The organism is Micromonospora sp. S-DT3-3-22 (genome assembly GCF_015354745.1).
Classification (GTDB): Bacteria; Actinomycetota; Actinomycetes; order Mycobacteriales; family Micromonosporaceae; genus Micromonospora; species Micromonospora wenchangensis.
This window is the reverse complement of record NZ_JACGMO010000011.1, coordinates 1-55,962: the sequence shown is the minus strand read 5'-3', so window position 1 is coordinate 55,962 and position 55,962 is coordinate 1. Positions and strand designations below refer to the sequence as shown.

The following is a 55,962-nucleotide window of genomic DNA, read 5'->3' as shown; positions in this document are numbered from 1 at the left end:
CCCGGCTCCAGGTCGACCTCCCCGGCGGCGACCGCACGGGCCAGCGCCCGGATCGTCTCCCGCCGGGCGGCCGGCATCCCGAACGCCGCATCCGGCAACCCCAGCACCTCCTCCGCCCCCGGAAACCCCCACACCCCCCACCCGCCCCCACCCGGCTCGCCGCCGCTCCCACCCGCCTCGCCGCCGCTCCCACCCGCCTCGGCGCGGTGATCAAGAGGTTCACGTCGCAGGGAAGCGCTCTCCGTGACGCAAACCTCTTGATCACCGGAGTCGAGGTCGGGGCGGGTGGGGGCGGGAGCGTGGGTGAGGAGACGGATGAGGGTGGTGCGGGCGGCGGGGAGGGAGACCTGTTGGCCGACGACGGCCCGCAGCGCCATCTCGAAGCCGTCCACCGCCCGGGGCACCCGCACGCCCGGTTCGGCGGCGACGGCCCCGGCCAGGGCCGGATCGGCGGCCAGCGTCTGGTCGACCGCCTCCGGGTCGGCGTCCAGGTCGAACAGGCGACGGCACCGGGCCACCGCCGGGGCCAGGTCCCGCAGGTCGGCCAGGCGCAGCGTCGCCACGACGTACCCGGTCGTCGGCGTCAACGCGACCTCCGCCGGGCCGTGCGGCAGCCGCAACCCCCGGCGGTACGTCCCGTCGTGCACCTCGTCCAGCCTGGGCAGCGTCCGGGCGGCCAGGAACTCCAGCAGGGCGGCGGCGTGCAGCGGCGGCCGGTACGCCAGCCGGAGCGTGATCGTGCCCGCCCCGCCCGGTGTCGGCGGCCCGCCCCGCCCGGTACGCAACTGCGACGGCACCGTCCCGTACACCTGGCGGACGGTGTCGTTGAACTGCCGTACGCTGCCGAACCCGGCCGCGAACGCCACCTCCGCCAGTCCCAGCCCGGTCGTCTCGATCAGCGTCCGGGCGGTCTGGGCACGTTGGGCCCGCGCCAGTGCCAGCGGGCCGGCCCCCAGTTCCGCCCGGAGCATCCGGTGCAGGTGCCGTTGCGTGTAGCCCAGCCGGGCGGCCAGCCCGGGTACGCCGTCCCGGTCGACCACCCCGTCGGCGATGAGCCGCATGGCGCGACCCACCACGTCGGCGCGGACGTCCCACTGCGGCGAGCCGGGCGCGGCGTCCGGCCGGCACCGGCGGCAGGCCCGCAGGCCGGCCCCCTGCGCGGCGGCCGCCGACGGGAAGAAGCGGACGTTACGCCGCTTCGGGGTGATCGCCGGGCAGGACGGCCGGCAGTAGATCCCGGTCGACGTGACGCCCGTGTAGAACCAGCCGTCGAACCGCTGGTCACGACTGTCCACGGCCCGGTAGCACCGTTCGAAGTCCAACTCCACGTCACCGATCATGCCCGCAGCTCACCGGCGGTGGCTCGCGGGAATCGGACCTGAGCGTGCGGGCGGCGGTGACCTCCCCACCCCGGGACGGTCCGGGGTGGGGAGGTCGTGCGTCAGCGCCCGGGTGCCGGGACCGGGGCGGCCGTCCGGCCGGTCGCGGGGGCCCGGTCGACGGGCGGTGCGGTGCGGGCGGGGGCCGGTGCGGTGACCGGGCCGGTGCGCGGCCCGTCGACGGGCTGCGCGGTCAACGCCGGAACGGGCGATGCCGGTACGGCGGTCGTCGCGGGCGATGCGGGAATGGCGGGCGGTGCCGGAGTGGACGTCGCGGGTACGGCCGTCGAGGCCGGCTTGCCCGGCGGTGCGGGAATGGCGGTCCGGGCCGGTGCCGGCGCGCCGCGGCCGGTCCGGGCGTCCTGGTCGACGGGGGGGTCGGTCACCGCTGCCGGGACGGGCGCGGCGGGCGGCCCGCTCGGCGTCGTGGCCGGTACGGCGGGCGGGGCGTCCCCGCCACCGCTGGCGGCCATCGCGAGCGGGGTGCCGATCAGCACGGCGGCGAGGACACCGACCGCGCTCATCGTGATCGTGGCGCGGCGTCGGGACCGGGCCCGGCGTTCCGCCCGGTTCAAGTGGTCGTGCACTGTCGGTGCCTCCTCGGCGAGGTCGGAGAGGGTGGCGCGGATGAGGTTCTCGATGGGCGTGGTCACCGCCGTACCTCCAGCAGTTCGATGTCCGGCAGGAGTTGCCGCAGCCGGGCCACGGCCCGGTGGGTGCGGCTGCGCACGGTGCCGACCGAGCAGCCGAGCGCGGCTGCCACCTGGGTCTCGGTCAGGTCCTCGTAGTAGCGCAGGACCACGACCGTGCGCTGGGCGGCCGGCAGCGCGCGCAGCGCGGCCCGCATCGCCAGCCGTACGTCGGTGCCGCCGAACAGGTCCGGCCCGGCCCGGTCGTCGACGCCGGTGAGCAGCGTCTCCCGGTACCGGCGCAGCCGCCGCCACCAGCTGACCTGCTCCCGGTACATGACCGTGCGCAGGTAACCCTCCGGGTCGGTGTGGCGCAGGTCACGCCACCTTGGAATCGTCCTGGCCAACGCCGACTGGAACAGGTCCTCGGCGGCGTGCCGGTCCCCGGTGAGCAGGTACGCGACCCGCATCAGGGCCGGTGCCCGGCTGGCCACGAACTCGGCCAGCCGGACCCGATCGTCCTCGTCCACCCACCCTCCCCGTCGTTGTCTGTCACCGATACAGACGCCCCAGCTCATCCCGCCTATCCCGGTCGCCGGGGGCAGTTTCCGGTTCGGAAAGTGTCGGTAGTGGTCGGTAGCGTCCCGGCACCAACTCCAGAAAGGGTGCGGCGATGGCGAGCGTGACCGGGCGGGGCGACCCTCGGTCAGGGCGGGGGCAGCTGGACGACGCCGCCGCGCAGGGCCTCTACGACCGGATGCGGGTGGTCGCGCCGGCCGCCTTCGGGGCGATCGAGCGGGACCGGGCCGACGATCCGGCACGGCCGTTCGCCGACACCGCCTGCGGCCGGCTCGCCGGTTCCCTCGACGCGGCCGGCCTGCGGGCCCTGGGCATGTGGGCGCACCACTGGTGCATGCGGTTCTACGACGACGACACCCGGGTCGGCCGACGGCTGGTCCGGGAGATCGCCGGCCGGCGGGGCCTGGGCTGGACGGTCGACGAGGTGCGCTGGATGCTCGGCGAGTCCGAACGGGCCGGCCCGAGCGCCGGGGACCGGTTCACCCTGCCGCTCGCGGCGGCCGGCGAACTGCCCGGGGTGGCCGACGGCGGGGCGGGCTGGCGACTCGCCGGGTGACCCCGGCCGGCAGGCCGGGGGAGATGGCGGTGGCGCAGGATGGCAGCGGAGCCAGCCGCAGAGAGGACCAGCATGCCCGCCACCGAACCGACGATCGTCGCCACCAGCATGGGTTTCACCAGCCGTGACCGGGGCCCGTGGGATGCCGACCCGGGGCCGGTCTTCGACCTGATGGCCGAGCTGGCGCAGGCCGACGAACCGAGGATCTGCTACCTCAACCAGGCCGTCGGCGACCAGCCCACCTCGCTGACGGTCTTCCACGGCGCGTTCGCCGGCACCCGCTACCGCCCCTCGCACCTGGCGCTGTTCCCGATGCCCAACGTCGAGGACGTCCGGGCGCACCTGCTGGGCCAGGACATCATCTGGGTCGGTGGCGGCAGCGTGGCCAACCTCTGCGCGGTGTGGCGGGTGCACGGGCTGCCGGAGATCCTGCGGGAGTGCTGGGAGGCCGGGGTGGTGCTCGGCGGGGTCTCCGCCGGCTCGATCTGCTGGCACGTCGGCGGCACCACCGACAGCTTCGGCCGGCGGCTGCGCGCCTACACCGACGGCCTGGGCTGGCTGCCGTACGGCAACGGGGTGCACTACGACAGCGAGGCGCAGCGCCGGCCGCTGCTGCACCGGCTGGTCGCCGACGGCACCCTGCCGGCCAGCCACTGCACCGACGACGGGGTGGGGCTGGTCTACCGGGGCACCCGGCTGGCCGAGGCGGTCGCCGACCGGGCCGGGGTGGCCGCGTACGAGGTGGTGCCGGACGGTGCCGGTGGGGTGCGGGAGACCCGGATCGAGCCCCGGTTGCTCACCGCCTGAGCCGTCCCGGCGGTGCCGACGGGGCTGCCTGCCGGGTGACGGCGTAAGCTGGCCCGTCGTGAGTCTCACCATCGGCATCGTCGGCCTGCCCAACGTCGGCAAGAGCACCCTGTTCAACGCGTTGACCAAGAACGACGTGCTCGCGGCGAACTACCCGTTCGCCACGATCGAGCCCAACGTCGGGGTGGTGGGGCTGCCGGACGCGCGGCTCGACAAGCTCGCCGAGATCTTCTCGTCGCAGAAGGTGCTGCCCGCGCCGGTGTCGTTCGTCGACATCGCCGGTCTGGTCCGGGGGGCGTCGAAGGGGCAGGGCCGGGGCAACGCGTTCCTGGCGAACATCCGGGACGCCTCGGCGATCTGCCAGGTGGTGCGGGCCTTCTCCGACCCGAACGTGGTGCACGTCGACGGCAAGGTCTCGCCCGCCGACGACATCGAGACGATCAACACGGAGCTGATCCTGGCCGACCTGCAGACCCTGGAGAAGGCGCTGCCCCGGCTGGACAAGGAGGCCAAGCTCCGCAAGGACCGGGCCGCCGCCGTGACCGCCGCGAAGCAGGCCGTCGAGGTGCTCGACGGCGGCACCACCCTCTACGCCGGGGCCGCCGCCGCCAAGATCGAGCTGGAGCACCTGCGGGAGCTGCACCTGCTCACCACGAAGCCGTTCCTCTACGTGTTCAACGTCGACGAGGCCGAGCTGGGTAACGCCGCCTTCCTCGACGAGCTGCGTGCCCTGGTGGCCCCCGCCGAGGCCGTCTTCATGGACGCCAAGATCGAATCCGAGCTGGTGGACCTGCCCGAGGAGGAGGCCCGCGAGCTGCTGGAGTCGATCGGGCAGTCCGAGCCGGGGCTGGACCAGCTCGTCCGGGTCGGCTTCCGCACGCTCGGGCTCCAGACGTACCTCACGGCGGGGCCGAAGGAGGCACGGGCCTGGACCGTGCCGGTGGGCGCGACCGCCCCGGAGGCCGCCGGGGTGATCCACAGCGACTTCCAGCGTGGCTTCATCAAGGCCGAGGTGGTCTCCTACGACGACCTGGTCGCGGCCGGCTCGATGGCGGCGGCGAAGGCCGCCGGCAAGGTCCGGATCGAGGGCAAGGAGTACGTCATGCAGGACGGCGACGTGGTGGAGTTCCGCTTCAACGTGTAGTCGGATTCCGGTCCAACGTCTCCTGCGCCCCATCGCGATGGGCGGTGCACAGGTGAGCTCTAGCCTGAAGGCATGGTTGCTGGCGCACGGCAGTTGAAGGTCGGACTTCGGGTCGACGATCTGGAGCGGTCGATCGCGCTCTATCGCCAGATCGGGTTTCGGCAGATCCCAAATCAAGATCAGCCGATGCTGAGGTACCTGACGTTCGGCCACACCTGGCTCATCCTCTCCAGCCGTCACTCGCACGGGTATCACAACGCGGAGCGCGAGCGAGCTGCCCGGTCGGGTCCGCTCGGTAGCGGTTTCGTCCTCGTGGTGCCGACTGCTGATATCGCGGCGGCGCGTGAGATCTGGCGACGCGAAGGTCTTCCCGTCACGTTGGAGCCGGAGGACGTGGGGTTCGCCGAGATTTTTTACGGCCTTGACCCTGACGGCTACGAGGTGATGTTCGAGCAGTTCCGCGACTGAGCATGTGGGCATGGCTGCCAGGACAAACAGATCCGACAGAGGTTGATCGCCTACGGAACGCCGTGGAATTCAGGTTCAACGTCTGATTCCCGGTCCAACCTCTGCCGCATCGGATCGGTTCGCTCAGCGGCGGTAACACCATGGTATGGTCGGTGAATGGCGAGGACGAAGAAGGTCACGATCACGCTGCCGGCAGAGCTGCTGGAAAGCATGAAGACGCACACCGACAACGTCTCCGGCTACCTCACCGAGCTGGCCGAGCGGGCCGAGCGGCGCAGACTTCTCCGGGAGGAGCTGGATCGCTACCAAGGCGACCTCGGGGCGTTCACTGACGAGGAAATGGCCGAGGCTCGGGCGCTCCTGCACGGGACCGAGGAGATCGGGCGTGCGGCGTGAGCCTTGAGTCGCTGGTGCTCGACTCGCAGGGCTTCTCAGGGTGGATCGACCAGGATCGAAAGGTGATGCGCCTGCTGGAGCAGGCGGAGCGTGACGGGGTCGATCTCGCTATGTCGGCGGCCACGATCATCGAGGTCTCCCACTCCGGTGTGGACATCGCGCGGCTGAACTGGCTGCTGTCCCGGATCCGGGTGGAGGTGGTGACGAAGGAGAGTGCCCGTCGCAGTGCTGCGCTACTGAAGGCGGCAGGGCTACATGGGCACAAGTACGCCATCGACGCCATGGTCGCCGAGGTGGCGCTACGGCTACCCGCACCGGTGGCGCTCCTGACATCCGATGTCGACGACATGGTCAAGCTGTGCGGGCGGCAGGTGCGGACCATAGCGCTGTAGGTGAATCGCGTTGTCGGGCCTATCGACCGGTCCTACGGTGATCCGGTGACGATCCGAGACGCCGAGGACGGCGACTGGCCTGCGATCTACCCCTTCTTCAGGGAGATCGTGGCGCAGGGCCGCTCGTACGCGTTCCCCGGGAACCTGTCCCTGGAACAGGCTCGCGGGTGGTGGATGGAGTCCCCTCCGGGCCGCACCGTCGTCGCGATCGACGGGCCGACCGTTCTCGGCAGCGCGAAGATGGGTCCGAACCGGCCCGGTCGCGGCGCGCATGTGGCAACGGCCAGCTTCATGGTCGACCCACGGCACTCCGGTCGTGGCGTCGGTCGCGCACTCGGCGAGCACGTCGTCGGGTGGGCACGGGCCGCCGGCTACCGAAGCATCCAGTTCAACGCGGTCGTCGAGTCGAACGAGGTCGCGGTCCGGCTGTGGCGTTCGTTGGGTTTCGAGGTGCTCGCCACTGTCCCCGAGGCATTCGACCACCCCGAGCACGGCCTGGTGGGGCTGCACGTGATGTTCCTGAATCTGGGCGCTCCCGAGCCACCGTCACGGTGACCGGCGACGGGATCCGGTGAGGTTCGCTCCAGCGTGTGGTGGTCGCCACGCTCAGGCCTTGCGGCCCGGCACCAGCCCGTCCAGATCGAGTGTGATCTCGAACGGCGTCGTGGTGCGCAGGCCGTGTCGATGGATCGCGGCCGGCACATACGACCGGGTGGGCTCGTCGAGTTCGTAGGCATGGACCACAGGTGATCCGTCCTCCTCCTCGACGCGCCAGTAGTTGGCGATGCCGGCTTCCGCGTACTTGCGCAGCTTGACCGTACGGTCGCGGTGGGCCGACTCCGGCGACACCACCTCCACGACCAGGAGGGTCTCCTCAGGTGTGTAGAAGGTCCGCGACGGGTCGTAAGGTGCTGCCGCTGCCAGGAGGTCGGGCTCGGGACGGTTCCATCTGTCGAGTCGGATCGTGATCTCCCTGTCGACCTCGACGCCTGGGGGCGCCTGGTTGGTCAGGGCGTTCACCAGCGCGGTGACCGTCCGGGCGTGCCAGACCCGCTGGGGGGACATCATGAAGACGAGCGCTCCGTCGATCAGTTCGGTGTGACGGGGTGCCTCGGCGAGCGTGTCGAGGTCGTCTGCGTACCACCCCTCCGGGCGGGGCGGCCGCATCCACTCGGGCACCGCAGTCATGCCGTCACCGTAGCATTCGGTAGTCGCGGTCCCGGCCTCCTGCGCTCGCCCGCCCGGGCTCTGCTCCGCCATGGAACGCGGTGGAGTTCCGCTTCAACGCCTGATCCCAGCCCGCCCAGCCGCGGTCCGCGGCTGCCTCGCCGCCGCCGAGGGGCGCGGGTCAGGGGTGCCCCAGCCGGGGGTCGTCCGCCCACGGCGAGTGCGGGTGGGCCAGTCGGACCGCGTCGCGCAACCACCGGCGCTGCGCCGGGGTCAGCAGGTGTCGGGCGACGTCCAGGTCGTGCTCGTCGCGGGGGCTCGGGTCGGGTGACTTCCACAGCAGTTGGGTGACGGGCGTCCCGGTCGGTACGGAGTCGACGGACGCCACCGCCGAGTCCCACGGGAGCGTGATCCGTGGATCGCGTCGGTAGCGCCAGCCCGTCTCGGCACCGTCCTCCAGGTTGATCTGGAGGACGAAGCGGTCCCGACCGGGGTCGTGCACCCAGATGTTGTGCACCTCGGGGTCGTCGTGCCGCTTCCCCAGGGGGGAACAAATGCCCCCGCCGGGCCGCGAACGGCCGCAGGTCCGCCGGTAGCGCGTGCAGCAGGGCGGGCAGCGCGGGCCGCAGGGTGCTGACGTCGATGTCGCCGTGCGGTCGGCTCGGGCTGCCGTGCCAGTGGTCGATGGCCCATCCCCCGGAGAGCCACCAGCGCGCCGGGCAGGTGGTGAACAACGCGCGCACCTGGGCGACCGAGAGCGCGGACCAGAGGTGCCGTCGGGGGTCGTACCGCACGGACCCAGGCTGACAGCCGGTCCCGCCGAACGCCAGCCGGGACCCGGCGCTCTCACGGGTCGCCGGTCGACCTGCGACCACGGGGCGGCGGGCGGGGCGGTGTTGCCCTACCGTGGCGGCGTGGCGTTGCGACTGGAACCGATGACCGACGAGCAGTACCTCCGCTACCGGGAACACGCCGAGGAGGACTACGCGCGCAACATCGTCGCCTCCGGGGCGATGCCGCTGCCGGAGGCGCGGGAGAAGGCCCGGCAGGACTTCCAGGGTCTGCTGCCCGACGGCCTGGGCACCGAGGGGCACCGGCTGTGGACGGCGTACGACGGCGACGCCGAGATCGGCCGGCTCTGGCTGCACCTGGAGCAGAAGTCCGACGGCCTGCACGCCTTCGGCTACGACTTCCAGGTGCGCGAGGAACTGCGTCGCCAGGGCCACGGCCGGGCGATCATCGAGGCCGCCGAGCGACTGTGCCGGGAGTTGGGGGTGGTCGCCATCGGGCTGAACGTCTTCGGCTTCAACACCGGCGCGCGGGCGCTCTACGAGCAGATGGGCTTCGAGGCCACCGCCATCCGCATGATCAAACGGCTGTAGTACGCCGGCACACCCCGGGGTCGGGGCGGGTGCCCCGACCCCGGCCGGTCCACCCCTCAGCGGCGGTAGACCGAGATGTGCGACGTGCTGGTGTCGTCGAACGGGTGCCGGTGCCAGTCGGCGTACCGCTCGACGAGCCGCAGGCCGGCCCGGTGGGCCAGCTCGTCGATCTGCTCCGGCCAGCAGTAGCGCATCGCGAACGGTTCCAGGTGCACGCCGTCGCGGTCGAAGGTGACGGTCTGCCGGACGAAGGTCTGCGCCGCCCGGTCGTACCGGTGCAGCCGGATGGTGGCCGAGTCCTCGGTCACCGACCGCATCTGCACCTGTTCGTCCCGGTCGAAGCCGGCCGGGTCGGGCACGAACGCCTCGACGACGAACTCGCCGCCGGGGGCCAGCACCCGGGCCACGTTGCGCAGGCAGTCCTGCTGCCGCTCGGCACGGACCAGGTTGAACAGGGTGTTGAACACCAGGTAGACCAGCCGGTACGGGCCTGTCACGGGCACGTCGGCCATGTCGCCGATGGTGACCCGGATGCCGTCGCCGCCGGGCTTGGCGCGCAGCTTCGCCACCATCTCCGGTGACGCCTCGACCCCGTCGACGGGTACGCCCCGGGCGGCGAGCGGCAACGCCACCCGACCCGTCCCGACGGCGATTTCGAGCACCCGCCCGTCGCCGGCCCGTTCGGCGAGGAAGTCCACCGCCGGGCCCGGGTCGGGGTTGCCGGGGCTGTCGTAGCTGTCGGCCCACATCCTGCCGAAGTGGCCCGGATCATCGAACACCGACATCAGCGACCCCCGTACGGGGTGCCGGCCGGTCCGGTGTCACCGGCGCATGGTCGCGCCGTCACTGCCGTGGTGCTGGTGGTCATGAAGCCTCGATTCCCGCTGCTCGTCCATGGTGGGCGCCTGGGTGGACCTCGTGGCGTACGACATGTCGTCTGCTCCCTCCGGTCGGCTTCGTCCCCAGCCAAGCAGCGGGCCGGTCAGCGGGGCAACCCGGTTTCCGGCCGGGTCAGGTCGAGCGTCCAGTGCCGGGTGCGGATGACCTGGTCGTTGAACTCGACGTCCTCCTCGCCGAGCAGGGTGAACCCGAGCGCCCGGCAGATCGCGTTCGACGGGCCGTTGCCGACCGCCGGGAAGGCGTGCACGGTGTCTGCCCGCTCCTCGGTGCGGGCCTGGTCGAGCAGCGCGCGTACGCCCTGCTTGGCCAGGCCCCGGCCCTGGAACTCGGGCAGCACCATCCAGCCGATCTCGGTGAGTGCCCCGTCACCCGGCCCGCGCCACAGGGTGACGGTCCCGGCGACCGCGTCGTCCACCACGATCATCTTGATCAGTGCGACGCCGTCGGCGGCCAGCTGGGCGTCCCGGCGGACCTGCCGGGCCACGTGGGTGGCCGGCAGCGGCCCGCCGAGTTCGGCCATCATCGCCGGGTCGCAGCGCATCCGCTGGTACGCCTCGACGTCGGTGGCCAGCACGTCACGCAGGAACACGCCGCACCCGCTCCGGCCGGCCACTGTGGAGAGTCGTCCGCATGCGCCCGAGTATTCCAAAGGCCGACCCGCGGCGGGGGTCAGCCGGGGCGGGCCGGGTCGAGGAACCGGGCCAGCCGGGCGAGCCCGTCCCCGCCGTGACCGGCGGCGACCGCCTGCTCGACGACCGACCGGGCGGCGCGCAGCACCCCGGAGTCGATGCCGTGGGCCTCGGTGGTCGCGATGACGTGGCCGAGGCCCGCGCCGGCAGAGGCGACGGTGGACCGGTCGCCGGGAAACCGCCCCTCGGTGAGCTGATCGGCGAAGCGGGCCGTCATCTCGGCGAGCATCGGGGCGATTCCGGCGGCGTAGCGGGCGAACGACCGGGGGGCGATGCCCTCGGCCGAGGCCAGCGCGAAGGCGTGGGTCAGGCCGCTGACCGCCGTCCCGAACAGGTCGAGCAGCGCCATGTCGTACGCCGCCGCCGCGCCCGGGTCCGGGCCGAGGTAGCCGGGGGTGCCGCCGAAGGCCGCCAGGACGGGCCGGACGGCGTCGAAGCCGGGCCGGCTGCCGCACCACAGTGCCGTGGCGGCGGGTGTGCCGATGGTCGGCGTCGGGGTCAGGATGGCGCCCTTCACCAGGTCGACCCGGTGCCCGTCGGCCCAGTCCGCCAGCGCCCGCGCCTCGTCCGGTCGGCCGGTGGTGACGTCGACGACGGTCCGCCCGGCCCAGTCGTCGTGGGCGGCCAGCACGGTGCCGACCGCCGCCGGGTCCCGCAGGCAGGTGATCACGACGGGGGCGGCCCGGACCGCCCCGGTGACGGTCGGCGCGGCCGTCGCGCCGAGCGCCACGAGGGGGCCGGCCCGGTCCGGCGTACGGTTCCAGACGGTCGTCGGCGTCCCGGCGGAGACCAGGGCGGCGGCGAGCGCCCGGCCCATCGGCCCCAGGCCGAGCACCGCCACCGGCGTACGGTGCGTGAGTTGTCGATCGCTCATGCCGGGGACGGTAGACCTTCACGTTGACGTGAAGGTCAAGTCTGCGGTCTGCTGTGCGGCATGCGGATCGGCGAACTGGCCCGGCGGGCCGGGGTGAGCACCCGGGCCCTGCGCTACTACGAGGAGCAGGGCCTGCTGCGGCCCGACCGGCGATCGAGCGGTTACCGCGAGTACGGCGAGCAGGCGCTGACCACCGTGCGGCACATCCGGCTGCTGCTCTCGGCCGGGCTCGGTACGGCCGTGATCGCCGAGATCCTGCCCTGCGTGCCGGACGACACCACGGTGCTCGCCCCCACCTGCCCCGAACTGCTCGACGGCCTGGCCGAGGAACGGGCCCGGATCACCGCGTCCATCCAGCGGCTCGCCGCCGCCCGGGACATCCTCGACGCCCTGATCGCCACGGGTGGTCCCGCCCGGCGGCCGTGAGCTGGCCGCCGGGAGGCCGAGGCGTCGGCGGGCGGGCCGGTGGTCAGGAGATGTAGTGCAGGATCACGTTGTGCACGTGGTGGCTCTTCTGCGCGCCCCGGAACTCCACCTCGTAGGTGTGGGTGCCGACGTGCACGGCGATCGCGCCGGTGGAGAAGAACTCCCCGCCCCACGACTTGTTGCTCACCACGCTCACGCTGGTGATCTTCGAGTACGGGATGCTGGTGATCGCGAACTTCTTGCCCACGAACGAGCGGTCCTGGATGATCACCCGCCGGTCGGTCAGGCCGATGAACCCGGTGCCGGTGCCGATGGCGTCGTAGACGGCGATGATCTGTTCCCCGTCGAGCAGTCCACTGCGGATCTGCTGGAACTGCTCCTTGCGGTCGTACGTCACATTTGCCATGGGTTCCACGGTAGGAAGTGGGCGCCAGCGTCGGCCGTTGCCCGCCCGTCAGCCCGGTCGACTAGTCTCCCCATGCCTGGCCGGACGCGGGCGACGGGGGAGGGAAGCGGTGTGACCAGCGAACGTTCCGAGACGCAGCCCGCCGACGAGTCGCGGCCGGAGCCGCCGACGACCGCAGCCGGTGCCGCCGACGCGGCCCCGCCAGACGCGGCGACCCCGGCCGCCGCCGGTGCCGGCGCGACCCCGTCCCCTGCGGTGCCGCCGGCCCCCGCCGGTGCCGGCGCGACTCCGCCCGCCACGGCGGCCCTGGCACCTGCCGCCAAAGCTCCGTCTCCTGCCGGTGGCAAGGCTCCGTCTCCTGCCGGTGGCAAGGCTCCGTCTCCTGCCGGTGGCGGCGATCCGGCCCCGGGCGGTGGCGGCGACAAGGGCGGTGACAAGACCCCTGCCCTGCCGGGCGGCACCGGGGACGCGGAGGCGGGCCGGGCGTCGCGTGCCGTGCCCGACTGGGAGCCGTGGCCGCAGCGTCCCGCCGTGCAGGGCCGGCTGAACCGGCTGGCCGTGGTCACGCTGGTGCTGGGCCTGCTCGGCGGGGTGCTGGCACCGGTCACCGCCGGGTTCGCGCTGCGCCGGATCAGGCGGGACGGCGAGCGGGGCCGGGGCCTGGTGATCGCCGGCCTGGTGCTGCTCGGTGGCTGGGTGCTGGCCGGTCTGGTGGCGCTGGGCGTCACGATGACCGGGTCCGACCCCGACCCGGGGCTGCGCGGGCTGCGGGTGGGGGACTGCTTCCGGGTGCCCTCCGGTGCCACCACCAGCCGGACCGCCCCCGAGGAGGTCGCCCGGGTGGCCTGCGACACCCCGCACCACGCCGAGTACGTCGACGACTTCCCCGCCTACGAGCGCTCCGCCGACGAGCGGTACCCCGGCGCGGCGGTGCTCTCCCAGCGGGCCGAGACGCTCTGCCGGCAGCGGCAGCACAGCTACGTGGTGGACCCGCTGGGCCTGCCGGCCGAGGTGCGGCTGAGCTGGTACCTGCCGACCCGGGTCGACTGGTCCACCGACCCCACCATCACCTGCTACCTGACCTCGCCGACGGGGTTGTCCCGGTCGCTGCGGATGGACACCACGGTGCTCAACCCGGCGCAGCTCGGCTACCTGCTGGCCAGCCGGGACTGGACGCAGGCGCGGGCCGCCCTGGTGGCCAGCGCGCCGACCAGCACCCCGGCCGGGCTGCGGGACGCGGTGCGCCGGGCCGAGACGATCCACACCGACATGTGGTTCCGGCTGCGCCGGGAAACCTGGCCGGAGGCGGTCCGCCCGGCGATGGAGCGGCTGCTCACCGAGATGGAGCAGGACGAGCCGGCCTGGCGGGACGCCGACGGCGAACCCGACCGGGGCCGGCTGCTCCAGGTGGTCGCGCAGGCCGGGCAGCATCCGGACCCGGCCACCGAGCTGGCCGTACGCCAGGCGCTGGGGTTGCCGACGACGCAGGGCGAGCCGATGCGCTGATCCGACCGAGGGTGATGTTCCGACCACTCGGCGCGGGCGGGTCGGACGTTCCGCCGACCGGGTCGGGCCCCGGACGGCTCTAGGCTGGCGACGAAGGTACGGCCGGCGGTGACGACGGGGGTCGACGATGACGGGAACGGCCGGTCACGCGGGACAGCTGCGGCCGGCCGGTCAGTCCGCCATCACCGCGCGGTACGCGTCCTCGATCCGGGCGGCGAGCAGCACCTCCCCCTCGGTGAGCGGTTCCCCGTCGCCGTGCCCGACCCGGATGCGGGTCTCGGTGTCCAGCCGGCTGATGTCCGGTCGCAGCCGCAGCGCGTCCGCGACGACCTTGACCCGTTCGGTCAGCGCCGCGTGCTGGGTGTCGTCCATGACCAGGGTGCGGCGGATCTGCTCACCGTCGCGGGTCCACCCGTGCAGGAGCGTGAGGGCGTCACTGAGATAGTCGTGCTTGCTTCGACTGGTGAACAGCGCGCGCATCACCGCACCTCCCAGGCGCCGTTGCCGGCTTGTGGCCAAATCGTCGCCGTCCCGTGTCCTCGTGGTGTCACCAGTCTGTCGGCCTGATGGCGGTGTGTCCACGCCCACACTTCCGTCTCTTATTGGCCTACCGGTCGGCCACGGTACCCAAACCGACGATTGATCTGGCACGCTGGACGCCCGTGCAGACCGAACGGCGTAGCGGTAACGGACCGACCGACCGGCGTGAGCCGAGGGTGGTCGTGGGAGCGGCGATCATCTCCGCCGGGCGGGTGCTCGCCTGTGCGCGTACCGCGCCTCCCGAGGTCGCCGGCATGTTCGAGTTCCCCGGCGGCAAGGTCGAGCCGGGCGAGAGCGAGACGGCGGCGCTGGTCCGCGAGTGCGCCGAGGAACTGGCCGTCCGGGTGGCGGTCGGCGACCGGGTCGGCCGGGACGTCCGGATGGCCCACGGCCGGTCGGTGCTGAAGGTGTACGCGGCCCGCCTGCTGCACGGTGACCAGCCCAGCGCGCTGGAGCACTCCGCGATGCGCTGGCTCACCGCCGACGAACTGGACAGCGTCACCTGGCTTCCCGCCGACGTGCCCATCGTCGCCGCCCTCCGCCCGCTGTTGGCCGCCGGCTGACGGCGGCACGGACCCGGCCGGCACGGCAACGGGGGCCGACGGCGTACGCCGTCAACCCCCGTTGACCTCGTCGTGCCCGCTCCGCCGCGCGTCGCGCCGCAGCGGTACCGGTCGTCCCGGTCCGGTGCCCGTCGGACCGGTCTAGCGCCCGTCAAGCAGGTTCAGTGCTTCTCGTCCTGGCTCGGGTGGGCGAAGTTGAGGTGCTCCGGCGGCAGCGGGAAGGTGACGTCGTCACCGAACGGCGACGGGGCCGCCGCACGGTCGAAGGTCAACTCCGTCAGCGGGAGCTTGCCCCGGTCGTCGACCGCCGGCATGGTCGGGTGCGGGACCTCACGGTGCCAGTTCACGCCCTGCTGGGCCTGGGCCTCCGCGGCCGGGTCGCCGGAGCCGCCGGCGTGCGAGTGGACTCCAGCCTGACGGGCGCCGCTGTGCACCACGGACCCCTTTCCCCCGCTGTTCGCGGTGCTCTGGGGCGTCTCGCCCCGACGGAAGATCTTGCTACCGAGCCATACCAGGGGATCGTACCTGCGGTCGACGACCCGTTCCTTCATGGGGATGATCCCGTTGTCGGTGATCTTGATGTGCTCGGGGCAGACCTCGGTGCAGCACTTGGTGATGTTGCAGAAGCCGAGCCCCTGCTCCTGCTGCGCGTACTGCTTGCGGTCGGTCTTCGCGTCCAGCGGGTGCATGTCCAGCTCGGCGGCCCGGATGAAGAACCGGGGGCCGGAGAAGGCCGGCTTGTTCTCCTCGTGGTCGCGGATCACGTGACACACGTTCTGGCACAGGAAGCACTCGATGCACTTGCGGAACTCCTGCGAGCGTTCCACGTCGACCTGCTGCATCCGGTACTCGCCCGGGGCCAGGTCGGCCGGCGGGGCGAAGGCCGGCGTCTCCCGGGCCTTCTCGTAGTTGAACGAGACGTCCGTGACCAGGTCCCGGATCACCGGGAAGGTGCGCAACGGGGTGACCGTGACGGTCTCCGACTCCTCGAACGTCGACATCCGGGTCATGCAGCTCAGCCGGGGCTTGCCGTTGATCTCCATCGAGCAGGAGCCGCACTTGCCGGCCTTGCAGTTCCACCGGCAGGCCAGATCCGGCGCGTCGGTGGCCTGGAGCCGGTGGATGACGTCGAGGACGACCTCGCCCTCGTTCACCTCGACCGAGTAGTCCTGGAGGTCACCGCCGGTCTCGTCGCCCCGCCAGATGCGGAACTCCCTCTTGCTTCCCATCAGTTGCTCGCCTCCTCACCGACGGCGTCGAAGTCGGCCAGCTCCTCGTCGGTCAGGTACTTGGCCAGCTCGGTACGGTCGAAGAGGCCGATCAGCTCGGCCCGCATCTTCGGCAGCGGCTTGTGCTCCAGGCGTACGGTGTCGTCGTCGAGCGCGCAGACCAGGTTGACCCGACGCCACCGGGGGTCCATGGTCGGGAAGTCCTCCCGGGTGTGCCCGCCGCGCGACTCCTGCCGCTCCAGCGCCGCCTTCGCGGTGCACTCCGAGACGACGAGCATGTTGCGCAGGTCGAGCGCCAGGTGCCAGCCCGGGTTGTAGCGCCGGCCGCCGACCGCGCTCACCTTCGCCACCCGCTCGCGCAGCTCGGCCAGCCGGCGCAGGGCGTCGACCAGCTCACCCTCCCGGCGGATGATTCCTACTAAATCTCCCATCACCGCCTGGAGGTCCTGCTGGAGGGTGTACGGGCTCTCCCCGGTGTCCCGCTGCAACGGCGCCAGCGCCGTCTCCACCGCGGTTTCCACCGCGCTCACCGGCACCTTCGGCCGCGAGGTCAACTGATCGGTGTACGACGCCGCGTGCCCGCCCGCCCGCTTGCCGAAGACCAGCAGGTCGGACAGGGAGTTGCCGCCGAGCCGGTTGGAGCCGTGCATGCCGCCGGAGACCTCACCGGCGGCGAACAGCCCCTGCACGGTGCCGTACGCGGCCCCCGAGTCCGGGTCCACCTCGACGCCGCCCATCACGTAGTGGCAGGTCGGCCCGACCTCCATCGGCTCGGCCGTGATGTCGACGTCGGCCAGCTCCTTGAACTGGTGGTACATCGACGGCAGTCGCCGGCGGATCTCGTCGGCCGAACGCCGGGAGGCGATGTCCAGGTAGACACCGCCGGCCGGCGTACCCCGACCGGCCTTGACCTCGCTGTTGATCGCGCGGGCGACCTCGTCGCGGGGCAGCAGCTCCGGCGGACGTCGGTTGTTGTCCGGGTCGGTGTACCAGCGGTCCGCCTCCTCCTCGGTCTCCGCGTACTGCTTGCGGAAGACGTCGGGGACGTAGTCGAACATGAACCGCTTGCCCTCGGAGTTCTTCAGCACCCCGCCGTCGCCCCGGACCGACTCGGTGACCAGGATGCCCTTCACCGAGGGCGGCCAGACCATGCCGGTCGGGTGGAACTGGAGGAACTCCATGTTGATCAGCGTGGCCCCGGCGCGCAGCGCCAGCGCGTGCCCGTCCCCGGTGTACTCCCAGGAGTTCGAGGTGACCTTGTAGGACCGGCCGACGCCGCCGGTGGCCAGCACCACCGCCGGGGCCTCGAACAGGATGAACTCGCCGGACTCCCGGTAGTAGCCGAACGCGCCGGCCACCCGGTCGCCGTCGAGCAGCAGCTCGGTGATCGTGGTCTCGGAGAAGACCCTGATCCGGGCCTCGTAGTCGCCGAGGTCGCGCTTGTCCTCCTGCTGGAGGGAGACGATCTTCTGCTGGAGGGTGCGGATCAGCTCCAGGCCGGTGCGGTCACCGACGTGCGCCAGCCGGGGGTACTCGTGCCCGCCGAAGTTGCGCTGGGAGATCTTGCCGTCCTTCGTCCGGTCGAAGAGCGCCCCGTACGTCTCCAGCTCCCAGATCCGCTGCGGCGACTCCTTCGCGTGCAGCTCGGCCATCCGGAAGTTGTTGAGGAACTTGCCGCCGCGCATGGTGTCGCGGAAGTGCACCTGCCAGTTGTCCCGGCTGTTCACGTTCCCCATCGCGGCCGCCGCGCCGCCCTCGGCCATCACGGTGTGCGCCTTGCCGAAGAGCGACTTGGAGATGATCGCGGTCTTCTTGCCGGCGAGCCGGGCCTCGATCGCCGCGCGCAGGCCGGCGCCGCCGGCCCCGATCACGACGACGTCGTAGTGGTGTCGTTCGATGCGAGTGGTAGTGGTCATGTCGCCGCGCCCTCTAGTTGATGAACCGCAGGTCGGTGAACCAGCCGGCGGCGATGGCCATCACGTAGAAGTCGGTGAAGGCCAGCGTGCCGAGGGTGATCCAGGCGAGCTGCATGTGCCGGGTGTTCAGCTTGGACACGAACGTCCAGGCCCGGTACCGCACCGGGTGCGCGGAGAAGTGCTTGAGCCGCCCGCCGATGATGTGCCGGCAGGAGTGGCAGGAGATGGTGTACGCCCACAGCATCACCACGTTGCCCAGCAGGATGATGTTGCCCAGCCCGAAGCCGAAGCCCTCGGGCGAGTGGAAGGCCAGGACCGCGTCCCAGGTGTTGATCAGCGAGATGATCGCGGCGGCGTAGAAGAAGTAGCGGTGCAGGTTCTGCCCGAGCAGCGGGAACCGGGTCTCCCCGGAGTAGGTCTTGTGCCCGTCCGGCACCGCGCAGGCCGGCGGCGACAACCAGAACGACCGGTAGTACGCCTTGCGGTAGTAGTAGCAGGTCAACCGGAACAGCAGCAGGAACGGCAGGGTCAGCGCCGCGTCCGGGATGATCCACCAGCCGGGCAGGAAACTGCCGAAGTGCGAGGAGCCCTCGACGCACCGGTCGGTCACACAGGGGGAGTAGAACGGCGTCAGGTAGTGGTACTGGTCCACCCAGTACCACTTGTGCATGAACACCCGGACGGTCGCGTACGCCACCCAGGCGCTGAGCCCGACGACGGTGATCAGGGGGGCGAACCACCAGCGGTCGGTCCGCAACGTCTTCGCCGCGATGGCGGCGCGCGCCCGCGCCCCCCGCGGCTTCGTTGCCGTTGATGTCATTCGAGTCGTCTTCCTGACGGGACGGGCCCTCGCGGGCGGCGGTTCACGTTCCGTGCCGGTCAGTGGACCGGCCGGACCGTGTCCACTGCCGCGTCGTGCGCAAGCAGGCGGCCACGCCGGGACATCGGCGCAGCTAAGTGACACACGTTACGCCGATCATCACGGCCGGGCCGCGCAACGCAGTGTCCCGTGTGTCCCGCACCTTGGAAAGACCCGAGCCAAGATCAATGTACCGTCGGCGTCAGGCGGCTGCGGGCCCGGCCGCACGGGCGCTGCGGCACCGGTCAGCCCGACGCGCCGCCGGTGAAGTTCCACGAGGCCAGCCGCAGCGACGGCCCCTCCCACCAGCCGCCGTCTAACCGGTCCGGCTGACGGACCGGCCGCCGGCCGAGGCCGAGCACCGCCCCCGGCCCCAACGCCCGGGGGTACGCCTGGGTGAACCGGAAGTTCCGCACCGCCCGCACCGGCACGCCGTCCTCGACCAGCCACACCCCGTTACGGGTCAACCCGGTGATCACCAGGCTCTTCGGGTCGAGCACCCGGGTGTACCAGAAGTCGCTGACCAGCAGCCCCCTGGCCATCGGCGCGACCAGCGCGGCGGTGTCCGCGTCCGCCACCGCCCCCGCGACCGGGCCGCCGGTCGGACCGCCGCCGACCGCCGGGTCCACCGGGCCGTCGGCCGTCCCGGGCATCCGGAGATTACGGGGGATCGGGCCGAAGGTGGCGCCGCCCGGCGTCCCGTGCCCGGTCGACGACGTGCCCGCACCGGCGGCGCTGCGCCGGTCGTGGGCCACCGCGCGGGTGGTGCCCGCCTCGACCAGGGTCAGCGCCGTACGCGGGGTGCCCTCCAGGTCGAACGGCATCGCCCCGCCGTACGTCGGGTCGTCGACCAGGGTCACCGCCGGATCGAACTGGGCGACGCCGGGACGGGCGAACGACTGGCCCTCGACGTGCCGTTTGCCGTTGAAGCCGTACCAGGCGAGATTCTGCAACAGGTCGGCCACCGCGGCCGGTTCGAGGACCACCTCGTACCGGCCCGGGGGCAGCTCGACCGGATCGGCGGCGGCCCGTGCCTTCGCCGCCGCCCGCGCCCCCAGGGTCGCGCCGTCCACCTCGTCGAGGCGACCGGCGCAGAGCCGGGCCACCCCGTCCGCGCCGCCCGCCCGGGCGATGCCGTCCATCGCCGCCTCGGTGGTGCGCCCCTGCGCCGCCTGGCCGGCCGAGTTGGCGAACGCCCCCGACCGGTACGCGGTCCGGCAGTATCCGGCCGCCTCCAGCCCACCCACCGCGTCGACGAAGGCCCGGACCCGGTCGGCCCGGGCCGCCGGCTCGGCGTAGGCGGTCGCCTCGTCGAGCAGGCCGTTGGAGTGCACCGCCGACGGTGGGGTCAGCCCCGGCCAGGCCGGGTCGGGCGGGCAGAGCCGGGCCGCGGCGAGGGTCCGCCCGACCAGGGCCCGCAGCCCGTCGGTGCCGACCAGGCTGCCGCTCCCGGCGGCCGTCCGACCGTCGACGTGCACCCGCAGCCGGACCGTCAGCTGCGACTCGGCGACGTTCTGGTGGATGAACGAGTTGGCGAACCGGGTCAGCGCCAGATCGTGCCGGACGACGGTGACCTCGGCCTCGGCGGCCGGACCGGCGACCTCGTGGACCAGCTCCACCACCCGGGCGGCGACGTCCAACTCGGTCGCCCCGGTGTCCCGCAGGCCGGTCATGCCCGCACCCCCACCCGGACGCCCCGGAACCGGGCCGGCGCCGCCGGATGCCCGGTGTGCCCGATCTGGCCGGGCTGGCCCTTGCCACAGTTCGGGGTGCCCCACGGGACGATCTCGGAGGAGAGCATGTCCATCGACCGCCAGAACAGCGGGCCGATGCCGGTGTAGGTGGGGTTGCGCAGCATCCGGCCGCGCCGGCCGTTGCGCACCTCCCAGGCGATCTCGCAGCCGAACTGGAAGTTCAGCCGCCGGTCGTCGATCGACCAGGACCGGTTGACGTCCATCAGCACCCCGTCGTCGGTGGCCGCGATGATCTCGTCGAGGGTGTGCGGCCCGGGTTCCAGGCCCACGTTGGTCATCCGCACCATCGGCAGCCGGGCCCAGCCGTCGGCCCGTACGCTGCCGCCGTAACCCAGGCCGGCGACGGCGGCCGAGTCCCGGCCGGCGAGCACCCCGACCCAGCGGCCCTCGCGTACCGCGTCGCGCTTGACCGCCGGGGAGCCCTCGTCGTCGAAGCCGAAGCTGCCCAGCGCGCCGGGGATCGTCGGGTCGATGGTGACGTTCATCAGCTCGGAGCCGTAGCGCAGCGACCCGAGCTGGGCCAGGTCGAGCCACGAGGTGCCGGCGAAGGCGGCCTCCCAGCCGAGGATGCGGTCCAGCTCGATGGCGTGCCCGACCGACTCGTGGATCTGCAACGCGAGCTGCTCGTCGCCCAGGATCAGGTCGGTCTCGCCGGACGGGCACTCCGGCGCGGTGAGCAGCGCCCGGGACTCGTCGGCGATCCGGGCGGCGTGCGCGGTCAGGTCGAGCGACTCGACCAGCTCCCACCCGGTGGTGCCGTACTGGCCCCGGTAGCTCGGCCAGGAGCGGCGCTGGGTCTCGTGCTCGCCGATCGCGGTGGCCGAGATGCCGCCGCCGCACTCGCGGATGTGCTGGTCGATGCGGTGCCCCTCGCTGGAGACGAACCACTTGCGGGTGTCCCAGATCTGGTAGAGCCCCTCGGCCAGGTCGGCCCCCTGCCCGCGTGCCGCCTCGGTGGCCCGGACCAGCAGGTCACCCTTGTCGGACAGCGGCACGCCGAGCGGATCGACCGCGCAGTCGGAGGCCCAGCTCGCCACCACCGGCTCGGCCGGGGTCAGCGTGATCGGTGGGCCGGCCACCCGGGCGCTCGCGGCGGCCACCTCCGCGGCCCGCCGGCCGGCCGCGCGGGCCGCCGCGTCGGACAGTTCGGGTACGGCGTGGAAGCCCCACCCCGACCCGACCAGCGCGCGTACGCCCAGGCCGATGCTCTCGTTCTGGGTCAGCTCCTCGATCGCGCCGTTGCGCGCGGACATCGACTCGTAGCGCAGGTGCATCACCCGGGCGTCCGCATACCGGGCACCCGCGTCGAGAGCGGCCTGTACGGCTGCGGCCGCCGCGTCGAACTCGGTCATGGACCGACCCTAGGCCAGTCCACCGACATCCGTCAGGGCAGCAGATCCTCGGGTCGGATCGTGGCCCGCACCGGCTCCGTGAGGTCGAGCGTCTCCCCGACCTTGGCGACCGCGTGCTCCAGGTAGTGCCGGCCGTGTCGGCGGTAGAGGTGCAGGTTGCCGTTCTGCTGCTCGACCAGCAGGTACCACTCGATCCCGGCGGTGGCGTAGTAGTGCATCTTGAGGACCTTGTCGGTCGCCGCGTTGCCGGGCGAGATGATCTCGCACACCAGGTGGACGTCGTGCGCCTCGACGTGGACCTCGTCGAAGTCGATCTCGCCGGTGACGACGAGATCGGGAATGGTGATCCGACCCGGCTTGAGGCGGACGTTGACCGCCTCCAGGACCCGCAGGTGCGCACTGCGGGCCGGCTGCCGTAGCGCGGCCCGGAGCTCACCCGAGATGTTCTGGTGGCGGGGGGTAGGGGCTGGGGTCACGTGGAGGCTCCCGTCGAAGAGTTCGACGCGTTGGGACGTCTTGCCGAGGGAGAGGTACTCCTCTTCGGTCCACGGTCCGTCGTGGCCGAACACCGCTGCGGTCATGGTCGGCCACCTCCACCTCGTGTCGCCGGGCATCCTCCACCGGGCACCCCGCCCATGGTCGCACCCCGGGTGCGACCGGACGGCGACGACACCGTGCGGCGACTACGCTGTGGTCCGGTGACAGCTCCCGCTCCGTAGCTTATTTTCAGCCTCGGCTCTTTGTTGTAGGTTCCCTACAATCCGAGGAGGCGGTCGTGGACAGTCCGAAGGCAGGCGACGACCCGTACCTGCGGGTGGACGACCTGCGGGTGCGGTTCGACACGGCCGACGGCGTGGTACGCGCGGTCGACGGGGTGTCCTTCACCGTGCCGCGCGGCCGGACGCTCGGCATCGTCGGCGAGTCGGGCTCCGGCAAGAGCGCCACCGCGCTGGCCGTGCTCGGCCTGCACGACCCCCGACGCAGCACCGTCACCGGCGGGATCACCGTCGGCGGGCGGCAACTCGTCGGCCTTCCCGAGGACCGGGTACGCCGGCTGCGCGGCCGGGATGCGGCGATGATCTTCCAGGACCCGCTCTCCGCGCTGCACCCCTACTACAGCGTGGGGCGGCAGATCGCCGAGGCGTACCGGGTGCACCATCCCCGGGCGGGGCGGCGGGCGGCGCGGACCCGTGCGGTGGACATGCTCGACCGGGTGGGCATCCCGCAGCCGGCCCGCCGCTACGACCAGTACCCGCACGAGTTCTCCGGCGGGATGCGGCAGCGGGCGATGATCGCGATGGCACTGGTCAACGACCCGGCGCTGGTCGTCGCCGACGAGCCGACCACCGCGCTGGACGTGACGGTGCAGGCCCAGATCCTCGACCTGCTCGCCGACCTCCAGGCCGAGTTCCGCACCGCGATCGTACTGATCACCCACGATCTGGGGGTGGTCGCCCAGGTCGCCGACGACGTGCTGGTCATGTACGCCGGGCGGGTGGTCGAGCAGGGCGGCGTGACGCAGGTGCTCCGTCGGCCGCAGCACCCGTACACCTGGGGGTTGCTCTCCAGCGTGCCGTCGCTGCACGGCGACCCGGACGCGGACCTGGTGCCCATCCCGGGCAACCCGCCCTCGCTGATCGACCTGCCGTCCGGCTGCGCGTTCCACCCCCGCTGCCGGTACGCCGGCGACCGTTCCCGCGCCGAGGTGCCGCGCCTCGCCCCGGCCGGCACGGACGGCCACCTGGTCGCCTGCCACCTCCCCGCCGACGACCGCGCCGCCCTCTCCCACCAGGCCGTGTCCCGGGCCGGGGTGTCCCCATGAGCGCGACGAACGTGCCACGGTCGCGGACGGAAGGCGGGTCCATGAACGCTGGTGAGCCGTTGTTGCGGGTGCGGGGATTGACCAAGCACTTCCCGGTCCGCACCGGCCTGCGGTCCCGGGGACTGGTGCGGGCGGTGGACGGGCTGGACTTCGACGTGCGGCCCGGCGAGACGTTGGGCCTGGTGGGGGAGTCCGGCTGCGGCAAGAGCACCACCGGCCGGATGCTGGTCCGGCTGCTGGAGCCGACCGCCGGGACGATCGAGTTCGCCGGCCGGGACATCACCCACGCCCGTCGGCGTGAGCTGCGTCCACTGCGCCAGGACCTCCAGATCATCTTCCAGGACCCGTACGCCTCGCTGAACCCCCGGCACACCGTCGGACGGATCGTGGCGTTGCCGTTGCAGGTCAACGGGATCGACCCGCCCGGCGGGGTGCGGCAGCGGGTACGGGAACTGCTGGAACTGGTCGGGCTCAATCCGGAGCACTACAACCGCTACCCGCACGAGTTCTCCGGCGGGCAGCGGCAGCGGATCGGGATCGCCCGCGCGCTGGCCCTGCGGCCGAAGCTGATCGTCGCCGACGAGCCGGTCTCCGCGCTCGACGTCTCGATCCAGGCGCAGGTGGTGAACCTGCTGCGTGACCTGCAACGCGACCTCGGCCTGGCGTTCGTGTTCATCGCGCACGACCTGGCCGTGGTGCGGCACTTCTGCCAACGGGTCGCGGTGATGTACCTGGGCCGGATCGTCGAGATCGGCGACCGGGACGACATCTACCGGCGGCCCCGGCACCCGTACACCCGGGCGCTGCTGTCGGCGGTTCCGGACGTGACCGCGACGGGTGGGGCGGGGCGGATCAGGCTGACCGGGGACGTGCCCACGCCGCTGGACCCGCCGTCGGGCTGCCGGTTCCGCACCCGGTGCCCCAGGGCGCAGGACGTCTGCGCCCGCGAGGAGCCGGCGCTGGTGGTCGACGCCGGGGGCCGGCACGCCACCGCCTGCCACTTCCCGGAGACCGGACCGCCGCCGGCCGGGGCGGGCGGTGCCGTGGCGGCTGCCGGCGCGGGTCGGGTCGGCGGGAACGCCGAGGAGGTGGCGACATGAGTGTGTCCCCGGTCGATCCGGCGACGCTGGCCGAGGCCGAGGCCGAGGCCGGGACGGGTGGCGACCGGCCCGGGTCCGGGTTCGTCGGACGCTCGCCCGGCCAACTCGCCTGGGCCCGGCTGCGGCGGGACCGCACCGGCCTGGTCAGCGGCGGGATGCTGGTCTTCTTCGTGCTGGTGGCGCTCGCCGTGCCGCTGATCGAGTGGGCGTACGGGATCGGCCCCCGGGAGCAGTTCCAGTCCCGGCTGGACGGCTTCGGGATGCCGCTCGGGTACGCCGGCGGGGTGACCGGGGAACACTGGTTCGGGCTGGAGCCGGGGCTGGGCCGGGACATCTTCATCCGGATGGTGCACGGGCTGCGCACCTCGCTGTTCATCGCGTTCGCGGCGGCGGTGACCACGGCGGCGATCGGTGTCGTGCTGGGCACCCTCGCCGGCTACCTGGGCGGCTGGCTGGACGCGGTGGTCAACTGGGTCACCGACCTGACCCTGGCGATGCCGTTCCTGATCATCGCGCTGGCGTTGACGCCGACCGTCGCGCTGCGCTTCTACGGCCAGCGGGAGGAGGTGCCGGCCGCGTTCCAGATCGGGGTGCTGATCGCCATCTTCGCGCTGTTCGGCTGGACGAGCACCGCCCGGCTGGTACGCGGACAGGTGATCGCGTTGCGCGAGCGGGAGTTCGTGGAGGCGGCGCGGGCCAGCGGCGCGGGGCTGGGGCACATGCTGTTCCGGCAACTGCTGCCGAACCTCTGGGCGCCCATCCTGGTGTCGTTCTCGCTGGCGGTGCCGGCGTACATCACCAGCGAGGCGGCGCTGTCGTTCATCGGCGTCGGGCTGACCGACGCCACCCCGAGCTTCGGCCGGATGATCTACCGCAGCCTGGACTACCTCCAGACCGACCCGGCGTACGTCTTCTTCCCCGGCATCACGATCTTCGCGCTCGTGTTCGCCTTCAACCTCTTCGGCGACGCGCTGCGGGACGCGCTCGACCCGAAGTCGTCCCGGTAGGAGGGCCCGGCGATGGCGCGGTTCCTGGTCAAGCGGCTCTTCTCGGCGGCGTTGACGCTCTTCGCGGTCAGCGTGCTCAGCTTCCTGATGTTCTTCGCCCTGCCCCGGGACCCGGTCACCGGGATGTGTCCCAAGAACTGCAACCCGGAACGGCTGGAGCGGGTCCGTCAGGAGCTGGGCCTGCGCGACCCGCTGATCAGCCAGTACGCCGGCTACATGAAGGGCATCGTCACCGGGCGGGACCTCGGCAGCGCCCAGGGTGGCCGGTGCGACGCGCCCTGCCTGGGCTGGTCGTACGTCGCCAACGAGGCGGTCAGCGACACCATCGCCCGGGTGCTGCCGGTGACGTTGAGCATCGTCGTCCCGGCGGCGGTGCTGTGGCTGCTGCTCGGGGTGGGCCTGGGCATGGTCTCGGCGCTGCGCCGGGGCACCTGGCTGGACCGGGCGGCGATCGGCTTCTCGCTGGCCGGGGCGTCGTTGCAGCTCTACTTCGTGGGGGCGGTGCTGCTGCTGGTGTTCGTCTACACGCTGCGCTGGCTGCCGGTGCCGAGCTACACGCCGTTGTCCGACGACCCGCTCCGGTGGGCCGGCGGGCTGGTGCTGGCCTGGTTGTCGCTGGCGTTCCTGTTCTCGGCGATCTACGCCCGGCTGTCCCGGGCGCAGATGCTGGAGACGCTGTCGGAGGACTTCGTCCGGACCGCGCGGGCCAAGGGCCTGGCCAGAAGCACGGTCTACGGGCGGCACGCGCTACGCGCGGCGATCACGCCGGTGGTGACGATCGCCGGTCTGGACGTCGGCGGCGCGCTCGGCGGCACGGTGATCACCGAGACGACCTTCGGCCTCAACGGCATGGGGCGGACGGCGGTCGACGCGGTCCGCGCCGGTGACCTGCCCACCATCATGGCGACCGTGCTGATCGCGGCGGTCTTCGTGGTGCTGGCGAACGTGCTGGTGGACCTGCTGTACGCGGCGATCGACCCCCGGGTGCGGTTGCGCTGACCGGCCCGTCGGGCGGTGGAAGTTACCGAAATCTGCTAGACAGTCCGAAGTTTTTCTTCTTGAAGATCCCGGGTGTCGGCGGTCACCTCCGCCGGTGACCGGGTGGAGGAGGTAGGAGATGCGACCACGCGCAGCAGCCGCCGTGGGCGGGGCGATCGCCCTGGTGGTGGCGTTGGGAGCCTGCTCGGAGAACACGGGTGAGGGCACCACCGTGGACACCGACCGGCAGCAGACCGGGGTGATCGCCACCGATCCGAAGGACTCCCAGGGCCCGGCCGCCGAGATCGACGGGGCGACCCGGGGCGGCACCTTCACCATCATCCGGGAGACCCCCATCTCGCACCTGGACCCGCAGCGGACGTACTCGTTCGCCGGTCTGATGGCCAACCCGCTGTTCGCCCGCTACCTGACCACCTGGAAGGACGACGGCAGGGGCGGCCTGGTCCTGGTCGGTGACCTGGCGCAGAACCCGGGCAACAACGTGAACAGCGACTGCCGGGTCTGGGAGTTCACCATCAAGGACGGGGTGAAGTTCGAGGACGGCAGCCCGATCACGGCGAAGGAGATCGCGTACGGCATCGCCCGCTCCTTCGACCCCGACCTGACCGGCGGCCCCACCTACCTCCAGGAGTGGATCGCCGACACCCCGCAGTACGACACGAAGTGGGACTTCAAGAAGAACAAGACGTCGCTGCCGCCGGGGCTGACCACCCCGGACGCGAAGACGCTGCGCTTCGAGTTCGCCAAGCCCCGCTGCGACCTGCCGTTCGCGGTCTCGCTGCCGACCACCGCGCCGCTCAGGCCCGAGCAGGACACCGGCGTCAACCTGGACCAGCGGCCGTTCTCCTCCGGGCCGTACAAGATCGCCAAGAACCAGGCCGGCGTGCAGCTCACCCTGGACCGCAACCCGCACTGGGACGCCGCCACCGACCCGGTCCGCCACCAGTACCCGGACCAGTTCGTCTGGACCTTCGGGCCGACCGCCGACGCGGCCGTCAACCGGGTGATCGCCGACAACGGCGCCGACCAGAGCGCGTTGGCCTGGAACTACGTGCCGGCCTCGCTGGTCGCCCGGGTCGCGCAGGACCGGGGCCTCAAGTCACGCAGCGTCCTGTCGCCGACGCCGAGCGCCAACCAGCTCGTCATCAACAACCAGCGGGTCACCGACCTCGCCGTCCGCCGGGCACTCAACTACGCCATCGACCGCGACGGCCTGGTCAAGGCGCTCGGCGGGCAGACCGTCGCCCAGCCGATGACCACCCTGATGCCGCCGTCCACCATCGGCTACCAGGCGTACGACGCCTACCCGGCCGGTGCCAACGGCGACGTCGACAAAGCCAAGGAACTGCTCGCCGGCAAGACCCCGGAGCTGGTCCTCGGGGTGGCCGACAACACCACCGAGCAGCAGATGGGCACCCAGCTCAAGGCCAACCTGGAACGCGCCGGGTTCAGGATCACGCTGCGGAACATCCCGGACGACGCGAAACTTGACGAGATCAAGAAGAAGAACAACCCGTGGGACCTCTACATCGGCAACTGGGCCGCCGACTGGCCCAGCGGCGCGTCGATCCTGCCGGTGCTCTACGACGGTCGCACCATCAAGGCCGAGGGCAACAGCAACCAGGCGTACTTCAACGACCCGGCGGTCAACGCCGAGATCGACCGCATCCAGGCCATGCCCCCGGCCGACCAGGGCCCTGAGTGGGGCAAGCTCGACCGGCGGATCATGACCGAGTACGCCCCGGTGGTGCCGCTCTTCGTGGACGTGGCCTACACGGTGCACGGCTCGAAGGTCGGCGGGATCTTCATCTCCAGCGTCTTCGGCTACCCGTCCTTCGTCAACGCCCACGTCAAGCAGTGACGTCGCACTGAGCCGGAACCGGGCTCCCTCCCGATCAGCGTCGGAGGGAGCCCGTCGGCTCGCGTGGGCGCACTGCGCCGATCTCCGATGCCCGCGACAGTCTCGCGGACATCGTTTCCCGCGCCCACTACGCCGGGCGGATCACCTACGTCACCCGGCGTGGGCAGCGACTGGCCGCCATCGTCCCCGCCGAGATGGCCGAAGCGATCGAACGCGCCGAGGATGCCGCCGACGTCGCTGCCGCCCGGGAGGCCCTGGCCCGCATCGACGAGGGCGACGCGCCCGTTCCGCTGACCGAACTGCGCCGCGAGTTGGGCCTGTGACCTCGCCGACGTACACCGTTCACGTCGAGCGTCGGTAACCATCGCATCGTCTACACCGTCCGCGACCAGGAATTGGTCGTCCTCGTGGCCCACCTCGGCCACCGCAGCGACGTCTACGAGACGCTCTGACCTAAGCGCCTACCCGGGCGGGGTGTTGTAGCGGTCGAGCGTCGCCTTGGACGTCGAGGCGTCCTGGAAGGTCAGCTCCCAGGGGCCGGTGTTGACGTCCATGTCCTTGCCGAACCCGACCCACTTCCCCGCCATCCGTCGACCGGTCGGCTCCACCAGCAGTTGGATCGCGCCGTGGTAGCGGGCTCCCCGGTAGTGACCGGCGGGGTCGGTCTGCTCCACCCAGGTGCCGGTGACGACGGCACCGTCCACGCTGAGATCCAGCGACAGCGACGATGCCGCCGAGCCGGGCAGGCTGCGCACGGTCAACCGGTCGCCGTGCTGGAGCACGACCACGAAGTGCTGCCCGGCGAAGGATTCGCCCCGGCTGCTGGAGTGGTATTGATAGCGGCTGAGCCATACCCCCTCGTGTGACCCGTGCGCGGCGGCTGATCTGGGCGTCGGGGTGGCCAGGTCGGACATGGGCGAGCGGTCGCCGCCGTCCTGGTCGTCGACCGCGTCGCCGTCAGGGGTCGTGGCGAAGCCGAGCAGTGTGATGGGCAGGCCGGTGACGACCTCCAACGCACGGGCGTACACGGGACGAGGGGCGGCGGTCATCCCAGACTCCCAGCGTTGGACGAGCCGCTTGTTGGCGTCGTTGGGTTCGCCGGCACGGTAGCCGGCGGCCTGCAGCGCGCGGGCGAAGTCGTCCTGGCTCATGCGCATCCTGGTCCGGACGGCGCGCAGTGCGATGTTGGGGGCAGCCATGCCGTCACGGTAGCGACTTTGTCGCCCTAATGTCGTCCCCTAGGCGACCGTTTTGTCACTTGCTATGACGTCGTGTGCAGCGACATTTCAGCGTCGAATCCATGTAGCGCGCGGTGGCTGAACCTGCCGCCGCGTTGTTGACGGAGGTGACGATGGAGCGTCGTGGCGACGGATCGACGGTGAGCCGGGGTGAGCAGATCGATGCTGCCGAGCGGGAGGCGGCGCGGCAGCGGATTCTGGCGCAGGCCGAGGCGGAGCGGATACCCGTGGAGGAAACGACCCGGGCGGTGCCGGATCGGCGGTGGCGCGGTGAGCGGTGACGCGTTGCCGATCGGTCGGCGGATGGCGTACCTGCGGGTGCGGCGGAAGCTGTCGCAGCAGTCGTTCGCCGACCGGCTGGGCAAGTCGAAGAGCTGGGTGGACAAGGTCGAGCGTGGAGTCCGCCCGCTGGAACGGATGTCGACCATCCGGGAGGTCGCGGCGGTGCTGCGGGTCGACACCGCGACGCTGCTCGGTCGGGACGTCCAACCCGCCGAGGTGGCCACGCGCGATACGAGCGTCGCCCGGATCAGTGCGGCACTGTCGACGTACGAGATGGTTCTTGGTCGGGTGGCGGCGGGCCGGGTGGTGCTGCCGGCGGATCGGCTGGCGCGGGCGCTGGGGCACGCGTGGACGGCGTACCAGCAGGCCCGCTATCCGCGCCTGGTGGAGTTGCTGCCGGGATTGTTGACCGAGGTGCACCGTGCCCACGTGCGGGACCCGGAGGTGGGCCGGGCGGCGGTGGTGCAGGCGTACCGGGTGACGGCGGCGCTGCTGGTGAAGCTGGACGAGGGAAGCCTCGCCTGGTTGGCCGCCGACCGGGCGATGTCTGCCGCCACTGGTGACCGGGTGTTGCTGGCGGGCGCGGCGGTGCAGCTCGGTCAGGTGCTGCGGACGGTGGCGCGGGCGCGGTCGGTGATGCTGGCCGCCGCGTACCAGATCGCCCCGGTCGATCCCGACCGTGGTACGCCGCAGGAGTGGTCGTTGTGCGGATCGCTACTGGTGCAGGCTGCATTGATCGCGGCACGGACGGGGGACGATCGGGCGGCCGACGGCCTGTTGGACGAGGCCACCGAGATGGCCGCCCGGGTCGGCGACGGTCACGACCATCACCGGACGGGGTTCGGGCCGGCGGCCGTCGAGGCGGGACGGGTCACCGCCGCCGTGGAACTGGGTGACGGCCCGCAGGCGGTCGCCCGGCACGAGGAGGTGATCGGGTGGGACGGGTGGCGCTGGCTGCCGGTCGAGCAGCGGGCCGCCCACCTGGTCGACGCGGCGCGCGGGTACCTGCTGACCGGTGATCCGGTCGGCGCGGCGCGGGCACTGATCCGCGCCGACCGTGTCGCGCCCGCCGAGGTCAGGCACCGGCCGGCGGTACGGAAGGTGGTCGACCAACTCGCCCGCGACCCGCGTGCCCCCACCACGATCACCCCGCTCGCCGTCAGCCTCGGGCTGCTCTGACGAGGGTCGGCCTGTCTGCCGGATTGCCCGGCGGCGGCGCCGACCCGGGCGGCGACGAGCCGCCCGCCGGGTCACGCGGCGGGTCGGCGGTCAGTCGACTCGCAGGGCCAGTAGGGCGCTCTTCAGTTCCTGTTCGACGTACTGCCGGGAATCCCGGTCGGCAACCATCAGCAGGTAGCTGTCCTGGCGGGCCGGAATTCCCGACACCGAGAACCGGAACTGGCAGGTGCCGTCGGCGAGCGCACGGGCGTCGGTCAACCGTCCACCCGCGAATCCGAGGCCGGCGAAGATGACCACCTGGGCACCCTCCCTGACGTCGGCGTGGCCGCCCGTCCCGGCGCAGCCCCCATGACCGTCGGTGACGAAGGACCCGCTGTCGCCGAGGAGGACGGTGCCGGAGGCCACGAACGTCTCCCCCGGCAGCCGGTTCGCCGCGACCGGAGTGCGGGCCCTGGTGCTGTTGCCCACGAACATTCCCCCTGCGAGCAGCAGCCCCGCAGCGGCACCGGCCCACATCCACCCGGGACGACGCCGCGTGGCCCGCTCCGCGTACAGGGGCTGCATGTCGTCTCCGGGGTGTGGGGCGGGCGGGACCTCCGAAAGTGTGATCGAAACCGTCCTCTCCCGCAGCCCCGTGCCGACCCCGGTGATCAAGAAGTTTGCGTCAGATTCCGGGCCGCAGGATGACGCAAACCTCTTGATCACCGGGGCAAGGCGGGTGGGGCGAGGCGGGTGGGCCGGTGTTGACCCCCGGACAGAGGCGCAATTCGATTGACCGCCGGTCGGCCGGTCGGGACAGTTCGGGGCATGGACCCGACGTCGCGCGTCAACCGGACCGCGTGGGAACTGGCCCACCAGGAGCGGGTCTGGGCCAACGACCAGATGCTGGCCCAGGCGGCGGCCGGCGTCACGCTCGTACCCAGCGAACGCGCGCTGCTGCGTGACATCCTGGCCACCCGCCCCCTGGTGGTCCACCCGCAGAGCGGCAACGGCCAGGGGTCTGGACGAACCGCGCATCCGCCCCGACCGTAGCTACTTCGGCCGCTCGTTCGTCTGCGCCGACGACAGTTTCCCGGCCCACGGGGCGGTGATGTGGCAGTGGACCCTCGGCCGGATCGTCACCGCCGTGGTCACCGCCGGCCTGGAGGTCCGGCAGCTCGACGAGTACGCGGAGCCGTTCTGGCGGATGGGTGAAATCGACGCGGCGGCCTTCCGGGGCCACCTGCCGAACGCGTTCGCCCTGCTGGCCCGCCGCCCCGCCGCCCGCTGACCCGCCCGACCGGCGGCCCGGCTCAGCCCAGGTGGGTACGGAGGAAGTCGAGTTCCAGGCGGAGCAGGCGTTCGGACAGCCCCCCGGCCGCCATGTGGGTGGCCCCGGTCAGCGGCAGCACCGCGTGCGGCCGACCGGTCGACAGCAGCGCCGCCGACAGCCGCAGCGTGTGCGCGGCCACCACATTGTCGTCGACCATGCCGTGCACCAGCAGCAGTGGGCGGGCCGGCTCGCCGGGATGCAGCGGCTCCGCCGCCAGCTCCACCAGCGAGTGGTGTCCGTACACGTCGATGCCGTCGTCGGGCAGGCCGAGGTAGCGCTCGGTGTACGCGGTGTCGTACAGCGCCCAGTCGCTGACCGGGGCGCCGGCGATGCCGCACCGGAACAGCTCCGGATGGCGCAGCACCGCCAGCCCGGCCAGCCAGCCGCCGAACGACCACCCCCGGATCGCCACCCGGTCCAGGTCCAGGTCGGGGTGCTTGCCGGCCAGCGCGGTCAACGCGTCCACCTGGTCGGTCAGGACCACGTCGGCCACCCGCCGGTGGATCGCCTTCTCGAACGACGGCGCCACGCCCGGCGTACCCCGGTTGTCGACGGTGACCACGGCGAACCCGGAGTCCGCCCACCACTGCCGCTCCAGCCAGGCCGACCGGGCGGCCACCACCTCCTGGTGGCCGGGGCCGCCGTAGACGTCCAGCAGCACCGGCAACCGGGTGCCCTTGACGTGCTCGGACGGGTAGAGCACCGCCGTCGGTAACCGCCTGTCGGTCACCCGGACCAGCATCGGCCGGGGCGCCGACGACGGGGTGGCGGCCAGCGACCGCAGCCGGGCCACCTCGCCGTCGCCGCGCCACACCGACCAGGTCGTCCCTGCGTCGTCCAACGAGGCGGTGCCGACGACCAGGGTGTCCCCGCCGACCACCGCCGTGTGCCAGCCGGGGGTGCTGCTCATCCGGCGGGCGTCCACCCCGCCACCGATCACCGTACGGACCCGGTAGAGGTGCCGTTGGCTCGGTTCGCCCTCACTCGCCTCGACCAGCAGGTCGGCCGGGCCGGGGCCGGTGGGCAGCCGGCCCACCACCCGCCGTACGTACAGCGAGGGCGGGGTGAGCAGGGTGCCGTCGGCGAACAGGCAGCGGGCGTCGTACCCGTCGTGGGCCAGTTCGCCGCCGACCAGCACCCGGCCGTCGGGCAGGTGCGCCGGGGTGCCGGGGATCGGCTCCACCCAGCGCGGGTCGGCCAGCTCGGCGTGCACCTGTGTCTCCCCGGTACGCGGGTCCACCGCCAGCACCAGGCCGTGCTGCTGCGACCGGCGCAGCACGGTGATCAGCGGGTTGCCGTCGGCCCAGTCGACCGAGGTCAGGTACGGGTAGGTTTCCCGGTCCCAGTGCACGTCGACCCAGCCGTCGTCGAGGTCGAGCAGGTGCAGGCTGACCTCGGCGTTCGGCCCACCCGCCCGGGGGTACGCGACGGTGGTCGGCGGGGTCGCCGGGTCCGCCGGGTCGTGCAGGTGCCAGCGGGGCAGCCGGGACTCGTCGACCCGGGCGGCGAGCACCATCCGCCCGTCCGGGGCCCACCAGTAGCCCCGGTACCGGCCGAACTCCTCCGCCGCGACGTGCTCGGCGAGCCCCCAGGTCACCCCGCCGTCCTCGCCGGCCAGCAGGGAGTCGGTGCCGTCCGGGGCGACCACCCGCAGTTCGCCCCGGCGTACCCCGTCGGCGGCGTCGGTCACGTACGCCACCCGCTGCCCGGTGGGGTCGGGTCGGGGGTCGATCACCGGCCCGACGGTGGTCACCTCGATCACGTCGCCGTGCACCAGGTCGGCCCGGAACAACCGGCCGGCCAGCGCGAACACCGCCACCCGGCCCGCGCCGTCCAGCGCGTACGAGCCGATGCCGGCGGCGCTGAGCCGGCGGCGTTCGCGTAACGTCCGCTCGCCCGGGGCCAGCGCCGCCGGGTCGGCGTCGTCGCCGAGCAGCACGGCCGGGTCGGCGATCAGCCGTTCCTCGGCGGAGGCGGTCTCCAGCGCCCAGAGCGCGTCGGCCGGGTCCTGCGGGCCGCCCGAGCGGAGGAAGACCACCCGGGAACCGTCGTCGGCCACGGAAACGGCGCGCGGCGCCCCGTGGCTGAACCGACGGGTACGGGCGGCCAGCTCGGGAAAGTCCACAACCCGGATCGTAGAGCCGTGCCGGGCGTGATGTGGCCGACCTGCCTGGACGCGTACGCCCCGGTGCCGCCGGACCGCCGGTTAGAGTGACGGTCGTGACGACGCTGCCCGACCGACGCCTCCTGCTGGTCCACGCGCACCCCGACGACGAGTCCATCGGCACCGGGTCGACGATGGCGCACTACGCCGCCGCCGGGGCCCACGTCACGCTGGTGACCTGCACCCTCGGCGAGGAGGGCGAGATCCACGTGCCGGCGCTGGCGCAGCTCGCCGCCGCCGAGGCCGACCAGCTCGGCGGGTTCCGGATCGGCGAGCTGGCCGCCGCCTGCGCCGCGCTCGGCGTCACCGACCACCGGTTCCTCGGCGGCGCGGGCCGCTACCGGGACTCGGGCATGATGGGCATGCCCACCAACGGGCACCCCCGGGCGTTCTGGCGGGCCGACCTCGACGAGGCCGCCGGGCTGCTCCTGGAGGTCATCCGGGAGATCCGCCCGCAGGTCCTGGTCACCTACGACCCGAACGGCTTCTACGGGCACCCGGACCACATCCAGGCGCACCGGGTGGCGATGCGGGCGCACGAGCTGGCCGGCGCGGAGGGCATCGCCCCGGCCAAGGTCTACTGGACGGCGCTGCCGCGCAGCGTCCTGGAGGCCGGGATGAGCCACTTCACCGAGTCGTCGGACAACCCCTTCGCCGCCATCGACAGCGTCGACGACCTGCCGTTCGGCACGCCGGACGATCAGATCGCCGCCCGGATCGACGCCACCGACCAGCATGCCGCCAAGGAGGCGGCGATGCGGGCGCACGCCACCCAGATCCCGGCCAACTCCTGGCTGTACGCGATCGCCGGCAACTTCGGCGCGGAGTTCATGGGCGTGGAGTACTTCACCCTGGCGGTGGGGGAGCCCGGCCCGGGGGGCGGCCCGAACGGCTGGGAGAGCGACCTCTTCGCCGGGATCGACCCGGACCCGGCGGACCTGCCGGGCGGCCGGCCGGTGGCGGCGCGACGGCCGGAGCAGGCGACCCCGGCGGGTGACGCGTCGGCGGCCACGGCGTCGGCCGGGCTCCGGTGACCCTGCCCGCCACGCCGATGCCGGTCGTCGAGGAGGAGACCGCCGCCGTCCCGCCGCCGCCCGGCTGGACGGCCCGCCTGCTCGACGTCGTGCTGCGGGTGGCCGGCGGGCTGGTCGCCGTGGTCGGTGGGGTGCTCACCGCCCTGATCGGGCTGCTGCTGTCCACCGTCCGGGCCGGCGGGCAGTTGATCGGGGTGTCGGTGGTGGTCACCATCCTGGGCGCGGTCGCGGTGAGCTGGTTCGCGTACGCGGCGGTCGGCCGGAAGTGGGCGGTGGCGTTGCCGGCGCTGCCGTGGTTCGTGCTGATGGCGGTGGCGGCGGTCCGTACCGCCGAGGGTGACCTGCTGGTCGCCGGGGACAACTGGGTCGGGCTGGCGATGATCACCACCGGGGCGATGACGTTCGCGGTGATGGCGTTCCGGCAGATGCTCAGCCCGCAGCCGCGCCGCCACGACGGGTGATGACGACACACAGCCGGCGGTGGTAGATATTCCTGCCAGGAGACCCGCCGACGGGGCGGGTGGTACGGCGGGAGGCGTGTGATGACGGAACGGTGGCGGGTGGTCGGCGCACTCGCGGCGGCCCTGTTCGCGGTCAACGTGGTGGCCCGGGTGATCATCAAACTCGGCTTCGACGGGAACGACACCGCCGCCGACCGGGTCTCGCTGGGCATGTTCGTCGTGGTCGGGTTGATCCTGGCCGGGGTGGTGTTCATCCGGGGCCGGGCCGTTCCGGCGGCGCGCTGGGGTGCCGACGTGTCCGCCGCGGTGGCCGTGGCGCTGCTGCTGACGGTGCTCGTCGGCCCGCTGCTGGTGGGGAACAACCCGTTCGGTGGCGGTGCGGGGCTGTTCTTCGCCCAGATCTGGCTCTACCTCCTCGCCGCCGGGGCCGGTGTGGCGATCGGCTACCTGGTGCTCGTCGCGCTCGGCCGTGACCACCGTTCGCAGCAGCTGCGGCGGTACGCCGAGCGCAACGTCGGCAAGCCACGTCGGGTGGTCCGCCGCTGACCGCTGCCGGCCCAGGCTTGATCAACTCAACGGGGCGCAGGTAGCGGTGTCCGGACCGAGGGGATGCCGCAACCTCGGCCCACAGGAGTCGATCAAGGCGGCCGGGCCGGATCAGGTGGGTGGGGCGACCCGGGTCAGGTAGGTGTGGTGGGTGGTGAAGCCGAGCTTGCGGTAGAGCGCCACCGCCCCGGTGTTGCGCTGCTCCACCTGGAGGAAGGCGTGCGTCGCCCCCTCGGCCGTGCCCCACCCGGCCAGCGCCCGGATCACCCGGGCCGCCAGCCCCTGCCGGCGCGCCGACGGGGCCACCTCGATCAGGCTGAGCCCCAGCCAGCGGCCCTGCCCGGTGACCGTGCCCCGGCCCGTCGCGACCAGCCTGCCGTCGGCGTACACCTGGGCGAAGCGGACCCGGGCCACGGCGGTGAGGATGTGCCGGGCGGAGTCCGGCAGGCCGCCCTTGCGCCCGGCGGCGACCGCGAGCCACTCCTCGGACGGCGCGACGTCGAGCACCACGGGCGGGCCGTCGACGTCCCGACCCGCGTCGCGCGGGGCCGGGCCGTGGCGGCCCACCCCGGGCCCCGGGGACGTGCCACCCGTCCCGGCGGGGAGTGGCTCCGGGGACGTGCCGTCCGTCCCGGCGGGGAATGGCTCCGGGGGCAGCAGGGCGGCCAGGGGGACGGTCTGGACCAGGGTCAGCGGCCGGGCGGTCCAGCCCCGGGCGTCCAGTTCCGCGCCGACCGGCACGGCCAGCGGCAACGGTGTGTTGACCATGGCGGGTTGGCCGTGTCCGGCGTACCAGCGTTCGATGGCGTCGACCGCCGCCGGCAGCGGCCGGTCCGGGTCGCCCACCGGCAGGGCCGAGTTGGCGCGTCCGGTCCAGCCGTCGGCGGAGCGCAGCAGCCAGTCGCCGAGCCGGCCGCGTACCGGCGCGGGCCACGCCTCGTCCGCGGCGAGTTCCAGCTCGACCACGGCGGAGGCGGTGGGCCGGCGGGTGGGCGGCACCCGTTTGGCCCGGTGCACCTCGGCCACCGGCACCCGGACCCGGCCCTGCGCGGTGGCGATGGTGAGATGGGTCTCGCTCAGCTCGACCAGTTCGCCGAGGGCGTCCGAGAAGAGGGGCCGGCCCTCACGAATCCCCACAATGCGGCGAACCACGATCCGGTGTCCCACATCCTGCTGTCGGAGCACGATCGACCTCCTCCCCGGCGAGATACTAGGCTCTTAGCGTCGCGGGTGATCGCGACGAGTCTTGCGGAGGAGAAGACCGGTGACCTACATCATCGCCGAGCCGTGCGTGGATGTGCTCGACAAGGCATGCATCGAGGAATGCCCGGTCGACTGCATTTACGAGGGCAACCGGATGCTCTACATCCACCCCGACGAATGCGTCGACTGTGGTGCCTGTGAGCCGGTCTGCCCGGTGGAGGCCATCTTCTACGAGGACGACGTCCCCGAGCAGTGGAAGGACTACACCGGGGCCAACTACGAGTTCTTCGAGGACCTGGGCTCGCCGGGGGGCGCGTCGAAGATCGGCAAGGTGGAGAAGGACGCGACGTTCGTCGCCGGCCAGCCGCCGCGCGGCGAGGGCCACTGAACCGGCCCGCCGCCGTGGCAGCGGGGTCGCCGACCGGGCCCGGTACGGGCCCGGTCGGGTCCGCGCCGGAACCGTCGGTCCGGCCCGTGCCGGTGTCGGCCCGGTTGCCCGAGTTCACCTGGGACACCCTGGACGCCGCAGCCACCCTGGCCGCGGCGCACCCGGACGGCCTGATCAACCTCTCCATGGGTACGCCGGTCGACCCGGTGCCCACGGTGATCCGGCAGGCCCTGGCCGACGCGTCCGACACGCCGGGCTATCCGCTGACGGCGGGCACCCCGGCGCTGCGGCAGGCCATCGCCGGCTGGGTGGCGCGCGCCTGCGCCGCCGGTGTCGACGGGCTCGGGGTGCTGCCGACGATCGGCTCCAAGGAGCTGGTCGCCTGGCTGCCCACCCTGCTCGGGATCGGCCCCGGCGACGTGGTCGTGGTGCCGACGATCGCCTATCCGACATACGAGGACGGCGCCCGGCTGGCCGGTGCCACCGTGGTGCGGTCCGACGCGCTGACCGCGGTCGGTCCCACCTCGCGGGTACGCCTGGTCTGGGTCAACTCGCCCGGCAACCCGACCGGCCGGGTGCTGCCCGCCGCCCACCTGCGCAAGGTGGTCGACTGGGCCCGGGAGCGCGGTGCCGTGGTGGCCAGCGACGAGTGCTACCTCCCGCTGGGCTGGACGGCCGACGCGGCCCCGGTGTCGGTGCTCGCGCCGGAGGTCTGCGGCGGCTCGTACGACTCGGTGCTGGCGGTGCACTCGCTGTCCAAGCGGTCCAACCTGGCCGGCTACCGGGCCGGGTTCGTCGCCGGTGACCCGGCGCTCGTCGCCGAGCTGCTGAAGATCCGCAAGCACGCCGGCATGATCGTCCCGGCACCGGTGCAGGCCGCCATGGTGGCCGCGCTCGGTGACCAGGCGCACGCCGACGAGCAGCGGGAACGCTACCGGGCCCGGCGGGAGACGCTGCTCGCCGCGTTCACCGGGGCGGGTTTCCGGCTGGAACACTCCGAGGCGGGCCTCTACCTCTGGCTCACCCGCGACGAGGACTGCTGGGACACCGTCGACTGGCTGGCCCGCCGGGGCATCCTGGTCGCCGCCGGGGCCTTCTACGGCCCGGCGGGGCAGCGGCACGTCCGGGTGGCGCTGACCGGGTCCGACGCGCACGTCGGGGCGGTCGCGCACCGGCTCGCCCAGCCGTAGGGACGGCTGCGGTGGGCGACGACGTCGGCCGGCTCCGGGCCGCCGTGGTGGGCACCGGCCTGATCGGCGGGTCGATCCTGCTGCGCCTGCACGAGGCGGGCGTCCCGGTGACCGGCTGGGACCCGGACCCGGCGACCCGGGCCGAGGGCCGCCGCCGGGGCCTCGACTTCCCCGACGAGCTCGCCGACGCGGTCCGCGACCGGGACGTGGTGTTCCTCGGCGGCCCGCTGCCCAGCCTGCCGCAGACCCTGCTCACGGTGGCGGGGCTGACCGGCGACCGGTGCATCGTCACCGACGTGGGCAGCACCAAGGAGGCCGTCGCCGGGTTCGCCGGGGCGCACGGGTTGACCGGCCGGTTCGTCCCCGGGCACCCGATGGCCGGCACCGAACGGGCCGGGCTCACCGCCGCCCGGGCCGGCCTGTTCGCCGACGCGGCCTGGGTGCTCTGCCCGAGCGTCGACGGGCTGGTGCCGTTCCGGGCGCTGGTCGGGCTGGTGGTCGACGTCTTCGGCGCGCACGTCGTACCGATGTCGCCGCAGGTGCACGACCGGGTCGTCGCGCTGTCCTCGCACGTGCCGCACCTGCTGGCCGGCGGTCTGGCCGGGGCCGCCGCCGACTCGACGGTGCGCGACGCGGTGGTCCGGCTCGCCGCCGGCAGCTTCCGTGACGGAACCCGGGTGGCGACCACCCCGGCCCGGCGTACCGCCGCCATGCTGCTGGCCAACCGGGAGCAGGTGCTGCGGCAGTTGGCCGAGGTACGGGCCGCGCTCGACGCGCTCGCCGAGGCGGTCCGCGACGACGACCTGCCCACGCTGGTGGCCCACTACGAGCGGGCCGGCGCGGTGCGGACGGCCGGGTCGGGCCGGGAACTGCCCGTCCGCCGGACGTTCGACCTCGACGCCGACCCCGCCGGGGAGTTGGCGTTCGTCCGGTCGGTCGGCGAGTCCGGCGGACACCTGACCGGCTGCGCGGTGGCGCGGGCGACGGTGACGTACACCGGGCTGCGGCCGGCCTGACCGCGCGGAAACCGGCGGCGCGCCGACCGCGCCGCTAGGGTGGGTGCGTGGCGGACGGACCGGTGGTGGCGGTGCGCGGTGAGGCGTACCGGGAGGTGCCGCCCGAACTGGCCCGCTTCGAGGTGACCGCGACGGCCCGGGAACGGGACCGTCAGGTCGCGTTGGCCCGGCTCGCCGAGCGGGCCGCCGCCGTCCGGGTGCTGCTCGACGAGCACGAGCCGGCGGTGGACCGCCGGGAGGCCGGTGAGCTGCGGGTCCGCCCCGAGACGAACCGGTCCGGCGAGCGGGTCGTCGGCTACCTCGGCAGCGTCTCCACCACGGTCACCGTCACCGACTTCGGCTCCCTGGCCGAGCTGATGCTGCGGCTGGCCGAGCTGGACCACGTCGAGGTGGCCGGCCCCTGGTGGTCGTTGCGCCCGGACAGCCCGGCCCACCGGGAGGCCCGGCACGCGGCGATCGCCGACGCGCTGCGCCGGGCCCGGGAGTACGCCGAGGCGCTCGGCGCGCGGGTGACCGCGCTGCGGGAGCTGGCCGACACCGACGAGGGCTCCGGCGCGGGCGGGGCGATGTTCGCCCGCCAGGCCCGCCAGGGTGGCCCGCCGGAGCTGGACCTGGACCCCCGTCCGCAGTCGGTGCACGCGGTGGTGCGGGCCCGGTTCACCATCAGCGAGCCGGTCCTGAGCTGATGCCCGGGGCGCGTCCGTTCTCCCTCGACGACCTGGTGGCCCGGGCCCGGTCGCTGGCCGACGCCGGCCCCCGGCAGCTGCTGGGCATCGCCGGTGCGCCCGGGGCGGGCAAGTCCACCCTGGCCGAGCGGATCGTCGCGGCGGTCGGTCCGAGCGCCCGGCTGGTGCCGATGGACGGCTTCCACCTCGCCCAGGCGGAGCTGGTCCGGTTGGGCCGGGCGGACCGCAAGGGCGCGGTCGACACCTTCGACGCCAACGGGTACGTGTCGCTGCTGCGCCGGTTGCGCCGGTTGGAGCCGACCGCCGTGTACGCGCCGCTGTTCCGCCGCGACCTGGAGGAGCCGGTGGCCGGGGCCGTGGAGGTGCCGCCCTCGGTCCGGCTGGTGGTGACCGAGGGCAACTACCTGCTGCTCGCCGAGCCGCCGTGGGACGAGGTGCGGTCGTTGCTGCACGAGGCGTGGTTCCTCGACCTGGACGCCGGGGCACGGCTGCGCCGGCTGGTGGCGCGGCACGTGGCGTACGGGCGGTCGCCGGAGGCGGCGCAGGCCTGGGCGTACGGCAGCGACGAGGCGAACGCCGCCGTGGTGGCGGGCACCGCCGACCGGGCCGACCTGGTGGTCCGGTCAACCGACCCGGGGTGACGGGACGGTACGTCGCAGCAGCCGGGCCACCAGGGCCCGTTCCCGGTGGAACTCCCACGCCTCCGGGTAGCCGCTGTGGTTGCGGATCGGCGGGTCGGCGACCTCGCCCCCGCTGGGGTGCAGCGCCTCCGGGTCGGTCACCGGCACGTCCCGTTCCCCGGCGTTGACCTGCCAGCCGAGCGGGTCGGTGTCCCGCCAGAAGTTGGTCCACGCGACGTGGCCGGAGGGCCAGGTCAGGCTGTCGGCGAGCACCCGGAGCCGGGCCGGGCCGAAGTAGGCGGGGAAGACCCGCCCGTAGAGGCGGGTGAGCTGGCAGCCGTACGACAGGAACCAGATCCGTCGCCGCCACCGGGTCGGCAGTTGGAGCACCGTCGCCGCGCAGATCACCGTGCCCTGGCTGTGGCCGGAGAGGATCACCCCGTCCATCCGGCGCGGGTCGCGTTCGGCCAGCGCCAGGATGCCGGCGATCCGGGTCTGCAACTCGGGGACGGCGCGTTCGGCGTAGCTGGGCGGGGCGAGCGGGTGTGCGGCGCGCGGCCAGAAGGTGCCGACGTCCCAGAGCACCCCGACGCTGCGCCGGACGGTGTCGTTGCGGTAGACCAGCATGCCGAGGCCGGCGACCACCAGCGGCAGCCAGCCCAGCAGGGTGTCCCCGAGGTCGGCGGCGGCGTGCACCAGCCCCGGCCAGCCCGCCGCGCCGACCGGCGCCGGGCGGGTACGGCTTAGCGCCGCCACGCAGGACAGCGCCACCAGCACCGCCGCGATGGTGGCGTAGCAGCCGATCAGCCGTACCGCGTGCTCGCCGACCAGGCGGTGCAGCGCGCGGAAGGTGCTGACGTGCCGGCATCGGCGCAGGTCGTGCGCGGAGAGGGCCTGCCCGGCGGCGGTGAGCCGGGTGTATTCGACGCGGCGCAGCCGGTGGAAGAGCACCCCCGCGCGGACCAGCGTGCCGAGCAGTGCGGCGGTGGCGAGGGTGAAGGCCAGCCCGGCCCACATCACCGGCAGGGGCAGCACGATCGGGGAGAACCCGCTGGGTGAGGCGGCCCCGTCGAGCCGGTCGGTGACCCAGTAGAGCAGGCCGGCGCAGTAGGCGATGGCCATCATCCAGCCGAAGCCGGCGATCACCGCGGCCCCGCGTCCGGCCCAGGCGACGTCGGTGTGCACGCCGAGCGGTTGCTGGCCGGCGTCGCTGCCGGTGCGGGGCAGCAGCAGTCCGATCGCGGCGAGCGCGATGGCGGGTGCGGCGAGCATCCAGATCCGTAGCCCGTCGGGGGCGGCGGGGACGCCGGGCAGCCGACCGTCGAGCCAGGCCACGCCGAGGGGCAGCAGCACGGCGGCCGTGCCGGGGACGGGCAGCGCCCGTCGGCCGGACCGGGCGACCGTGCCGATGGCGAACAGCAGCAGCACCTGGTAGGTGGCGAGCCAGGCGACCAGCCCGTCGTAGCCGGGCAGCGAGTGGTCGGCGCGGCAGCCGGCGAGGCCGGGGTCGCGGGTGCAGCCGACCGGTGGGCGGAACTGCGCCAGCGGGGTGCCGGCGGGGCCGTCCGGCAGCAGCAGGAGGGTGAAGGTGCCGGTCAGCGCGAGGCCGGTGAGCAGGCCGACGGTGAGGCTCCACCGGCCGAGCGGGCTGGCCCCGCCGCGCCGGGTCAGCCAGGGGCGGCCCACCGCCACCACCGCGATCACCACGACCGTGACCAGGGCGGCGACGGTCGGGACGGCGACCACGGCCCGGACGCCCCGGGCCGGGTCCAGCACCAGCACCGCGCCGACGGGCACCGCCGCGGCGAGCGCCGCGCCGACGCACAGGTGCAGCACGGCGGCCCGGCGCAGCTGTCCCTCCCCGCCCCAGAAGGTGGGGTCCTGCAACGGGTTGGCCAGGTCGGGCGTCGGCTCGGCCGGGTGCTCCCCGTCGCCCGCCGGGGGTCGGGGTTCGGCGGGCATCTCGGCCTCGTACTGGTAGGTGCGCCAGGAGACGATGCCGAGCACCAGCAGCGTCGCCAGCGGCACCAGGAGGCCGACGGCGAGCGCGTGGGCGTCCGCGCGCCACCAGCCCCGGCCGAGGAACTCCCACGGGCCGGGCAGTTGCCGCAGGCACTCCTGGTCGACGCACTGCCAGGCGATCAGGTCGACGCCGATGCCGGTGGCGGCGAGTACCAGGGTGCCGGTGAGGCTGAGGCAGAACAGCCGGATCAGCCAGGCGGTGATGCCGGAGCGGCTGCCCCAGCGTTCGGTGTCCGGGTCGGGCGGGATGCCGGGGCGGGCGTACAGGGCGACGTTGGCGAGGGTGAACGGCAGCAGCAGCGTCCACAGGGCGCGTTCGACGTCCCGTGCGGTCCGCGCCCCCGAGGTCAACTGCCCCCAGCTGTACGCCTCGACGACGACGGGGTCGTCGGGGGCGGAGTCGCTGGCGCGGTAGAAGCCGGTGACGTCGCCGCCGGAGACGAGCCGGGGTTGCGGGCCGGTGCCGGTCGGGTCGGCGGGCAGGCCGAGGATCTGGTCGGGCGGGGTGTTGGACACGCCGTGTACCCGAAGTTCGAGTACCCGCTCGGCCATCGGTGCTCCCTGGTAACGAAGTCACTACCCAGAGTGCATCGGAATTTGCCGTTCGCCCACGGTTGCGTCGAGGTTTTCGCAGCTCAAGCTGTTATTGCAGGGTGCGGATCACCCGTGCGGGGTTACCCACGGCGACCACGTTGGGGGGTAGGTCGCGGGTGACCACCGCGCCCGCGCCGACCACCGTGTTCTCCCCGACGGTCACTCCGGCGAGGACGATCACCCCGCCGCCGAGCCAGACGTTGTCCCCGATGGTGATCGGCTGGGCGGCCTCCCACTTGGCCCTTCGCGCCCGGGCCTCGATGGGGTGGGTGGCGGTGAGCAGCTGCACGTTCGGTCCGATCTGGACGTCCGCGCCGATGGTGATCCGGGCGACGTCGAGCAGGACGGCGTTGAAGTTGACGAAGCTGCGGTCCCCGAGGTGGGTCTGCCAGCCGTAGTCGCAGTGCAGGGGTGGGCGTACCCAGGCGCCCTCGCCGACGCTGCCGAGCAGTTCGCGCAGGGCGGTGAGTCGGGCCTGCGGGTCGTGGGCGGGGCTGCGGTTGAAGCGTTCGGCCAGCCGCGCGGCGCGGTCGAGATCCGCGACGATCTCGGGATCGTCGGCGATGTACGGCTCGCCGGCGAGCATGCGTTCCCTCATGGACGTCACCAGGTGATCGTCGCCGATCGGGCGGCCCGGCGGGACGGAATCGGGTCGGTCGTGTCTCAGCAATGTGTCCGGACGGTCATCCCCCGGACTTCTTTTTGCATACCGAGTATGTAATTCTGAGGCATCGATGTGACTCGGTCGTCGCGAGGTAGCTGGTCATCTCGATGGCTCCTGTCATGTAGACGTCTTAGGAGGAGGTTCCGTTGCACCGAAGCAGAAGAACCGCGGCCGGCGGGCTGGTGCTCGCCCTGGCCCTCGGTCTGCCGGCGACGGGCGCGCACGCCGCGCCCGCCGGCCCCGCCGCGTCCCGGCCCGCCACGCCGGCCACCGGCGCCAGCACCGTCACCCTGATCACCGGGGACCAGGTCACCGTCACCCGCACCGGCGGCGCCGCTGTACGCCCCGGTGCCGGCCGGGAACACCAGCAGTTCCTGGTCCGCCGGGAACACGGCCACCTTTCCGTGGTGCCCCGCGACGCGGTGCCGCTGCTGCGCTCGGGGCAGGTCGACAGGCGGCTGTTCGACGTCACCGGCCTGATCGCCGCCCGCTACGACGACGCCCACCGCGACAACCTGCCGCTGCTGGTGTCGTACCGCCAGGGGCAGGCCCGACGCGGCGCGGCCGTGCTGCCGGGCACCCGGGTGACCCGCGACCTGCCGGCGATCCAGGGCGCGGCGCTGACCGCCGGCAAGTCCTCGACCGGCGCGGTCTGGTCGACGCTGACCGGCGGCGACGCCGGAGCCCGGCTCGACGCGGCAGGGGGCGTCGAGCGGATCTGGCTGGACGGTCGGCGCACGCTCTCCCTCGACCACAGCGTGCCCCAGATCGGCGCGCCCACCGCCTGGGCCGCCGGCTGGACCGGCAAGGGGGTGACCGTCGCGGTGCTGGACACCGGCATCGACGCCACCCACCCGGACCTCGCCGGCAAGGTCGGCGAGGCCCGCAACTTCAGCGACCTGCCCGACCAGCGGGACATCGTCGGGCACGGCACCCACGTCGCGTCCACCATCGCCGGCAGCGGTGCCGCCTCCGACGGGAAGTACAGGGGTGTCGCGCCGGACGCGACGCTGCTCGACGGCAAGGTCTGCGAGGAGTTCGGCTGCGCCGAGTCGGCGATCCTGGCCGGCATGCAGTGGGCCACCACCGAGAAGAAGGCCGCCGTGGTCAACATGAGCCTCGGCGGTGGCGACACCCCCGAGGTCGACCCGCTGGAGGAGGCCGTCCAGACGCTGACCGCCCAGACCGGCAGCCTCTTCGTCATCGCCGCCGGCAACGACGGCTCCGACGGCTCGGTCGGCTCGCCGTCCACCGCCGACGCCGCGCTCGCCGTCGGCGCGGTCGACCGGGACGACGAACTCGCCGACTTCTCCAGCCGCGGCCCCCGCGTCGGCGACGACGCGCTCAAGCCCGACATCACCGCCCCCGGCGTCGACATCGTGGCCGCCCGCTCCGTCGACGGCCAGATCGGCGACCCGGTCGGCACGAAGTACGTCGCGCTCTCCGGCACGTCGATGGCCACCCCGCACGTGGCCGGCTCGGTGGCGCTGCTCGCCCAGCAGCACCCGGGCTGGAAGGCCGGGCAGCTCAAGGCGACCCTGATGGCCGCCGCGAAGCCGCACCCGACGCAGACCGCCTACGAGCAGGGCGCCGGCCGGGTGGACCTGACCCGGGCGATCACCGAGCAGGTCACCACCGACCCGGTCAGCGTCTCGTTCGGCCGGGCCCTGTGGCCGCACGGCGACGACGCCCCGATCACCCGGACCGTCGCCTGGCACAACGGTGGCGCCACGCCGCTCACCCTCGACCTGACCGTCGAGGTCAAGGGGCCGGGCGGGAAGGCCGCACCGGCCGGCATGTTCACCCTCGGCGTCAACCGGATCACCGTCCCGGCCGGCGGCCGGGCCGAGACCACCGTCACCGCGAACACCCGGCTCGGCGTCGACGGCTACTGGACCGGCCGGGTCGTGGCCCGCTCCGGCGGCACCGTCGCGGTGACCCCGCTGGCCGTGCACCGGGAGGTGGAGAGCTACACCGTCACGCTCACCCACCTCGACCGGGGCGGCAAGCCGGGCGGCGACTACTCGACCGCCCTGGTCAACCTCGCCGACGGCGACGTACGCGACGTGTTCGAGGCCGACGGCGTCGTCGAGGTCCGGGTCCCCAAGGGCCGGTACGGGCTGAACAGCGTCTTCTTCGAGGCCGGCCCGGACGAGGAGTCGGGCGGGCTGGCCATGCTCGCCCAGCCGGAACTGGTGGTCGCCGGCGACACGGCGGTCACCATCGACCTGCGGAAGGCCAAGCCGGTACGGATGACCGTCCCGCAGGCCGACGCCCAGGTCGCCCTGGTCGACATCAGCGCCAACTACCTGCTGCCCGACGACGGCAGCTACGGGTTCGGCATCGTCTCCTTCGACACCTTCGACGGGCTGTCCACCGGCCAACTCGGCAAGACGGTGCCGGCCGACGAGTTCGTCACCACGATCAACAGCCAGTGGGCCGACCGGGAGGCCGAGAACAGCCCGTACCTGTACGCGCTCGGCGAGACCGTCCCGGGCAAGGTGCCCAGCGGGTTCGTCCGCGACTACCGGCGGGGCGACCTGGCCACGGTGGTGCACAAGTTCCGTGACCCGTACCCGAAGATGGAGGCCGAACGGCTGGTCTTCCCGAACAACGGCCTCAACCTCGGCGGCTGGGCGGTCGTCCTCCCCACCGACCTGCCCGGCCAGCGCACCGAGCACTACAGCACCAGGGGCGTGCGCTGGGAGTCCGAGCTCGACTTCGGCATCCGTGACCCGGAGGAGGGCTGGCTGGACGTCCAGGCGATCCTGCTGGGCCTGCCCACCAAATACCAGGCCGGCCGCCGGATCACCGAAACCTGGGGGACCGCGCCGCTCGGGCCGTCCCTGCCCGCCCCGCGCTGGCCGCAGGACGGCGTCACCCGGACCGGGGACACGATCGTGGTGAGCGTGGCGTTGCACAGCGACGCGGCGGGGCACCCCGGCGGGTCGCTGACCGACCGCGCCCGTACCGCCCTGTGGCGCAACGGCAAGCTGGTGGAGGAACTGGACAACCCGGGGTACGGCGAGTTCACCGTGCCGAAGGCGACCGGCGACTACAAGCTGACCGTCGAGGCGAAGCGGAGCCTCACCGACCTCGGCACCGAGGTGGAGGCGAGCTGGACGTTCCGCTCCGGGCACGTGGCCGGTGACACGCCGAAGCTGCTGCCGCTGTCGGAGATCCGGTTCACCCCGCAACTGAGGGTCGACAACACCGCCCCGGCCGGGCAGGTCTTCGCCGTCCCCGTGCAGGTACGGCGGCAGCCGGGCGCCGGCACCGCCAAGCTGGCGAAGCTCAGCGTCGACGTGTCGTACGACGGGGGGAGGACCTGGCGGCGGGCGACCGTGGTGAAGGTGCCGGGCCAGGGCACGGTGGCGCTGGTCAAGCACCCGGCGGGGGCCGGGTACGCGTCCCTGCGGGCGACCGCCCGGGACACCGAGGGCAACACCGCGAGCACCCGGATCATCCAGGCGTACCGCCTGAAGTGAACCGACGTCCGGGCCCGCGACGGTCTCGTCGCGGGCCCGGACCGGGCGGCTCAGTCGTTGGCGTGCAGGGCGGCGTTGAGCGTGATGCCCTGGCCGGTACGCGGCTTCGCCTCCAACGCCCCGGTCACCGAGTTGCGCCAGAACAGCAGGCCGTCGACGCCGGACAGCTCGCGGGCCTTCACCACCCGGCCGTCCGGCAGGGTGATCTTCGAGGCGGCGGTGATGTAGCAGCCGGCCTCGACCACGCAGTCGTCGCCGAGCGAGATGCCCACCCCGGCGTTCGCGCCGATCAGGCTCCGCGAGCCGATGCGCACCCGGTCGGTGCCGCCGCCGGAGAGGGTGCCCATGATCGACGCACCGCCGCCGATGTCGGAACCGTCACCGACCACCACGCCCTGCACGATCCGGCCCTCGACCATCGAGGTACCCAGCGTGCCGGCGTTGAAGTTGACGAAACCCTCGTGCATCACGGTGGTGCCGGCGGCGAGGTGCGCGCCGAGCCGGACCCGGTCCGCGTCGGCGATCCGCACCCCGGCGGGCACCACGTAGTCGGTCATCCGGGGGAACTTGTCCACCCCGTACACGGCCAGGTGGCGGCCGGCGGCCCGCTCGATCACCCGCAGCTCGTCCACCCGCTCCGGCGGGCACGGGCCGGCCGAGGTCCACGCGACGTTCGCCAGTTGGGCGAAGATGCCGTCGAGGTTCAGCTCGTTGGGCCGCACCAGGCGGTGCGAGAGCAGGTGCAGCCGCAGGTACGCGTCGGCGGCGTCCTTGATCGGCTCGTCCAGCGCGCCGATCACGGTGACCACCTGCACCGTACGCAGGCCCGGCAGGGCCCGCTCGCCGATCGCGCCGGGCGGCAGGTCCAGCACGTCGGCCTGGTCCTCGCCGGGGACCAGCGGCAGCTCACCCAGGCCCAGCTTGCCGGTCGGGTACCAGGTGTCGAGCACCTGCTCGGCGGCGGTCACGGTGGCCAGGCCGATACCCCAGGCGGATTGGGACGTCACTGTTCTACCCTCTCGTTCGCGGCTGCGGGGCCGGTGGGCTCACCCCTCACGCCCACCGTTCAGGACGGTACCGTGCGAATCATGGAGAACCCGCTGACCCCCGAGGTCCTGGCCGATCCGGTGGCGCTGACCCGTGCCCTCGTCGACATCGAGTCCGTCTCCCTCGACGAGAAGGCCATCGCCGACTGTGTCGAGGAGGTGCTGCGCCGGGTGCCGCACCTGAGCACCTTCCGGCACGGCAACACCGTGATGGCGCGGACGGATCTCGGCCGGTCCTCGCGGGTGGTGCTCGCCGGGCACCTGGACACGGTGCCGCACAACGACAACTTCCCGTCGACCATGCGCGGGGACCTGATGTACGGCTGCGGCACCTCCGACATGAAGTCCGGGGTGGCCTTCGCGCTGCACCTGGCGGTGACCCTGCCCGACCCCCGCTACGACGTGACGTACTTCTTCTACGAGGCCGAGGAGATCGAGTCCCGGTACAACGGGCTCACCCTGGTCGCCGAGGCGCACCCGGAGTGGCTCCGGGCCGACTTCGCGGTGCTGCTGGAGCCGACGTACGGCATCGTCGAGGCGGGCTGCCAGGGCACCATGCGGGCGATCGTCACGGTGCCGGGCGAGCGCGCCCACGCGGCCCGCTCCTGGCGCGGGGTCAACGCCATCCACGGCGCGGGCGAGGTGCTCCGCCGCCTCGGCGACTACCGGGCCCGCCGGGTCACCATCGACGGCTGCGACTACCGTGAGGGCCTCAACGCGGTACGGATCGACGGCGGCGTGGCCGGCAACGTCGTCCCCGACCGCTGCGAAATCGAGATCAACTACCGGTACGCCCCGGACCGGGACCCGGCGGCGGCCGAGGCGCACCTGCGGGAGGTCTTCGCCGGCTACGAACTGGCGATCACCGACGCGGCGGCCGGCGCGGCCCCGGGACTCGACGCGCCGGTGGCCCAGGAGTTCCTGGCGGCCGTGGGTGCCGCCCCGATCGGCAAGCTGGGCTGGACCGACGTGGCCCGGTTCGCGGCGATGGGCATCCCGGCGCTGAACTTCGGCCCCGGCGACCCCAACCTCGCCCACCACAGGGACGAACACGTCGAACTCACCAAGATCCGCGACGGCGCCGCCACCCTCCACCGCTGGCTGGCCCCCGCCTGACCCCGCCGGCCCCGCCCCGGGCTCGCTCCGCCCCGGGCCCGGCCCGGGTTCGCTCCGGTGATCAAGAAGTTTGCGTCATCGAGAGCGCTCTCCCGTGACGCAATTCTCTTGATCGCCGAGTGTGGCAGCGCCGGGGCGAAGGGGTTGGTGGCAACGGGCTGAGCTCGGCCGGTCACGGGAGTCGGGCCGGCGGGGCGTGGTGGGTGTGGTGAGGCCCCCGGGGTCGGGGGACCGCGGGGGCCTCGGTACGTACAGGTGAGGGTTCGGGTGGCCGGCCAGGGGTGTGAGGCGGCGGCCGGCCGGGTGGTGCGGGTCGGGCTGGTGGTGTCAGACGGTGGTGAGGCGGGGACTGTCGGGCTCGGTGGGCTCGACGGACGGGGCGGCCGGCTCCACCGGCACCTCCAACTGTCGGGCGCGGCGGCGCTCGGCCACCACCTCGTTGATCCTTCGCTGCATCTGCCGACGGATCCGCATCCGTTCGTTGTTGCTGATCACGCTTGCTCCTCCCCCGAAGGCGCGCGCCGGGCCATACCCGGTATGTGAATAGTAAGACGTACGGGCGACAGAATTAGTTGCCCAAGATCGCGAACTTTTTCTCCGACCCGTCGGCCGGCACCGCCCTGACGTGCGCCTCCACTACGGTGGCTGTCATGAGTCAGACCAACGGGCGGCAGTCGGGCCGCGATCCGGAGCGGCACCGGGGGGCGGTGACGCTGCGCCGTGGCGCGATCCCCACCAGCACCGCCGACCAGCGGTTGCTCGACTCCCGGGGGCGCAGCGACTGGAAGACCAAGGACGCCTGGCGCGCGCTGCGCATCCTCGCCGAGTTCGTCGAGGGCTTCGACACGTTGGCCGATCTGCCGCCCGCGGTGAGCGTCTTCGGCTCCGCCCGTAGTAAACCCGACAGTCCCGAGTGCCGGCTGGCCGAGGAGTTGGGCGCGGGGCTGGCCCGGGCCGGCTACGCGGTGATCACCGGTGGTGGACCCGGCGTCATGGAGGCGGCCAACCGGGGGGCCAGCGAGGCCGGTGGCCTCTCCGTCGGGCTGGGCATCGAACTCCCCTTCGAACAGGGGCTCAACGACTGGGTCGACCTGGCCATCGACTTCCGCTACTTCTTCGCCCGCAAGACCATGTTCGTCAAGTACGCCCAGGCGTTCGTCGTGCTGCCGGGCGGCTTCGGCACCATGGACGAGCTGTTCGAGGCACTCACCCTGGTGCAGACCGGCAAGGTGACCCGCTTCCCGGTGGTGCTCATGGGCACCGACTACTGGCGGGGCCTGCTCGACTGGCTGCGGGACAGCATGGCCGCCGAGGGCAAGATCGGCCCGGTGGACCTGGAGCTGATCTGCCTCACCGACGACGTCGACGCGGCGGTACGGCACATCGTCGAGGCCGAGGCGGCGCTCGCCGTCGACCAGGAGGCGGTACGCGAGGAGGCGGTGGCGCGTACCGCAGCCGACCAGCAGGCCGCCCGCCGGGCCGCCGACACCAACACCCCCTCCCCGGGTACGCCGTCCCACGGCACCGGGGCCGGTGGCGCGGGCCGGGGCGTGGTCGACGGTCGGGAGGGCTGAGCCGGTGGCGGCGATCTGTGTCTTCTGCGCGTCCTCCCGCACCCTCGACCAGCGCTGGCTGGATCTGGCCGCCGAGACCGGGGCGGAGCTGGCCCGGCGCGGTCACACGCTGGTCAGCGGCGGCGGCTGTGTCGGGATGATGGGCGCGCTCGTCGACGGGGCGCGGGCGGCCGGTGGGCGCACCGTCGGGGTGATCCCGCAGGCGCTGGTGGACCTGGAGGTCGCCGACCTGGCCTCGGACGAACTGCTGGTCACCGACGGCATGGCCGGCCGCAAGACCATCATGATCGACAAGTCGGACGCGTTCCTCACCCTGCCCGGCGGCCTGGGCACCCTGGACGAGCTGTTCGAGGTCTGGACCACCGCCACCCTGGCCATGCACACCAAGCCGATGGTGCTGGTCGACACCGACGGCTTCTACCGCCCGCTGCTCGACTGGCTGGGCACGATCACCGACCAGACCTTCCTCAAGCCCGCCGGCCTGGACCTGCTCACGGTCACCCCGACCGTCGCCGCCGCGCTCGACGCCCTGGAGGCCCGGCTGCCCTGACCGGGGGCCGGGCTGGGCCACGGTCGGCCCGAGGCACGCCGGGCCGGGTCAGACCCGGGCGGGGTGGTGCGGTGGGTGGTGTCGTACCGACATGGTGGGATGTGGGGGTGCAGGGGTACCGGCTGGTGCGCCGACCTGCCGGACCGGGCCCGCAGGACGGGCGGTCCGCCGCGGACGTTCGGGGGGACGGTCGGCACGGCGGGCCGGCCGAGGGGCCGGGCCGGGCCGGTGCGGGCGTCGAGGGGGAGCCGCGGCCCGGGGGGCCGACGGGCGATGCCGTGCGCCCCGCCGGGAGGCCACCGGCCCGGGGTCCGGCGGGCGATGCCGTGCGCCCCGACGGGCGCCGGCACGACCCGCTCCAGGCGGAGGTGGTGGCGCACACCGACGGGCCGATGCTGGTCCTCGGCGGGCCGGGCACCGGCAAGACCGGCACCCTGGTCGAGGCGGTCGCCGCCCGGGTCGCCGAGGGGGTCGACCCGGAACGCCTGCTGGTGCTCACCTTCAGCCGTCGGCAGGCCACCGGGCTGCGGCACCGGATCGAGGCCCGGATCGCCGCCGACGGCCACCGGGTGCTGCGGGAGCCGCTGGTACGCACCTTCCCGGCGTACGCCTTCGGGCTGCTGCGCCGGGCCGCCGCCGAGCGGGGCGAACCGTCCCCCCGGCTGCTCACCGGCCCCGAACAGGATCTGATCATCCGGGAACTGCTCGACGTCGTCGGCGGCGAACCCGACGACGACCCGGTCGGCTGGCCGGACGACCTGCTCCCCGCCCTGCGTACCCGGGCGTTCGCCGCCCAGCTGCGTGACCTGCTGATGCGCGCCGCCGAACGCGGCGTCGGGCCGGTCGAGCTGGCCCGGCTGGGGGAGAAGCTGGGCCGCGCCGACTGGCCGGCCGCCGCCCGCTTCCTGCGGGAGTACGTCGCCGTCCTCGCCCTGCGTGACGTCGGCAACCGGGGTTCCGTGGCGTACGACCCGGCCGAGCTGGTGCGGGCGGCCACCGGCATGCTCCTCGACGATCCGGAGCTGCTGGCGGCCGAACGTCGCCGGCTGGCCCACGTCTACGTCGACGAGCTGGCCGACACCGACCCGGCCCAACAGGACCTGCTGGCCGTCCTGGCCGGGGGCGGCCGGTCCCTGGTGGCGTTCGCCGACCCGGACTCCTCCACGTACGCCTTCCGGGGTGCCGACCCGGCCGTGGTGACCGCCTTCCCGCACCGGTTCCGCACCGCCTCCGGGGCACCGGCGGCACAGGTCACCCTCACCACCTCGTACCGGGCCGGCGCGGTGCTGCTCGGGGCCACCGGTCGACTCGCCCGGCGGCTGCGTGGCCCGGCCGGGCACCGGCGGCTTCGCCCCCTGCCCGACGCGCCGCCCGGCAGCGTCGAGGTGCGTACCTTCCGCTCGGCCACCAGCGAGGCCGCCTGGCTGGCCCACGCGCTGCGCTCCGCCCATCTGCTCGACGGGGTGCCCTGGTCGGCGATGGCGGTGCTGGTCCGCTCGACCCACCTGCACCTGCCGTCGCTGCGTCGGGCGCTGCACACCGCCGGGGTGCCCACCGTCGTGCACGGCGAGGACCTGCCGCTGCACCTGCAACCGGCGGTCGCCCCGCTGCTGCTCCTGCTGCGCTGCGCGCTCGAACCGGCCCGGCTCGACGAGGAGTCCGCGATCGCGCTGCTGCACTCGCCGCTGGGCGGGGCCGACCCGCTCGCCGAGCGGCGGCTGCGCCAGGGGCTGCGGGCGCTCGCGCTGGCCCGGGGTGACCGGCGGCCCTCCGGTGAGCTGATCGTCGAGGCGCTGGCCGACCCGGCGGAGCTGGCCGGCATCGAACGGCGCTGGGTCGAACCGGCCCGTACGGTCGCGGAGCTGCTCGCCACCGCGCGGACGGCGGCGGCCGTGCCCGGGGCGACCGCCGAGGACGTGCTCTGGGCGGTGTGGGAATCCAGTGGGCTCGCCGAACGCTGGGCCGGGGCGGTCAACCGGGGGCGGGCGGCCACCGGGGAGCACGAGACCGCCCAGCGCTGGCGGGCCGAGGCCGCCGACCGGGACCTCGATGCGGTGCTGGTCCTCTTCGACGCGGCGGCCCGGTTCGTCGACCGGCTGCCCGGCGCGCGGACCGAGGTCTTCCTCGACCACGTCCTCGGCCAGGACCTGCCGGCCGACACCCTGGCGGCCAGCGCCGACCGGGGTGAGGCCGTCCGCCTGCTCACCGCGCACGCGGCCAAGGGCCTGGAGTGGGACCTGGTCGCGGTGGCCGGGGTGCAGGAGGGCGTCTGGCCCGACCTGCGGCTGCGGGGCAGCCTGCTCGGCTCCGAACGGCTGGTCGACGTGCTGGTCGGCCGGGCGGACGGCACCGGCGCCCGGGCCAGCCTGGTCGGGCAGACCTCCGCCCTGCTCGACGAGGAACGCCGGCTGTTCCACGTCGCGGTGACCCGGGCCCGGCATCGGCTGCTGGTCACCGCCGTGGCCTCGGCCGCCGTCGGCGGCGACGACCACGAGGAGCAGCCCAGCCGCTTCCTGCACGAACTCGGCGTCACCGACCAGGACGGGAACGGCCCCACCGGAACCGGCCCCACCCCGCCCGGCCCCGCCACATCGGCACTTTCCCGCCACGATCCGCTGGCTACCCGGAGCGACGGGGACGGCGCGGGAGACGAAGCGGGTCGGTCATCCGACGGGGAACCCGGGGAGGTGGGCGAGAACCTGCCCGGGGGGCCGGATGAGAACCTGCCCGGGGACGCCGGGGACGGCCCGGCCGGGGAGCTGCCCGTGGGGCGGCCACCCCGGGCGCTCACCCTCTCCGCGCTGGTGGCGGAGCTGCGTACCGCGGTCGTCGACCCGGCGGCGTCGGTGGCCCGGCGGCGCGCGGCGGCGGCCGAACTGGCCCGGCT

Annotated in this window: 57 protein-coding genes and 3 pseudogenes (1 of these 60 only partly in view); 35 read left to right on the top strand and 25 right to left on the bottom strand. The window is 73.2% G+C overall.

All coding sequences use genetic code 11. The features are described from left to right. The 3 genes from H1A17_RS35480 to H1A17_RS05025 all read right to left on the bottom strand — a co-directional run. Positions 1-1,328: the 5' portion of an AlkA N-terminal domain-containing protein gene (locus tag H1A17_RS35480; RefSeq protein ID WP_194821203.1), read on the bottom strand. Its footprint begins 244 nt before the window's first position; only the first 1,328 of its 1,572 coding nucleotides appear in the window; it begins with the start codon at positions 1,326-1,328; its stop codon lies beyond the left edge, outside the window. 113 nt (positions 1,329-1,441) lie between these two features. Then, positions 1,442-2,032, bottom strand: coding sequence for a hypothetical protein (locus tag H1A17_RS05030; protein ID WP_194821182.1), 591 nt, complete (start codon positions 2,030-2,032; stop codon positions 1,442-1,444). Further along, positions 2,029-2,538 (bottom strand): SigE family RNA polymerase sigma factor, encoded by a 510-nt coding sequence (locus tag H1A17_RS05025; protein WP_145921641.1) that lies wholly within the window; start codon positions 2,536-2,538, stop codon positions 2,029-2,031. The genes H1A17_RS05030 and H1A17_RS05025 overlap by 4 nt, the downstream gene beginning before the upstream one ends. Before the next feature lie 143 nt (positions 2,539-2,681). Here H1A17_RS05025 and H1A17_RS05020 point away from each other — a divergent pair, with 143 nt between their 5' ends. From H1A17_RS05020 to H1A17_RS04990, 7 genes are all read left to right on the top strand, one after another. Continuing rightward, positions 2,682-3,143 (top strand): hypothetical protein, encoded by a 462-nt coding sequence (locus tag H1A17_RS05020; RefSeq protein ID WP_194821181.1) that lies wholly within the window; start codon positions 2,682-2,684, stop codon positions 3,141-3,143. A gap of 72 nt (positions 3,144-3,215) precedes the next feature. Continuing rightward, positions 3,216-3,950, top strand: coding sequence for a peptidase E (locus H1A17_RS05015; RefSeq protein WP_145921639.1), 735 nt, complete (start codon positions 3,216-3,218; stop codon positions 3,948-3,950). A 58-nt stretch (positions 3,951-4,008) separates the two neighbouring features. Beyond that, complete coding sequence (gene ychF, locus H1A17_RS05010; protein WP_194821180.1) at positions 4,009-5,094, top strand: redox-regulated ATPase YchF; 1,086 nt, start codon at positions 4,009-4,011, stop codon at positions 5,092-5,094. Positions 5,095-5,166: 72 nt separating this feature from the next. Beyond that, the gene (locus tag H1A17_RS05005) at positions 5,167-5,562 is read left to right on the top strand and encodes a VOC family protein (RefSeq protein ID WP_145921638.1); all 396 of its coding nucleotides are present in this window, start codon (positions 5,167-5,169) and stop codon (positions 5,560-5,562) included. A 156-nt stretch (positions 5,563-5,718) separates the two neighbouring features. After that, entirely contained in the window at positions 5,719-5,958 is a 240-nt protein-coding gene (locus tag H1A17_RS05000) for a hypothetical protein (RefSeq protein WP_145921637.1), read from the top strand. Beyond that, positions 5,955-6,350 carry a PIN domain nuclease gene (locus H1A17_RS04995; protein ID WP_145921636.1) on the top strand — a complete coding sequence of 132 codons (396 nt, stop codon included), beginning with the start codon at positions 5,955-5,957 and terminating at the stop codon, positions 6,348-6,350. Before H1A17_RS05000 ends, H1A17_RS04995 begins: the two co-directional genes overlap by 4 nt. A 45-nt stretch (positions 6,351-6,395) precedes the next feature. Next, positions 6,396-6,905, top strand: a complete 510-nt coding sequence (locus tag H1A17_RS04990; RefSeq protein WP_145923043.1) for a GNAT family N-acetyltransferase — start codon at positions 6,396-6,398, stop codon at positions 6,903-6,905. 51 nt (positions 6,906-6,956) lie between these two features. Here H1A17_RS04990 and H1A17_RS04985 read toward each other — a convergent pair whose 3' ends face one another. The 3 genes and pseudogenes from H1A17_RS04985 to H1A17_RS35790 all read right to left on the bottom strand — a co-directional run. Further along, positions 6,957-7,538 carry a Uma2 family endonuclease gene (locus H1A17_RS04985; protein WP_145923042.1) on the bottom strand — a complete coding sequence of 194 codons (582 nt, stop codon included), beginning with the start codon at positions 7,536-7,538 and terminating at the stop codon, positions 6,957-6,959. A gap of 160 nt (positions 7,539-7,698) precedes the next feature. Further along, on the bottom strand, positions 7,699-8,034 hold the full coding sequence (locus H1A17_RS04980) for a hypothetical protein (protein WP_194821179.1): 336 nt from the start codon (positions 8,032-8,034) through the stop codon (positions 7,699-7,701). An 88-nt stretch (positions 8,035-8,122) separates the two neighbouring features. Further along, positions 8,123-8,260, bottom strand: a pseudogene (locus H1A17_RS35790) (nucleotidyltransferase domain-containing protein); the annotation flags it as partial. Between the two features lie 171 nt (positions 8,261-8,431). Here H1A17_RS35790 and H1A17_RS04975 point away from each other — a divergent pair. Then, positions 8,432-8,899, top strand: a complete 468-nt coding sequence (locus H1A17_RS04975; protein ID WP_145921634.1) for a GNAT family N-acetyltransferase — start codon at positions 8,432-8,434, stop codon at positions 8,897-8,899. Positions 8,900-8,955: 56 nt separating this feature from the next. Here H1A17_RS04975 and H1A17_RS04970 read toward each other — a convergent pair whose 3' ends face one another. From H1A17_RS04970 to H1A17_RS04960, 3 genes are all read right to left on the bottom strand, one after another. Then, positions 8,956-9,684 (bottom strand): class I SAM-dependent methyltransferase, encoded by a 729-nt coding sequence (locus tag H1A17_RS04970; protein ID WP_194821178.1) that lies wholly within the window; start codon positions 9,682-9,684, stop codon positions 8,956-8,958. A gap of 197 nt (positions 9,685-9,881) precedes the next feature. After that, positions 9,882-10,388: a GNAT family N-acetyltransferase gene (locus H1A17_RS04965; RefSeq protein WP_194821177.1), complete on the bottom strand. Its 507-nt coding sequence runs from the start codon at positions 10,386-10,388 to the stop codon at positions 9,882-9,884. 80 nt (positions 10,389-10,468) lie between these two features. Then, a complete protein-coding gene (locus H1A17_RS04960; protein WP_145921632.1) occupies positions 10,469-11,362 on the bottom strand; it encodes an NAD(P)-dependent oxidoreductase in 894 nt (297 codons plus the stop codon). Positions 11,363-11,422: 60 nt separating this feature from the next. On the opposite strand from H1A17_RS04960, the gene H1A17_RS04955 reads away from it, so the two are divergent. Next, on the top strand, positions 11,423-11,788 hold the full coding sequence (locus H1A17_RS04955) for a MerR family transcriptional regulator (protein ID WP_145921631.1): 366 nt from the start codon (positions 11,423-11,425) through the stop codon (positions 11,786-11,788). Between the two features lie 43 nt (positions 11,789-11,831). Here H1A17_RS04955 and H1A17_RS04950 read toward each other — a convergent pair whose 3' ends face one another. Then, a complete protein-coding gene (locus H1A17_RS04950) occupies positions 11,832-12,194 on the bottom strand; it encodes a PH domain-containing protein (protein WP_088647519.1) in 363 nt (120 codons plus the stop codon). Between the two features lie 111 nt (positions 12,195-12,305). Between H1A17_RS04950 and H1A17_RS35475 the strand changes: the two genes are divergently transcribed. After that, on the top strand, positions 12,306-13,700 hold the full coding sequence (locus tag H1A17_RS35475; RefSeq protein ID WP_194821176.1) for a DUF4190 domain-containing protein: 1,395 nt from the start codon (positions 12,306-12,308) through the stop codon (positions 13,698-13,700). Between the two features lie 171 nt (positions 13,701-13,871). Here the strand turns inward: H1A17_RS35475 and H1A17_RS04940 are convergent, their stop codons facing one another. Then, entirely contained in the window at positions 13,872-14,180 is a 309-nt protein-coding gene (locus tag H1A17_RS04940) for a 4a-hydroxytetrahydrobiopterin dehydratase (RefSeq protein ID WP_145921629.1), read from the bottom strand. Between the two features lie 182 nt (positions 14,181-14,362). On the opposite strand from H1A17_RS04940, the gene H1A17_RS04935 reads away from it, so the two are divergent. After that, positions 14,363-14,803, top strand: coding sequence for a (deoxy)nucleoside triphosphate pyrophosphohydrolase (locus H1A17_RS04935; protein WP_145921628.1), 441 nt, complete (start codon positions 14,363-14,365; stop codon positions 14,801-14,803). Positions 14,804-14,964: 161 nt separating this feature from the next. Here the strand turns inward: H1A17_RS04935 and H1A17_RS04930 are convergent, their stop codons facing one another. The 6 genes from H1A17_RS04930 to H1A17_RS04905 all read right to left on the bottom strand — a co-directional run bounded on the left by H1A17_RS04930 (position 14,965) and on the right by H1A17_RS04905 (position 22,494). Further along, positions 14,965-16,032 (bottom strand): succinate dehydrogenase/fumarate reductase iron-sulfur subunit, encoded by a 1,068-nt coding sequence (locus H1A17_RS04930; protein ID WP_088644277.1) that lies wholly within the window; start codon positions 16,030-16,032, stop codon positions 14,965-14,967. Next, positions 16,032-17,948 (bottom strand): fumarate reductase/succinate dehydrogenase flavoprotein subunit, encoded by a 1,917-nt coding sequence (locus tag H1A17_RS04925; protein ID WP_145921627.1) that lies wholly within the window; start codon positions 17,946-17,948, stop codon positions 16,032-16,034. Before H1A17_RS04925 ends, H1A17_RS04930 begins: the two co-directional genes overlap by 1 nt. A gap of 13 nt (positions 17,949-17,961) precedes the next feature. Beyond that, positions 17,962-18,768 carry a hypothetical protein gene (locus H1A17_RS04920; RefSeq protein ID WP_145921626.1) on the bottom strand — a complete coding sequence of 269 codons (807 nt, stop codon included), beginning with the start codon at positions 18,766-18,768 and terminating at the stop codon, positions 17,962-17,964. A gap of 284 nt (positions 18,769-19,052) precedes the next feature. Then, a complete protein-coding gene (locus tag H1A17_RS04915; protein ID WP_194821174.1) occupies positions 19,053-20,480 on the bottom strand; it encodes a TldD/PmbA family protein in 1,428 nt (475 codons plus the stop codon). Then, positions 20,477-21,913 (bottom strand): TldD/PmbA family protein, encoded by a 1,437-nt coding sequence (locus H1A17_RS04910; RefSeq protein WP_145921624.1) that lies wholly within the window; start codon positions 21,911-21,913, stop codon positions 20,477-20,479. Before H1A17_RS04910 ends, H1A17_RS04915 begins: the two co-directional genes overlap by 4 nt. 32 nt (positions 21,914-21,945) lie before the next feature. Next, positions 21,946-22,494, bottom strand: a complete 549-nt coding sequence (locus H1A17_RS04905) for a Uma2 family endonuclease (RefSeq protein ID WP_145921623.1) — start codon at positions 22,492-22,494, stop codon at positions 21,946-21,948. Between the two features lie 194 nt (positions 22,495-22,688). Here H1A17_RS04905 and H1A17_RS04900 point away from each other — a divergent pair, with 194 nt between their 5' ends. The 7 genes and pseudogenes from H1A17_RS04900 to H1A17_RS04870 form a co-directional block, all read left to right on the top strand. After that, positions 22,689-23,735 carry an ABC transporter ATP-binding protein gene (locus H1A17_RS04900; RefSeq protein ID WP_145921622.1) on the top strand — a complete coding sequence of 349 codons (1,047 nt, stop codon included), beginning with the start codon at positions 22,689-22,691 and terminating at the stop codon, positions 23,733-23,735. 41 nt (positions 23,736-23,776) lie between these two features. Continuing rightward, on the top strand, positions 23,777-24,835 hold the full coding sequence (locus tag H1A17_RS04895) for an ABC transporter ATP-binding protein (protein WP_194821173.1): 1,059 nt from the start codon (positions 23,777-23,779) through the stop codon (positions 24,833-24,835). Continuing rightward, a complete protein-coding gene (locus H1A17_RS04890; RefSeq protein ID WP_194821172.1) occupies positions 24,832-25,842 on the top strand; it encodes an ABC transporter permease in 1,011 nt (336 codons plus the stop codon). Before H1A17_RS04895 ends, H1A17_RS04890 begins: the two co-directional genes overlap by 4 nt. Before the next feature lie 12 nt (positions 25,843-25,854). Next, complete coding sequence (locus tag H1A17_RS04885; RefSeq protein WP_194821171.1) at positions 25,855-26,841, top strand: ABC transporter permease; 987 nt, start codon at positions 25,855-25,857, stop codon at positions 26,839-26,841. Positions 26,842-26,959: 118 nt separating this feature from the next. After that, positions 26,960-28,702 (top strand): ABC transporter substrate-binding protein, encoded by a 1,743-nt coding sequence (locus tag H1A17_RS04880; protein ID WP_194821170.1) that lies wholly within the window; start codon positions 26,960-26,962, stop codon positions 28,700-28,702. A gap of 80 nt (positions 28,703-28,782) precedes the next feature. Next, positions 28,783-29,025, top strand: a complete 243-nt coding sequence (locus H1A17_RS04875) for a type II toxin-antitoxin system prevent-host-death family antitoxin (RefSeq protein WP_194821202.1) — start codon at positions 28,783-28,785, stop codon at positions 29,023-29,025. A 30-nt stretch (positions 29,026-29,055) separates the two neighbouring features. Then, positions 29,056-29,154: pseudogene (locus tag H1A17_RS04870) on the top strand (type II toxin-antitoxin system RelE/ParE family toxin); the annotation flags it as partial. 9 nt (positions 29,155-29,163) lie between these two features. Here the strand turns inward: H1A17_RS04870 and H1A17_RS04865 are convergent. Beyond that, complete coding sequence (locus H1A17_RS04865; RefSeq protein WP_194821169.1) at positions 29,164-29,901, bottom strand: DNA-binding transcriptional regulator; 738 nt, start codon at positions 29,899-29,901, stop codon at positions 29,164-29,166. 113 nt (positions 29,902-30,014) lie between these two features. Here H1A17_RS04865 and H1A17_RS34200 point away from each other — a divergent pair, with 113 nt between their 5' ends. Together H1A17_RS34200 and H1A17_RS04860 are read left to right on the top strand one after the other, a co-directional pair. Continuing rightward, positions 30,015-30,221 (top strand): hypothetical protein, encoded by a 207-nt coding sequence (locus H1A17_RS34200; protein WP_228542974.1) that lies wholly within the window; start codon positions 30,015-30,017, stop codon positions 30,219-30,221. Beyond that, positions 30,211-31,401, top strand: a complete 1,191-nt coding sequence (locus H1A17_RS04860) for a helix-turn-helix domain-containing protein (protein ID WP_309236702.1) — start codon at positions 30,211-30,213, stop codon at positions 31,399-31,401. Before H1A17_RS34200 ends, H1A17_RS04860 begins: the two co-directional genes overlap by 11 nt. A 90-nt stretch (positions 31,402-31,491) precedes the next feature. On the opposite strand, the gene H1A17_RS04855 is transcribed toward H1A17_RS04860, so the two are convergent. Beyond that, positions 31,492-31,965 (bottom strand): hypothetical protein, encoded by a 474-nt coding sequence (locus tag H1A17_RS04855; protein ID WP_194821168.1) that lies wholly within the window; start codon positions 31,963-31,965, stop codon positions 31,492-31,494. 243 nt (positions 31,966-32,208) lie between these two features. Here H1A17_RS04855 and H1A17_RS04850 point away from each other — a divergent pair, with 243 nt between their 5' ends. Both H1A17_RS04850 and H1A17_RS04845 read left to right on the top strand, forming a co-directional pair. Continuing rightward, positions 32,209-32,433, top strand: a complete 225-nt coding sequence (locus H1A17_RS04850) for a hypothetical protein (RefSeq protein ID WP_194821167.1) — start codon at positions 32,209-32,211, stop codon at positions 32,431-32,433. A 58-nt stretch (positions 32,434-32,491) separates the two neighbouring features. Continuing rightward, complete coding sequence (locus H1A17_RS04845; RefSeq protein WP_194821166.1) at positions 32,492-32,671, top strand: hypothetical protein; 180 nt, start codon at positions 32,492-32,494, stop codon at positions 32,669-32,671. Positions 32,672-32,693: 22 nt separating this feature from the next. Here the strand turns inward: H1A17_RS04845 and H1A17_RS04840 are convergent, their stop codons facing one another. Continuing rightward, positions 32,694-34,838, bottom strand: a complete 2,145-nt coding sequence (locus tag H1A17_RS04840) for a prolyl oligopeptidase family serine peptidase (protein ID WP_145921612.1) — start codon at positions 34,836-34,838, stop codon at positions 32,694-32,696. A gap of 86 nt (positions 34,839-34,924) precedes the next feature. On the opposite strand from H1A17_RS04840, the gene mshB reads away from it, so the two are divergent. From mshB to H1A17_RS04825, 3 genes are all read left to right on the top strand, one after another. Next, positions 34,925-35,911 (top strand): N-acetyl-1-D-myo-inositol-2-amino-2-deoxy-alpha-D-glucopyranoside deacetylase, encoded by a 987-nt coding sequence (gene mshB / locus H1A17_RS04835; protein WP_194821165.1) that lies wholly within the window; start codon positions 34,925-34,927, stop codon positions 35,909-35,911. A 17-nt stretch (positions 35,912-35,928) separates the two neighbouring features. Next, positions 35,929-36,372 (top strand): hypothetical protein, encoded by a 444-nt coding sequence (locus H1A17_RS04830; protein WP_145923041.1) that lies wholly within the window; start codon positions 35,929-35,931, stop codon positions 36,370-36,372. 81 nt (positions 36,373-36,453) lie between these two features. Further along, positions 36,454-36,918 (top strand): hypothetical protein, encoded by a 465-nt coding sequence (locus H1A17_RS04825; protein ID WP_145921610.1) that lies wholly within the window; start codon positions 36,454-36,456, stop codon positions 36,916-36,918. A 111-nt stretch (positions 36,919-37,029) separates the two neighbouring features. Here the strand turns inward: H1A17_RS04825 and H1A17_RS04820 are convergent, their stop codons facing one another. Beyond that, positions 37,030-38,103, bottom strand: a complete 1,074-nt coding sequence (locus H1A17_RS04820) for a GNAT family N-acetyltransferase (protein WP_194821164.1) — start codon at positions 38,101-38,103, stop codon at positions 37,030-37,032. 79 nt (positions 38,104-38,182) lie between these two features. Between H1A17_RS04820 and fdxA the strand changes: the two genes are divergently transcribed. The 5 genes from fdxA to H1A17_RS04795 all read left to right on the top strand — a co-directional run bounded on the left by fdxA (position 38,183) and on the right by H1A17_RS04795 (position 42,042). Further along, positions 38,183-38,509 (top strand): ferredoxin, encoded by a 327-nt coding sequence (gene fdxA / locus H1A17_RS04815; RefSeq protein WP_007072862.1) that lies wholly within the window; start codon positions 38,183-38,185, stop codon positions 38,507-38,509. An 86-nt stretch (positions 38,510-38,595) separates the two neighbouring features. Then, the gene (gene dapC, locus H1A17_RS04810; protein WP_168222562.1) at positions 38,596-39,699 is read left to right on the top strand and encodes a succinyldiaminopimelate transaminase; all 1,104 of its coding nucleotides are present in this window, start codon (positions 38,596-38,598) and stop codon (positions 39,697-39,699) included. An 11-nt stretch (positions 39,700-39,710) separates the two neighbouring features. Then, positions 39,711-40,715 carry a prephenate dehydrogenase/arogenate dehydrogenase family protein gene (locus tag H1A17_RS04805; protein ID WP_145921607.1) on the top strand — a complete coding sequence of 335 codons (1,005 nt, stop codon included), beginning with the start codon at positions 39,711-39,713 and terminating at the stop codon, positions 40,713-40,715. A gap of 47 nt (positions 40,716-40,762) precedes the next feature. Next, positions 40,763-41,401 (top strand): SIMPL domain-containing protein, encoded by a 639-nt coding sequence (locus H1A17_RS04800; RefSeq protein ID WP_145921606.1) that lies wholly within the window; start codon positions 40,763-40,765, stop codon positions 41,399-41,401. Next, the gene (locus H1A17_RS04795) at positions 41,401-42,042 is read left to right on the top strand and encodes a nucleoside/nucleotide kinase family protein (RefSeq protein WP_145921605.1); all 642 of its coding nucleotides are present in this window, start codon (positions 41,401-41,403) and stop codon (positions 42,040-42,042) included. The genes H1A17_RS04800 and H1A17_RS04795 overlap by 1 nt, the downstream gene beginning before the upstream one ends. Here the strand turns inward: H1A17_RS04795 and H1A17_RS04790 are convergent. Then, on the bottom strand, positions 42,025-44,595 hold the full coding sequence (locus H1A17_RS04790) for a hypothetical protein (RefSeq protein ID WP_194821163.1): 2,571 nt from the start codon (positions 44,593-44,595) through the stop codon (positions 42,025-42,027). The genes H1A17_RS04795 and H1A17_RS04790 overlap by 18 nt on opposite strands. A gap of 91 nt (positions 44,596-44,686) precedes the next feature. Beyond that, entirely contained in the window at positions 44,687-45,244 is a 558-nt protein-coding gene (locus H1A17_RS04785; RefSeq protein WP_309236701.1) for a sugar O-acetyltransferase, read from the bottom strand. Between the two features lie 203 nt (positions 45,245-45,447). Between H1A17_RS04785 and H1A17_RS04780 the strand changes: the two genes are divergently transcribed. Continuing rightward, positions 45,448-48,789 (top strand): S8 family serine peptidase, encoded by a 3,342-nt coding sequence (locus tag H1A17_RS04780; RefSeq protein ID WP_228542946.1) that lies wholly within the window; start codon positions 45,448-45,450, stop codon positions 48,787-48,789. A gap of 50 nt (positions 48,790-48,839) precedes the next feature. On the opposite strand, the gene dapD is transcribed toward H1A17_RS04780, so the two are convergent. Beyond that, positions 48,840-49,796 (bottom strand): 2,3,4,5-tetrahydropyridine-2,6-dicarboxylate N-succinyltransferase, encoded by a 957-nt coding sequence (dapD, locus tag H1A17_RS04775; protein ID WP_194821162.1) that lies wholly within the window; start codon positions 49,794-49,796, stop codon positions 48,840-48,842. An 81-nt stretch (positions 49,797-49,877) separates the two neighbouring features. Between dapD and dapE the strand changes: the two genes are divergently transcribed. Beyond that, complete coding sequence (gene dapE / locus H1A17_RS04770; RefSeq protein ID WP_145921600.1) at positions 49,878-50,951, top strand: succinyl-diaminopimelate desuccinylase; 1,074 nt, start codon at positions 49,878-49,880, stop codon at positions 50,949-50,951. Between the two features lie 327 nt (positions 50,952-51,278). Here dapE and H1A17_RS04765 read toward each other — a convergent pair whose 3' ends face one another. Continuing rightward, complete coding sequence (locus tag H1A17_RS04765) at positions 51,279-51,446, bottom strand: hypothetical protein (protein ID WP_158224170.1); 168 nt, start codon at positions 51,444-51,446, stop codon at positions 51,279-51,281. A 155-nt stretch (positions 51,447-51,601) separates the two neighbouring features. Between H1A17_RS04765 and H1A17_RS04760 the strand changes: the two are divergent. The 3 genes and pseudogenes from H1A17_RS04760 to H1A17_RS04750 all read left to right on the top strand — a co-directional run. Further along, a pseudogene (locus tag H1A17_RS04760) lies at positions 51,602-52,423 on the top strand (TIGR00730 family Rossman fold protein); the annotation flags it as partial. A 106-nt stretch (positions 52,424-52,529) separates the two neighbouring features. Further along, a complete protein-coding gene (locus H1A17_RS04755) occupies positions 52,530-53,075 on the top strand; it encodes a TIGR00730 family Rossman fold protein (RefSeq protein ID WP_145921599.1) in 546 nt (181 codons plus the stop codon). Between the two features lie 278 nt (positions 53,076-53,353). Further along, on the top strand, positions 53,354-55,962 hold a 2,609-nt coding region (locus H1A17_RS04750), incomplete at its 3' end, for an ATP-dependent helicase (RefSeq protein ID WP_375372789.1).

Coding starts and splice junctions, on each gene's coding strand:
- H1A17_RS05020 (WP_194821181.1), top strand. CDS start 2,682: ATGGCGAGCGTGACCGGGCGGGGCGACCCTCGGTCAGGGCGGGGGCAG.
- H1A17_RS05015 (WP_145921639.1), top strand. CDS start 3,216: ATGCCCGCCACCGAACCGACGATCGTCGCCACCAGCATGGGTTTCACC.
- H1A17_RS05005 (WP_145921638.1), top strand. CDS start 5,167: ATGGTTGCTGGCGCACGGCAGTTGAAGGTCGGACTTCGGGTCGACGAT.
- H1A17_RS05000 (WP_145921637.1), top strand. CDS start 5,719: ATGGCGAGGACGAAGAAGGTCACGATCACGCTGCCGGCAGAGCTGCTG.
- H1A17_RS04985 (WP_145923042.1), bottom strand. CDS start 7,538: ATGACTGCGGTGCCCGAGTGGATGCGGCCGCCCCGCCCGGAGGGGTGG.
- H1A17_RS04970 (WP_194821178.1), bottom strand. CDS start 9,684: ATGTCGGTGTTCGATGATCCGGGCCACTTCGGCAGGATGTGGGCCGAC.
- H1A17_RS04960 (WP_145921632.1), bottom strand. CDS start 11,362: ATGAGCGATCGACAACTCACGCACCGTACGCCGGTGGCGGTGCTCGGC.
- H1A17_RS04955 (WP_145921631.1), top strand. CDS start 11,423: ATGCGGATCGGCGAACTGGCCCGGCGGGCCGGGGTGAGCACCCGGGCC.
- H1A17_RS04950 (WP_088647519.1), bottom strand. CDS start 12,194: ATGGCAAATGTGACGTACGACCGCAAGGAGCAGTTCCAGCAGATCCGC.
- H1A17_RS04940 (WP_145921629.1), bottom strand. CDS start 14,180: ATGCGCGCGCTGTTCACCAGTCGAAGCAAGCACGACTATCTCAGTGAC.
- H1A17_RS04930 (WP_088644277.1), bottom strand. CDS start 16,032: ATGGGAAGCAAGAGGGAGTTCCGCATCTGGCGGGGCGACGAGACCGGC.
- H1A17_RS04925 (WP_145921627.1), bottom strand. CDS start 17,948: ATGACCACTACCACTCGCATCGAACGACACCACTACGACGTCGTCGTG.
- H1A17_RS04920 (WP_145921626.1), bottom strand. CDS start 18,768: ATGACATCAACGGCAACGAAGCCGCGGGGGGCGCGGGCGCGCGCCGCC.
- H1A17_RS04915 (WP_194821174.1), bottom strand. CDS start 20,480: ATGACCGGCCTGCGGGACACCGGGGCGACCGAGTTGGACGTCGCCGCC.
- H1A17_RS04910 (WP_145921624.1), bottom strand. CDS start 21,913: ATGACCGAGTTCGACGCGGCGGCCGCAGCCGTACAGGCCGCTCTCGAC.
- H1A17_RS04905 (WP_145921623.1), bottom strand. CDS start 22,494: ATGACCGCAGCGGTGTTCGGCCACGACGGACCGTGGACCGAAGAGGAG.
- H1A17_RS04895 (WP_194821173.1), top strand. CDS start 23,777: ATGAACGCTGGTGAGCCGTTGTTGCGGGTGCGGGGATTGACCAAGCAC.
- H1A17_RS04890 (WP_194821172.1), top strand. CDS start 24,832: ATGAGTGTGTCCCCGGTCGATCCGGCGACGCTGGCCGAGGCCGAGGCC.
- H1A17_RS04885 (WP_194821171.1), top strand. CDS start 25,855: ATGGCGCGGTTCCTGGTCAAGCGGCTCTTCTCGGCGGCGTTGACGCTC.
- H1A17_RS04880 (WP_194821170.1), top strand. CDS start 26,960: ATGCGACCACGCGCAGCAGCCGCCGTGGGCGGGGCGATCGCCCTGGTG.
- H1A17_RS04865 (WP_194821169.1), bottom strand. CDS start 29,901: ATGGCTGCCCCCAACATCGCACTGCGCGCCGTCCGGACCAGGATGCGC.
- H1A17_RS04855 (WP_194821168.1), bottom strand. CDS start 31,965: ATGCAGCCCCTGTACGCGGAGCGGGCCACGCGGCGTCGTCCCGGGTGG.
- H1A17_RS04850 (WP_194821167.1), top strand. CDS start 32,209: ATGGACCCGACGTCGCGCGTCAACCGGACCGCGTGGGAACTGGCCCAC.
- H1A17_RS04845 (WP_194821166.1), top strand. CDS start 32,492: ATGTGGCAGTGGACCCTCGGCCGGATCGTCACCGCCGTGGTCACCGCC.
- H1A17_RS04830 (WP_145923041.1), top strand. CDS start 35,929: ATGCCGGTCGTCGAGGAGGAGACCGCCGCCGTCCCGCCGCCGCCCGGC.
- H1A17_RS04825 (WP_145921610.1), top strand. CDS start 36,454: ATGACGGAACGGTGGCGGGTGGTCGGCGCACTCGCGGCGGCCCTGTTC.
- H1A17_RS04795 (WP_145921605.1), top strand. CDS start 41,401: ATGCCCGGGGCGCGTCCGTTCTCCCTCGACGACCTGGTGGCCCGGGCC.
- H1A17_RS04790 (WP_194821163.1), bottom strand. CDS start 44,595: ATGGCCGAGCGGGTACTCGAACTTCGGGTACACGGCGTGTCCAACACC.
- dapE (WP_145921600.1), top strand. CDS start 49,878: ATGGAGAACCCGCTGACCCCCGAGGTCCTGGCCGATCCGGTGGCGCTG.